Source organism: Pseudomonas sp. L13 (genome assembly GCF_009935965.1).
Lineage (GTDB): Bacteria > Pseudomonadota > Gammaproteobacteria > Pseudomonadales > Pseudomonadaceae > Aquipseudomonas > Aquipseudomonas lactis.
Window position 1 is genome coordinate 1 of the sequence record NZ_QODJ01000003.1, and the last position, 57,671, is coordinate 57,671.

General features: G+C 59.3%; 49 protein-coding genes and 2 tRNA genes (1 of these 51 running past the window's edge). 18 read left to right on the plus strand and 33 right to left on the minus strand.

The features are described 5' to 3' along the window. Positions 1–128: 128 nt before the first annotated feature. The 9 genes from msrQ to mrcB all read right to left on the minus strand — a co-directional run bounded on the left by msrQ (position 129) and on the right by mrcB (position 9,947). Positions 129–749, minus strand: coding sequence for a protein-methionine-sulfoxide reductase heme-binding subunit MsrQ (msrQ, locus tag DK871_RS02875; protein WP_161903917.1), 621 nt, complete (start codon positions 747–749; stop codon positions 129–131). Beyond that, entirely contained in the window at positions 749–1,762 is a 1,014-nt protein-coding gene (gene msrP / locus DK871_RS02880; protein ID WP_161903918.1) for a protein-methionine-sulfoxide reductase catalytic subunit MsrP, read from the minus strand. The genes msrQ and msrP overlap by 1 nt, the downstream gene beginning before the upstream one ends. Before the next feature lie 63 nt (positions 1,763–1,825). Next, positions 1,826–2,683 carry a CDP-diacylglycerol--serine O-phosphatidyltransferase gene (pssA, locus tag DK871_RS02885; RefSeq protein ID WP_032895300.1) on the minus strand — a complete coding sequence of 286 codons (858 nt, stop codon included), beginning with the start codon at positions 2,681–2,683 and terminating at the stop codon, positions 1,826–1,828. Positions 2,684–2,828: 145 nt separating this feature from the next. Then, positions 2,829–3,845 carry a ketol-acid reductoisomerase gene (gene ilvC / locus DK871_RS02890; RefSeq protein ID WP_003194132.1) on the minus strand — a complete coding sequence of 339 codons (1,017 nt, stop codon included), beginning with the start codon at positions 3,843–3,845 and terminating at the stop codon, positions 2,829–2,831. A gap of 46 nt (positions 3,846–3,891) precedes the next feature. Then, a complete protein-coding gene (gene ilvN / locus DK871_RS02895; RefSeq protein WP_003176102.1) occupies positions 3,892–4,383 on the minus strand; it encodes an acetolactate synthase small subunit in 492 nt (163 codons plus the stop codon). A 2-nt stretch (positions 4,384–4,385) separates the two neighbouring features. Continuing rightward, complete coding sequence (locus DK871_RS02900; RefSeq protein ID WP_161903919.1) at positions 4,386–6,110, minus strand: acetolactate synthase 3 large subunit; 1,725 nt, start codon at positions 6,108–6,110, stop codon at positions 4,386–4,388. Between the two features lie 432 nt (positions 6,111–6,542). After that, a complete protein-coding gene (locus tag DK871_RS02905) occupies positions 6,543–6,872 on the minus strand; it encodes a YqcC family protein (RefSeq protein ID WP_161903920.1) in 330 nt (109 codons plus the stop codon). Further along, a complete protein-coding gene (locus DK871_RS02910; protein ID WP_054917942.1) occupies positions 6,872–7,606 on the minus strand; it encodes a M48 family metallopeptidase in 735 nt (244 codons plus the stop codon). The genes DK871_RS02905 and DK871_RS02910 overlap by 1 nt, the downstream gene beginning before the upstream one ends. A 16-nt stretch (positions 7,607–7,622) precedes the next feature. Then, positions 7,623–9,947, minus strand: coding sequence for a penicillin-binding protein 1B (gene mrcB, locus DK871_RS02915; RefSeq protein WP_003194136.1), 2,325 nt, complete (start codon positions 9,945–9,947; stop codon positions 7,623–7,625). A 118-nt stretch (positions 9,948–10,065) separates the two neighbouring features. Between mrcB and DK871_RS02920 the strand changes: the two genes are divergently transcribed. The 3 genes from DK871_RS02920 to DK871_RS02930 all read left to right on the plus strand — a co-directional run bounded on the left by DK871_RS02920 (position 10,066) and on the right by DK871_RS02930 (position 12,536). Continuing rightward, positions 10,066–11,622 (plus strand): bifunctional aminoglycoside phosphotransferase/ATP-binding protein, encoded by a 1,557-nt coding sequence (locus DK871_RS02920; protein WP_161903921.1) that lies wholly within the window; start codon positions 10,066–10,068, stop codon positions 11,620–11,622. Between the two features lie 92 nt (positions 11,623–11,714). Further along, positions 11,715–12,059 carry a pentapeptide repeat-containing protein gene (locus tag DK871_RS02925; protein WP_161903922.1) on the plus strand — a complete coding sequence of 115 codons (345 nt, stop codon included), beginning with the start codon at positions 11,715–11,717 and terminating at the stop codon, positions 12,057–12,059. 204 nt (positions 12,060–12,263) lie between these two features. Further along, positions 12,264–12,536 carry a TfoX/Sxy family protein gene (locus DK871_RS02930; RefSeq protein ID WP_003194139.1) on the plus strand — a complete coding sequence of 91 codons (273 nt, stop codon included), beginning with the start codon at positions 12,264–12,266 and terminating at the stop codon, positions 12,534–12,536. 243 nt (positions 12,537–12,779) lie between these two features. Here DK871_RS02930 and DK871_RS02935 read toward each other — a convergent pair whose 3' ends face one another. From DK871_RS02935 to DK871_RS02945, 3 genes are read right to left on the minus strand one after another with little or no spacing between them, the layout of a single operon-like run. Then, on the minus strand, positions 12,780–13,547 hold the full coding sequence (locus DK871_RS02935) for a heme ABC transporter ATP-binding protein (protein WP_161903923.1): 768 nt from the start codon (positions 13,545–13,547) through the stop codon (positions 12,780–12,782). Beyond that, positions 13,547–14,584, minus strand: a complete 1,038-nt coding sequence (locus tag DK871_RS02940) for an iron ABC transporter permease (protein ID WP_161903924.1) — start codon at positions 14,582–14,584, stop codon at positions 13,547–13,549. Before DK871_RS02940 ends, DK871_RS02935 begins: the two co-directional genes overlap by 1 nt. Next, positions 14,581–15,459, minus strand: coding sequence for a hemin ABC transporter substrate-binding protein (locus DK871_RS02945; protein ID WP_161903925.1), 879 nt, complete (start codon positions 15,457–15,459; stop codon positions 14,581–14,583). Before DK871_RS02945 ends, DK871_RS02940 begins: the two co-directional genes overlap by 4 nt. 156 nt (positions 15,460–15,615) lie before the next feature. Here DK871_RS02945 and DK871_RS02950 point away from each other — a divergent pair, with 156 nt between their 5' ends. Then, positions 15,616–15,933: a Rieske (2Fe-2S) protein gene (locus tag DK871_RS02950; RefSeq protein ID WP_161903926.1), complete on the plus strand. Its 318-nt coding sequence runs from the start codon at positions 15,616–15,618 to the stop codon at positions 15,931–15,933. Here DK871_RS02950 and sfsA read toward each other — a convergent pair. Together sfsA and DK871_RS02960 are read right to left on the minus strand one after the other, a co-directional pair. Beyond that, positions 15,930–16,643: a DNA/RNA nuclease SfsA gene (sfsA, locus tag DK871_RS02955; RefSeq protein WP_161903927.1), complete on the minus strand. Its 714-nt coding sequence runs from the start codon at positions 16,641–16,643 to the stop codon at positions 15,930–15,932. The genes DK871_RS02950 and sfsA overlap by 4 nt on opposite strands. After that, entirely contained in the window at positions 16,643–17,815 is a 1,173-nt protein-coding gene (locus DK871_RS02960) for a pyridoxal phosphate-dependent aminotransferase (RefSeq protein ID WP_161903928.1), read from the minus strand. The genes sfsA and DK871_RS02960 overlap by 1 nt, the downstream gene beginning before the upstream one ends. Before the next feature lie 320 nt (positions 17,816–18,135). Between DK871_RS02960 and dksA the strand changes: the two genes are divergently transcribed. The 13 genes from dksA to DK871_RS03025 all read left to right on the plus strand — a co-directional run bounded on the left by dksA (position 18,136) and on the right by DK871_RS03025 (position 36,838). Beyond that, positions 18,136–18,579, plus strand: coding sequence for an RNA polymerase-binding protein DksA (dksA, locus tag DK871_RS02965; protein ID WP_003194150.1), 444 nt, complete (start codon positions 18,136–18,138; stop codon positions 18,577–18,579). 84 nt (positions 18,580–18,663) lie between these two features. Then, complete coding sequence (gene gluQRS / locus DK871_RS02970; RefSeq protein ID WP_161903929.1) at positions 18,664–19,551, plus strand: tRNA glutamyl-Q(34) synthetase GluQRS; 888 nt, start codon at positions 18,664–18,666, stop codon at positions 19,549–19,551. A 62-nt stretch (positions 19,552–19,613) separates the two neighbouring features. Continuing rightward, positions 19,614–19,790, plus strand: a complete 177-nt coding sequence (locus DK871_RS02975; protein WP_003176118.1) for a hypothetical protein — start codon at positions 19,614–19,616, stop codon at positions 19,788–19,790. Then, complete coding sequence (locus DK871_RS02980) at positions 19,774–22,728, plus strand: sensor histidine kinase (protein WP_003194154.1); 2,955 nt, start codon at positions 19,774–19,776, stop codon at positions 22,726–22,728. The genes DK871_RS02975 and DK871_RS02980 overlap by 17 nt, the downstream gene beginning before the upstream one ends. A gap of 22 nt (positions 22,729–22,750) precedes the next feature. Then, positions 22,751–24,187, plus strand: coding sequence for a sigma-54 dependent transcriptional regulator (locus tag DK871_RS02985; protein ID WP_161903930.1), 1,437 nt, complete (start codon positions 22,751–22,753; stop codon positions 24,185–24,187). Between the two features lie 696 nt (positions 24,188–24,883). After that, positions 24,884–26,287 carry a polynucleotide adenylyltransferase PcnB gene (locus tag DK871_RS02990; RefSeq protein ID WP_003194157.1) on the plus strand — a complete coding sequence of 468 codons (1,404 nt, stop codon included), beginning with the start codon at positions 24,884–24,886 and terminating at the stop codon, positions 26,285–26,287. Between the two features lie 2 nt (positions 26,288–26,289). Beyond that, positions 26,290–26,775: a 2-amino-4-hydroxy-6-hydroxymethyldihydropteridine diphosphokinase gene (folK, locus tag DK871_RS02995; RefSeq protein ID WP_161903931.1), complete on the plus strand. Its 486-nt coding sequence runs from the start codon at positions 26,290–26,292 to the stop codon at positions 26,773–26,775. A gap of 362 nt (positions 26,776–27,137) precedes the next feature. After that, positions 27,138–27,938 (plus strand): 3-methyl-2-oxobutanoate hydroxymethyltransferase, encoded by an 801-nt coding sequence (panB, locus tag DK871_RS03000; protein ID WP_161903932.1) that lies wholly within the window; start codon positions 27,138–27,140, stop codon positions 27,936–27,938. Next, complete coding sequence (panC, locus tag DK871_RS03005) at positions 27,935–28,786, plus strand: pantoate--beta-alanine ligase (protein WP_161903933.1); 852 nt, start codon at positions 27,935–27,937, stop codon at positions 28,784–28,786. Before panB ends, panC begins: the two co-directional genes overlap by 4 nt. A gap of 225 nt (positions 28,787–29,011) precedes the next feature. Beyond that, positions 29,012–30,676, plus strand: a complete 1,665-nt coding sequence (gene pgi / locus DK871_RS03010; RefSeq protein WP_003194166.1) for a glucose-6-phosphate isomerase — start codon at positions 29,012–29,014, stop codon at positions 30,674–30,676. 105 nt (positions 30,677–30,781) lie between these two features. After that, positions 30,782–32,719 carry an acetate--CoA ligase gene (gene acs, locus DK871_RS03015; RefSeq protein WP_161903934.1) on the plus strand — a complete coding sequence of 646 codons (1,938 nt, stop codon included), beginning with the start codon at positions 30,782–30,784 and terminating at the stop codon, positions 32,717–32,719. Positions 32,720–32,811: 92 nt separating this feature from the next. After that, positions 32,812–33,828, plus strand: a complete 1,017-nt coding sequence (locus DK871_RS03020; protein WP_161903935.1) for a class I SAM-dependent rRNA methyltransferase — start codon at positions 32,812–32,814, stop codon at positions 33,826–33,828. An 88-nt stretch (positions 33,829–33,916) separates the two neighbouring features. Next, positions 33,917–36,838: a DUF748 domain-containing protein gene (locus DK871_RS03025; RefSeq protein WP_161903936.1), complete on the plus strand. Its 2,922-nt coding sequence runs from the start codon at positions 33,917–33,919 to the stop codon at positions 36,836–36,838. Between the two features lie 295 nt (positions 36,839–37,133). Here the strand turns inward: DK871_RS03025 and DK871_RS03030 are convergent, their stop codons facing one another. From DK871_RS03030 to rlmE, 16 genes are all read right to left on the minus strand, one after another. Beyond that, positions 37,134–37,754 (minus strand): BON domain-containing protein, encoded by a 621-nt coding sequence (locus DK871_RS03030; RefSeq protein ID WP_034127006.1) that lies wholly within the window; start codon positions 37,752–37,754, stop codon positions 37,134–37,136. 295 nt (positions 37,755–38,049) lie between these two features. Beyond that, the gene (gene pnp / locus DK871_RS03035) at positions 38,050–40,155 is read right to left on the minus strand and encodes a polyribonucleotide nucleotidyltransferase (RefSeq protein WP_003194180.1); all 2,106 of its coding nucleotides are present in this window, start codon (positions 40,153–40,155) and stop codon (positions 38,050–38,052) included. 195 nt (positions 40,156–40,350) lie between these two features. Next, positions 40,351–40,620, minus strand: coding sequence for a 30S ribosomal protein S15 (gene rpsO / locus DK871_RS03040; RefSeq protein ID WP_003177875.1), 270 nt, complete (start codon positions 40,618–40,620; stop codon positions 40,351–40,353). 260 nt (positions 40,621–40,880) lie between these two features. Further along, positions 40,881–41,798, minus strand: coding sequence for a tRNA pseudouridine(55) synthase TruB (truB, locus tag DK871_RS03045; protein ID WP_161903937.1), 918 nt, complete (start codon positions 41,796–41,798; stop codon positions 40,881–40,883). Between the two features lie 3 nt (positions 41,799–41,801). Then, on the minus strand, positions 41,802–42,197 hold the full coding sequence (gene rbfA, locus DK871_RS03050) for a 30S ribosome-binding factor RbfA (protein ID WP_003176137.1): 396 nt from the start codon (positions 42,195–42,197) through the stop codon (positions 41,802–41,804). 159 nt (positions 42,198–42,356) lie between these two features. Continuing rightward, positions 42,357–44,873 carry a translation initiation factor IF-2 gene (gene infB, locus DK871_RS03055; protein ID WP_161903938.1) on the minus strand — a complete coding sequence of 839 codons (2,517 nt, stop codon included), beginning with the start codon at positions 44,871–44,873 and terminating at the stop codon, positions 42,357–42,359. 27 nt (positions 44,874–44,900) lie between these two features. Further along, positions 44,901–46,382, minus strand: coding sequence for a transcription termination factor NusA (gene nusA, locus DK871_RS03060; protein ID WP_003194187.1), 1,482 nt, complete (start codon positions 46,380–46,382; stop codon positions 44,901–44,903). Between the two features lie 47 nt (positions 46,383–46,429). Then, complete coding sequence (rimP, locus tag DK871_RS03065; RefSeq protein ID WP_161904034.1) at positions 46,430–46,888, minus strand: ribosome maturation factor RimP; 459 nt, start codon at positions 46,886–46,888, stop codon at positions 46,430–46,432. 140 nt (positions 46,889–47,028) lie between these two features. Continuing rightward, positions 47,029–47,105 (minus strand) — tRNA-Met (locus DK871_RS03070). Positions 47,106–47,201: 96 nt separating this feature from the next. Next, positions 47,202–47,287 (minus strand) — tRNA-Leu (locus DK871_RS03075). Between the two features lie 22 nt (positions 47,288–47,309). Beyond that, positions 47,310–47,693, minus strand: coding sequence for a preprotein translocase subunit SecG (secG, locus tag DK871_RS03080; RefSeq protein WP_003194191.1), 384 nt, complete (start codon positions 47,691–47,693; stop codon positions 47,310–47,312). Positions 47,694–47,697: 4 nt separating this feature from the next. After that, the gene (gene tpiA, locus DK871_RS03085; RefSeq protein WP_003194193.1) at positions 47,698–48,453 is read right to left on the minus strand and encodes a triose-phosphate isomerase; all 756 of its coding nucleotides are present in this window, start codon (positions 48,451–48,453) and stop codon (positions 47,698–47,700) included. A 66-nt stretch (positions 48,454–48,519) separates the two neighbouring features. After that, the gene (glmM, locus tag DK871_RS03090; protein ID WP_003194195.1) at positions 48,520–49,857 is read right to left on the minus strand and encodes a phosphoglucosamine mutase; all 1,338 of its coding nucleotides are present in this window, start codon (positions 49,855–49,857) and stop codon (positions 48,520–48,522) included. Positions 49,858–49,873: 16 nt separating this feature from the next. Next, positions 49,874–50,725, minus strand: a complete 852-nt coding sequence (gene folP / locus DK871_RS03095; protein WP_161903939.1) for a dihydropteroate synthase — start codon at positions 50,723–50,725, stop codon at positions 49,874–49,876. Between the two features lie 8 nt (positions 50,726–50,733). Further along, positions 50,734–52,644: an ATP-dependent zinc metalloprotease FtsH gene (gene ftsH / locus DK871_RS03100; RefSeq protein WP_032895273.1), complete on the minus strand. Its 1,911-nt coding sequence runs from the start codon at positions 52,642–52,644 to the stop codon at positions 50,734–50,736. Between the two features lie 200 nt (positions 52,645–52,844). Then, positions 52,845–53,495, minus strand: a complete 651-nt coding sequence (gene rlmE, locus DK871_RS03105; RefSeq protein ID WP_003194199.1) for a 23S rRNA (uridine(2552)-2'-O)-methyltransferase RlmE — start codon at positions 53,493–53,495, stop codon at positions 52,845–52,847. Between the two features lie 107 nt (positions 53,496–53,602). Between rlmE and DK871_RS03110 the strand changes: the two genes are divergently transcribed. Further along, positions 53,603–53,911: a YhbY family RNA-binding protein gene (locus DK871_RS03110; protein ID WP_003176146.1), complete on the plus strand. Its 309-nt coding sequence runs from the start codon at positions 53,603–53,605 to the stop codon at positions 53,909–53,911. Between the two features lie 9 nt (positions 53,912–53,920). Here DK871_RS03110 and DK871_RS03115 read toward each other — a convergent pair whose 3' ends face one another. The 3 genes in view from DK871_RS03115 to carB are tightly spaced (at most 28 nt apart) and all read right to left on the minus strand, a layout consistent with a single transcriptional unit that may run on beyond the window. Further along, entirely contained in the window at positions 53,921–54,325 is a 405-nt protein-coding gene (locus tag DK871_RS03115) for an MFS transporter (protein WP_161903940.1), read from the minus strand. A 28-nt stretch (positions 54,326–54,353) separates the two neighbouring features. Then, positions 54,354–54,830 carry a transcription elongation factor GreA gene (greA, locus tag DK871_RS03120; protein ID WP_032873232.1) on the minus strand — a complete coding sequence of 159 codons (477 nt, stop codon included), beginning with the start codon at positions 54,828–54,830 and terminating at the stop codon, positions 54,354–54,356. Between the two features lie 2 nt (positions 54,831–54,832). After that, positions 54,833–57,671: the 3' portion of a carbamoyl-phosphate synthase large subunit gene (carB, locus tag DK871_RS03125; RefSeq protein ID WP_003194205.1), read on the minus strand. Its footprint extends 383 nt past the window's final position; only the last 2,839 of its 3,222 coding nucleotides appear in the window; its start codon lies beyond the right edge, outside the window; it ends in the stop codon at positions 54,833–54,835.

Consider the following 57,671-nt stretch of genomic DNA (forward strand, 5'->3'; position numbering starts at 1 on the left):
CTTCGATGAACTGAAGCAACTTGCTGTCGATAACTGCGTAACTCATTGTTTACCAAGGAGTTTTCCGTTTCGACTGCGCCGGAAGTGGGGCGAATTATAGACTTCCAGAATCTGCCGTCAAGGCTTAATTACGCTTTTGTTGCAGAAGGCGCTTTTTTAGCAATAAGGCGAGGGATTCGGCGCATTACCGGCGGCACCCGCAGCAACAGAAGCAGCGCACCTATAGAAGCGTAGATAACCCACTCCTTCAGATCCGCCCGCACTATCCATAACATATGCAGCAAACCGAGCCCAAGAATCACATAGACCAGGCGGTGCAGCTTCTTCCAGCGGCTCCCCAGCCGACGCTGGCTGTAGCGGTTCGACGTGACGGCCAGCATCAGGAGAGCAACAAACCCCAGCGCACCCACGATGATGTAGGGCCGCTTGCTCAACTCTACGCCGAGCTGCGACCAATCCAGCCCCAGGACAAACACGCAATAGGCCGCCAGGTGCAGCACAACATAAGCAAAGCACCACAACCCCAGCTGTCGACGCACCGCTATCCACCCCGCCCAACCGCTCAACTTCTGCAGCGGCGTCATGGCAAGTGTGATCAGCAATAGAATCAACGTGCCCAAACCCAGGCGATCAACCAGCACCTTGCCAGGGTCAGGCCCCAGCGCAGAACTCCACGCTTCATACAACCAGAGCAATGGCCACACTGCGGCGGCTACAAACACGCCGATGCGCCAGATGGGATAGCGCATCAGTAGTTCTTCCGCAGATCGAGGCCGGTATATAAAGAAGCGACCTCATCCGAATAGCCATTGAACATCTGCGTTTCGCGCACATTAGGACTGAACAGGCCGCTCGGCAGACGGCGCTCACGCGCCTGGGTCCAGCGCGGGTGATCGACCGTAGGGTTCACATTCGCATAAAAACCATACTCATCAGCCGCAATACTTTGCCAGGTGGTTTTCGGCTGCTCACTGACCAGACTGATCCGCACGATGGACTTCACACTCTTGAAGCCATACTTCCACGGCACCACCAGGCGCAACGGCGCGCCGTTCTGGTTAGGCAACTCCCGCCCATACATACCCACAGCGAGGATCGCCAGCGGATTCATCGCCTCATCCAGGCGCAGCCCTTCTACATAAGGCCAGTCGATCAAGCCGAAACTTGAGCGCTGCCCAGGCATGCTCTTGGGATCCTGAAGGGTTTCAAAACGGATGTACTTGGCTTTGGAGGTTGGCTCGACCTGCTTGAGCAACGCGGAGATGGGAAAGCCTATCCACGGAATCACCATGGACCATGCCTCGACACAACGCAGGCGGTAGATGCGCTCTTCCAATTCATAGGGCTTCATGAAGTCCTCCAGGGCATAGCGCCCAGGCTTTGCGACTTCACCATCTATCACCACGCTCCAGGGCTGCGTCTTGAGCGAGCCCGCATTCGTTGCCGGGTCGCCCTTGCCTGTCCCGAACTCATAGAAGTTGTTGTAGTGGGTCGCGTCCTTGAATGGCGTGATGGCCTCATCCTTGACCGTTACGGCCTGCCACTTCGTATTCGGAAGTTTTCCCGTAAACCAGTCGGGCGCCCTCCCCGGCTCGACGTCGGCATACCGCGAGGCATCGCCCGCACTGGCCCAACGCGGCAAGCTGCTGGCGGCAATACCAGCGAGCGCACCACCGAGCAAGCTGCGGCGAGAGAGGTAGAAGGATTCAGGCGTGACATCCGATTCGTGACAATCGGACGCTTTGGGTAATTTGATTAACATGGTAACTCCGCAGCGTTGGAGAACTGATGCACCAATAGACTGCGGAGTATGGGGGAAATTACATTAAGGCAATGTTTTGTCCCGACGCAGACGCAACAAGTACTGAATCGGACCCGAAGCGGCGTAGGCCAGGAACGCCAGCAGCAGGATACGCGGTGGATCACTGAACACCACCGCGAACACCAGCACCACGACAAGGATGGCCACGAAAGGCACGCGCCCCTTGAGGTCGAACTCCTTGAAGCTGTTGTACTTGATATTGCTGACCATCAGCATGCCGGCCGCCGCCACCATCAGGGCAACCAGGAACGACATCTTCGACCCCTGAATCCCGTAGTCGCTGAACGCCCAGACAATCCCCGCGACAACACCCGCCGCTGCCGGGCTGGCAAGGCCGATGAAGTAGCGTTTGTCGGCAGTCCCCACCTGGGTGTTGAAGCGCGCCAGGCGCAAAGCGGCGCCCGCGACATAGATGAAGGCAACCATCCAACCCACCTTGCCCATGTCACCCAATGCCCAGGCAAACGCCAGCAGTGCGGGAGCGACACCAAAGGCAACCATGTCCGACAACGAGTCGTACTCGGCGCCGAAGGCACTTTGGGTATTGGTCATGCGCGCCACGCGCCCGTCCAGGCCGTCGAGCACCATGGCCACGAAGATCGCGATCGCGGCAAAACCGAAGTATTTGCTGGCACTCGCCGCATCACCCGCCGCCAGCGCACTCTGGGCACTCATGGAGTTGATGATGGAATAGAAGCCGGCGAACAGGTTCGCCGTGGTGAACAGGTTGGGCAGCAGATAGATGCCACGATGCCGGACCTTGCGGCCTTCGGCGTCATGCCCTTCTTCGACATGTTCATCGATCGGCAGCATGCTTTCGGCGTCGGAAGCCTGGTTTGGCTCTTCGGGACGTTCGCTCATGGACTTTACCTTGCAACGGTGTGAAAAAAATTCGACAGATACTTGCAGCGATTGTTCGCCTGCAAACGATGCAGCTTTATACCAGAACCGGCCCTCCAAACGAAAAAACGCGGCCTAAGCCGCGTTTTCCCTTGATGCGTCCGACTTAGTTTTTGGCTTTGTCGACGATCTTGTTGGCACCGATCCACGGCATCATGGAGCGCAGTTGCTCGCCGATGACTTCGATACCGTGAGCGGCGTTGTTACGACGCTTGGCGGTCATCGAAGGGTAGCCGGTAGCGCCTTCGCTGATGAACATTTTGGCGTATTCGCCGTCCTGAATACGTTTCAGGGCGTTGCGCATGGCCTGGCGGGACTCGGCGTTGATTACTTCAGGGCCGGTCACGTACTCGCCGTATTCGGCGTTGTTGGAGATCGAGTAGTTCATGTTGGCGATACCGCCTTCGTACATGAGGTCAACGATCAGCTTCAGTTCGTGCAGGCATTCGAAGTAGGCCATTTCCGGCGCGTAGCCAGCTTCAACCAGCGTTTCGAAACCGGCTTTTACCAGTTCAACGGTACCACCGCACAGAACGGCTTGTTCGCCGAACAGGTCGGTTTCGGTCTCGTCCTTGAACGTGGTTTCGATGATGCCGGTACGACCGCCACCCACGCCAGCAGCGTAGGACAGTGCAACGTTCTTGGCATTGCCCGACGCATCTTGGTAGATCGCGATCAGGTCAGGGATACCGCCGCCTTTGACGAACTCGGAACGCACGGTGTGGCCGGGTGCTTTCGGCGCGATCATGATCACGTCAAGGTCAGCACGCGGCACAACCTGGTTGTAGTGAATCGCGAAGCCGTGGGAGAAGGCCAGGGTAGCGCCCTTCTTGATGTTCGGCTCGATTTCATTCTTGTACAGCGAGGACTGGAACTCGTCCGGGGTCAGGATCATGACCAGGTCGGCAGCCGCAACAGCGGAAGCTACGTCAGTCACTTTCAGGCCATGGGCTTCAGCCTTTGCTACGGTGGCCGAACCTTTGCGCAGGCCAACGGTGACGTCAACGCCGGAATCTTTCAGGTTGCACGCTTGGGCGTGGCCCTGGGAACCGTAGCCGATGATGGCGACTTTCTTGCCCTGGATGATCGACAGGTCACAATCTTTATCGTAATAAACTTTCATGAGGTTCCTCTATATATCCAGGCCGTAAGGCCATTCGCTAATTGGGTTAGATGCTGAGTACTTTGTCGCCACGGGCAATCCCGGTGACACCACTGCGTACGGTTTCCAGAATCGAGGCCGTCCCGATCGACTGGATGAAGCTGTCCAGTTTGTCGCTGGTACCGGTCAGTTGAACGGTATAAACGCTGGCGCTCACATCGACGATCTGCCCGCGATAAATATCGGTAGTGCGCTTGATCTCGGCACGCTGGGCACCCGTGGCCTTGACCTTGACCAGCATCAGTTCGCGCTCGATGTGAGCGCTTTCCGACAAGTCGACCAGCTTGACCACTTCGATCAGCTTGTTGAGGTTCTTGGTGATCTGCTCGATCACCTCATCGTGGCCCACGGTGGTCAACGTCAGGCGCGACAGGGTCGGGTCTTCGGTTGGGGCCACGGTCAGGCTTTCGATGTTGTAGTTACGTTGCGAAAACAGGCCGACAACACGAGACAGAGCGCCGGGTTCGTTCTCCAGAAGCAGGGAGATAATATGCCGCATGATTAAGTACGCTCCGTCTTGTTCAGCCACATGTCGCGCATAGAGCCGTCTTTGATCTGCATCGGGTAGACGTGCTCGCTGGTATCCACCTGAATATCGATGAACACCAGGCGGTCCTTCATGGCGAACGCCTCTTCCATTTTCGGCTTCAGATCTTTCAGATCGTTGATGCGAATGCCGACGTGGCCATAGGCTTCAACCAATTTGACGAAGTCTGGCAACGATTCCATGTAGGAATGGGAGTGACGGCTACCGTAGCTCATGTCCTGCCACTGACGAACCATGCCCAGTACGCCGTTGTTCAAGCAGACGATCTTCACCGGAAGGCCGTACTGCAGGCACGTCGACAGTTCCTGGATGTTCATCTGGATGCTGCCTTCGCCCGTTACACAGGCAACGTCGGCATCCGGGAAGCTCAGCTTTACACCCATGGCCGCAGGGAAACCAAAGCCCATCGTGCCCAGGCCACCAGAGTTGATCCAGCGGTTAGGCTTGTCGAACTTGTAGTACTGCGCCGCGAACATCTGGTGCTGGCCTACGTCGGAGGTCACAAAGGCGTCGCCCTTGGTCACTTCGCACAGGGTTTCGATAACGGTTTGCGGCTTGATAATGCTGCCGTCGCCCTTGTCGTAAGGGAACAGGCCGCGATCACCGCGCCATTCGTCGATCTGCTTCCACCAGCTGGCAACGGATTCCTTGTTCGGCGTTTCGCCGATGTCCTTGAGCGCAGCGACCATTTCGGTCAACACGCTTTCTACAGGACCCACGATCGGCACATCGGCCTTGATAGTCTTGGAGATGGACGCCGGGTCGATGTCGATGTGGATGATCTTGGCATTCGGGCAGAATTTGCTCGCACCGTTGATCACCCGGTCATCGAACCGCGCGCCCACTGCCAGGATCACATCGGCGTGGTGCATGGTGAGGTTGGCGGTGTAGCTGCCGTGCATACCGAGCATGCCGACGAACTGACGGTCCGAACCCGGGAATGCGCCGAGGCCCATCAGGGTGTTGGTCACCGGCAGGTTGAGCAACTTGGCCAGTTCGGTCAACGGAGCGGACCCGCCGCCCAGAATCACGCCACCGCCGGAGTACAGCACGGGGCGCTTGGCCGCCAGGAGCATTTCTGCCGCCTTGCGGATTTGCCCCGAGTGCCCACGCACGGCCGGGCTGTAGGAACGCAGCTTGGCTTTCTTGGGAAAAACATATTCGAATTTTTCGGCCGGGTTGGTCATGTCTTTCGGGATATCAACCACCACAGGGCCCGGGCGACCGGACTGGGCGAGGTAGAACGCCTTTTTCATGACTTCCGGGATTTCCGACGCGTGCTTGATCATGAAGCTGTGTTTCACGATCGGGCGGGAAATACCGATCATGTCGGTTTCCTGGAATGCATCGGTGCCGACCATGGTGCTAGGCACCTGGCCAGAGATGATCACCATCGGGATGGAGTCCATATACGCAGTCGCGATGCCGGTAATGGCATTGGTTGCGCCTGGGCCGGACGTTACCAGTACCACGCCGGCTTTACCGGTGGCACGGGCGTAACCGTCAGCCATATGGGTCGCGGCCTGTTCGTGGCGAACCAGGATGTGGGTAACAGCCGGTTCCTTGAACAGTGCGTCGTAGACATGCAGCAGAGCACCACCTGGGTACCCGTAGATATAGTCGACGCCTTCGTCACGCAAAAAGCGGACGAGCATCTCACCGCCAGATAAAAGCTCCACGTTGTTCACCTCTAAAACGCCAGAATACCGTCCGTTAAAAAACCGACGGGTCTTAATAGGTTTACTTCTCAACAGAGCATGAGCGACGGTGGTCGCCGACTACGTCAGCACTGACTGAGCAAGTATTGGGATCGTCCCAAGTGTTGCGGGCTTTTCCCACCCAGCGCGAGGTAACGCGTTGCGGGTGTTACAGGTCGGCGCGGATGTGCGCCTCATGATCTGCTGAGCGGGCCTGCTTCTGGCAGTCCCGATACAGCGGACTTTGGATTCTTCTGTTTCACGCCCTTCAAGTCAAGCAATAATTGCGCTTTTTTCCAACTAAGCGCATGAGAACGTAGAAGAAAGGGCTTTGAGGAGGGATAAAACTCGCCTGAATGTCGTCAAGCGGTAGAAATGTGCGCAAGACTGCCGGAAAAACCGGCAGTCAGGCAATTAACGAGCGTCGACGATCAATTGATCGAACTTTTTCAGCGCGTTACGCAAGCCGAGGCTCTCCCGCGGTCGGTCGGCGTAGACCATCTCGGCCATTTCCAGGATCCCCGACGCATTCGGCAAGGGCAGGTCTTGCTCCAGGATCTGCTTCATGCGCGCGAGGAAGATCCATCGCAGCCACTGATGGAAGTCCAGGGTGTCGACGGAAAAGGGCTCGACACTGCTGAGGGCTCCAGCGCTAGGGGGGACTTCATCCCACCAACCCTGCACGCGCAGTTCGCGCTCGATCAGCAATAACTGTTCGGCAATCTCGGAAAAACGTGCATCCATCAGAGGCTGACCTTGGCTTTTTGCCGCGCCTGGGCTGCACCGGCGGCATCCCCTTGGGCGGCACGTGCATCACCGATCAAGGCCCACAGGCTGGCTTGCAGGTCCGGACGGCCATTGGCCAGGCTCAGGCCGCGACGAGCGAATTGCTCCGCTTGGGGCGCATCGCCCTGGGCCATGCGCACCTGGGCCAGGCGGTAGAGCACTTGTGGCTCACGCGGCGCCACGCGCTGGGCACGCTCAAGGCTCGACGAAGCGCCATTCAAATCGCCACCCGCCTGCTGCTGCTGAGCGGTGGTGAGCAACGCCAGTACCGGGCCATCGAGTTGTTCGTCAGCCGACAACCCGCCCGCACTGGACGATGACGGAATACCGCTCGGCGTCGAAGGCATGTTGTAGGTGCCTTGGTTGACCGGCGCGGTTTGAATCGGCGTGGAGTTCACCGGCCCGGAAGTGCTCGGGCCTGGGGTCCATGGCTCGGCACTGATAGGCGCCGAGGTTGCAGCCCCGCTGCCGGGCACCATCACCACGACGCCCGAATCCTGGGGAATTGCCTGGGTTGCAGCTTGGGCAGGTCGTTTGACCACAGTCTGACGGAAGCCGCCATTGGCCGAAATGCGGTCGTTATTGGAGACGGACGTGCTTGAGTCCACCACAGGGATAGAGCCGCGCTGCACGCTGGAGCAGCCGCCGAGCAAAGCCAGAGCCGTAATTGCTGGAATCCACAACTTGTTCACTTGAAACCCTCTTTGCTTAGTTCATCCAGCCCTTGACCCAATCCATCACCGATTCCGCGTCAGCAGGTGTACTGCCACTGCACGCGGCGCCGGGTGGTGGTTCGCTGCCGCGAATATACGGCATCTGCACCGCGCCCGGACAGTTGGCGTCGGAGCCTTGGCCGGTGTGCGGGTCAATCCAGGCCTGCACGATGTTGTCTGGCTGCGGCATGTTGAGCGGCAACGGGTCAGCCTTGCGCATGAAACTGGTCCATACCTGCAGCGCGCCGGTCGCACCGGTGAACGGCGTCTTGCCATTGTCGTCACGTCCCAGCCATACCACGGCCAGTACATCCTGGCCGAACCCTGCGAACCAGCTGTCGCGGGAGTCGTTACTGGTACCGGTCTTGCCGGCCAGGGTCAGGTTCGACGGCAGCACGCTGTAGACCGAACGCCCTGTACCCTCACGCATCACACGCTGCATGGCATTCTGGATCAGGTAAATGGAACCCGCGTCGAAGCGCTGCTGAATCTGGAACGGGTAGCGCTTGAGCGGTTCGCCATCGGCGGTCAGCACACTGCGAATACCGCGCATCGGCGTGTTGAAGCCACCATTGGCCAGGGTCTGGTACATGGTGGTCACTTCCATCGGCGTCATGGCCGCAGCGCCCAAAAGCATGGATGGGAATGCAGGGAACTCACGCTCCACCCCCAGTCGCGCTATGGTTTTCAGGACATTGGGCACACCTACCTCAAGCCCCAGGCGCGAGGTCGAAATATTGTAGGAATGCGCCAACCCTTGATACAGGAACACCGTGCCATGGGAGCGGCGGTCGAAGTTCTTGGGGGTCCACACCTGGCCATCCGCACCTTTGACCGACAGCGGGTCATCGGACAGCCAACTGGTCAGCGTGTACTTGCTGGGTTTTTCCAGTGCAGTGAGGTATACAGCGGGCTTGACCAGCGAGCCAATCGGCCGCACGGCATCCAGTGCGCGGTTGAAACCGGCGAAACTGGCCTGGCGGCTGCCGATCATGGCCTGGACCTCGCCGGTTTCCGGGTTGGTCACGACCATGGCGGCTTCGACTTCATCCGAGCCTTTACGGCCGGTCAGGCGCTTGAAGGTGTCGTTGACCGACGCTTCGGCCTTCATCTGCAGGATGGGGTCGAAGCTGGTGAAGATCCGCAGGCCCTCTTCGGTCAAGTCTTCGTCGCGGTAGTCTTCGCGCAGTTGGCGCTTGACCAGGTCGATAAAGCCGGGAAATGAGCTATCCGCCAGCTTGCCGCGGGTGGTCACACCCAGTGGCATTTTCTTCGCGGCGGCCACCTGTTCAGCGGTGGCGACGCCCTGCTGCTCCAGCACATCGAGCACCAGGTTACGGCGTTCAAGTGCACGCTCCGGGTTGCGGCGCGGGTTGTAATAGGACGGCCCCTTCACCATCCCCACCAGCAACGCGACCTGATGCAATTTCAACTCGGACAACGGTTGCCCGAAGAAGAACTGGCTGGCCAGGCCGAAACCGTGCACGGCGCGCTGGCCATCCTGACCGACGAATACCTCGTTGAGGTAGGCCTCGAGGATTTCCTGCTTGCTGTAATGCAGCTCCAGCAACATCGCCATCATGGCTTCGGTGAGTTTACGGGTGAGGCTGCGTTCGTTGGTCAGGTAGAAGTTCTTGACCAATTGTTGCGTCAACGTACTGCCGCCCTGGGTCATCTTGCCGCCGGAGGTGTTGACCCAGATAGCGCGGGCGATCGACTTCGGCGAGACACCCCAGTGGCTATAGAAATCGCGGTCTTCGACAGCGACCAGGGTTTCCAGCAGGTACGGCGGCACCTGATCGAGCTTGATCAGGATGCGATCTTCAAGGTTTTTCGGGTAAATACCGCCGATCAGCAACGGTTCAAGACGCACCACCGGCAGCTTGGAGCCATTGAGCGACGACAGCTCAGCCACATAGTCGCCCGAGAACCGCACGCGCACCGGCTGGGCTTTTTCCAGGCCTTCGTAGAACTGGAAGCCACGGGTGTTCAGGTCGACGGTATTACCGCTGACCGCCGCAGCGCCTGGGCCATTGCTCACAGGTTCGCGGCGGTAGCCCAGTGCATCGAGCTCGGTGAGGAAATCCTCCTTGCTGAGCTTCTGGCCAGAGAACAGCTCCAGCGGGCGTGCATACACCTTGGCCGGAATCGTCCAGCGCTTGCCGGAGAATTTTTCCTGCACCACGGCATCGAGGTACACCGCAAGGCCGGCGACCGCCACAAGGCCCACCAGGCCAAGCTTGATCACCCAGCCCAGCCAAGGGCGCGGGCCGCGGGAAGGAGGTTTTTTACGGGAACGGGGAGATCGGGTTCGAGTCATGGCGGCGGATTATACGCACTTTATTGATGATCAACATGAGCCGGACAGCGGTTTGCACGACTGGCATCAGCAGCCATAATGCCCCCCATGATTTCCCCCAGACTTTGAAGGATCGCCCGTGAGCCAGACCCTGATCGCTGCCCTGCAAAACCCGGCCTTGTACCCTCATCCGGTTGACGCGTTTCAAGTCATCGAGACCCATATTTCCTGGGTGATACTGACGGGCCCCTATGCATATAAGCTGAAGAAACCGATGAACTTCGGCTTCCTGGACTTCACCAATCTGGACGACCGCGGGCATTTCTGCCGCGAGGAACTGCGCCTGAACCAACGCCTGACCGAAGATTTGTATCTTGAAGTGTTGCCGATTACCGGCACTGCCGAGGCGCCGCAACTGGGTGGCGACGGCCCGGCCATCGAGTACGCGCTGAAAATGCGCCAGTTCCCGCAAAGCCAGATGCTCAGCACCCTGCAAGCCAACGGCGAACTGACCAGCGCGCACATCGATGAGATGGCCAAGCAGATTGCCCAGTTCCACCTCAGCGCCCCTCAAGTTCCGCAAGATCACCCGGCCGGCACGCCGCAGGAAGTGATGGCACCGGTACGCCAGAACTTTGACCAGATCCGCCCGTTCCTCAGCGACAAGGCCGACCTGACGCAACTGGAGGCTCTGCAAGCCTGGGCTGAAAGCAGCTTCGAACGCCTCAAGCCTCTGCTTTCCCAGCGCAAGCTAGAGGGCTATACCCGTGAATGCCACGGCGATATCCACCTGGGCAACGCCACCCTGATCGATGGCCGCGTGGTGATCTTCGACTGCATCGAGTTCAACGAGCCGTTCCGCTTTACCGACGTGTACGCCGACACCGCCTTTTTGGCCATGGACCTGGAAGATCGCGGCCTCAAATGCCTGGCACGGCGTTTTATCAGCCAGTACCTGGAACTGACCGGTGACTACCAGGGCCTGGAACTCCTGAACTTCTATAAAGCCTACCGTGCGCTGGTGCGCGCCAAGGTTGCACTATTCAGCATGCCGAGCGAAGCCAACCCGGTGCAACGCGCGACCACCCTGCGCCAGTACCGCAACTACGCCAACCTGGCGGAGAGCTACAGCACCATTCCTTCGCGTTTCCTTGCAATCACCCATGGTGTTTCAGCCGTGGGCAAGAGCCACGTGGCCATGCGCCTGGTCGAAGCCCTGGGCGCCATCCGCCTGCGCTCGGATGTCGAACGCAAGCGCCTGTTTGGCGAGCAGCAGGTAGAGAACACGCCACAGGCCGGCATCTACAATCAGGACGCCAGCGCTGCCACCTACGCACGCCTGAACGAGATTGCCGACACCGTGCTGCGCGCCGGCTACCCGGTAGTGCTGGATGCCACGTTCTTGAAACGCGCACAGCGTGACGCCGCCGCCCAGGTTGCCGAAGCCACTGGCGCGCCGTTCCTGATCCTGGACTGCAACGCCCCGCACGCCGTTATCACCAGTTGGCTGGCCCAACGCCAGGCGGATAAAAACGATCCGTCCGACGCCACACTGGCCGTTATCGAAGAACAACAAGCCAGTCGTGATCCGCTGACTGCCGAGGAGCTGCTGCTCAGCAAGCGTGTCGAGACCAATGAAAGCGGGACGCTCGACGCCTTGGTCGGGCATATCCGCCAGCGCCTGCCGGGCCTGTAAGAAATATTTCTTGGTCGTGTCGCCGTCTTCGGCGCGCGACCTCGCGATAGTGGCACTATACTGGCTCAATAACACCAGCCAGAGTCGCGATCATGAGTCAGCCCAAGCTTCTTGATACCCCGCTCTACACCCTCCTGCACAAGGACGACATTCGCGGTTTCAACCAGGAACGTCCTGAAGGCGGCACCATCGATATGCGCGGTGGCGACTTTCGAGGGCTGGACCTGCGCGACCTGAACGCCAGCGGCATCGACTTCACCGACGCCTATTTTCGCTCTGCCGACTTGCGCGGCCTGGACTTGCGTGGCTGCTCACTGGAAGGCGCCAGCCTGGCCCATGCGCAGATTTCGGGTGCTTACTTCCCGCCCGAACTTACGGCTGACGAGATTCTGATGTCGGTCAATTTCGGTACTCGCCTGCGCTATCGCACCAGATAACCCCTCGTACCGAACCACGGCGACGCCCCAAGCCTGCCGGGCGGTAGCCGCCTTCCTGTGAGCAAACGCCTTCGCACCCTTCTTATAAGCTTTTCAGCCCTTCCTGACCAAAGAACCACGCTTTTCCTACTGAGCGCTACACTCATTTTCAGGCTGCCTGGTCACGACACCCACCGCACCATTCGGCCAACGCAAGGAGGCTTGATGAACGATGAGCTGCAACACCTGAAAAACCTTGGCAAGACGTCAGCGCAGTGGCTGCATGCGGTGGGCATCCACAGCGCGTCCGATTTGCGTCGGCTGGGGGCGGTCGATGCCTACCGAGCCGTGCGCACGCGGGGGTTTCGAGCCTCGAAGGTTCTGCTGTATGCGATTGAAGGGGCATTGATGGATGTGCACTGGAACGACATACCCACGGAGCGCAAGGAGGCCTTGAACCGTCAGCTGGAAGCGATTTCAGTGCATCAGAAGAACTAGAGCGGCACTCAAATCCAGTGTTTACGGGCATTACAAACGAGCGTTTGAGAAAACTGGATGAGGCAGAAAAACAAATGTTGACTCTCAAATGAGAATCGTTATGATTATCACAACTGGTCGCGAGATCAGCCGATAACTGAAAGACCATTGGTTCGGACTCTCAGATTATCTCCTCATCAGGCTAATCACGGTTATTTGACCCGGCTCTTGCCGGGTCTTTTTTTGCCCGCGAATTAACCGGCCTCAGCGCGCAATGATCAGCGGATGCCCACGCTCCGGATGCGGCTGTACCAGCACATCCAGACCGAATACAGCCTTGAGCGGCTCAGGTTGCAAGACTTGGGAGGGCGTATCCAACGCGTGAGGGCGGCCGTTTTCCAGCAACAGGATCCGGTCGCAGTAACGCGCTGCCAGGTTCAAGTCATGCAGGATGACCAGCACCGCAGCGCCTCTGTCGGCGAAATGTCGGATAGCTTGCAAGGTGGTGTGTTGGTGCAGAGGGTCGAGCATCGACGTAGGCTCATCCAGCAACAACGTCTGCCCTGCCTCACCCGGCCATAACTGCGCCAATACCCGCGCCAGGTGCACACGTTGCCGCTCGCCGCCGGACAACGCCAGGTAACTGCGGCCACTCAGGTGGCCTACATCCGCCGCGTTCAGCGCCGCGCTGATGATTTCGTCGTCACGCACCCGCCCGGTCTGATGGGGCAAGCGGCCCATGCCCACCACCTCTTCGACACGGAAGGCAAAATCCAGGGTGGAAGATTGTGGCAGCACCGCCAGGCGCTGGGCACGCTGCGCGCCGGTCATGTGCTTGAGCGCCTGCTGATCCAGCCAGACCTTGCCCTGATCCGGCTGCAACTCCCCGCACAGCGCCCCAAGCAAGGTACTTTTGCCGGCGCCATTGGGGCCCAGAACGCCCAGCACTTCGCCCGGCAACAGGTCCAAGGTGATATCGGCCAGCACGGTTTTACCACCACGCCGGATCTGCAAAGCTTCTACCCGCAACATCAGGCGCGCCCTCGTAACAATAAATAGAGGAAAAACGGCGCACCGATAAACGCAGTGACAATACCAATCGGCAGTTCCGCCGGCGCCAACGCCAGGCGCGCCACCAGGTCCGCAAACAACAGCAGGCTCGCCCCCGCCAATACCGAGGCCGGTAACAACACCCGATGATCCGGCCCCGCCAGCAACCGCACCAGATGGGGTACCACCAACCCGACAAAACCAATCATGCCCGCCGCCGCCACTGCAGCGCCAACGCCTAAAGCCGTACAGAACACCAGCTCACGCTTGAGCCTTTCAACATCAATACCCAGATGATTGGCCTCAGACTCACCCAACAGCAGCGCGTTCAGCGCCTTGGCCCGGCGCGGCAACCACAGCGCCACGCCCACACTCACCAGCAGCAAGGGCCACAACCGCGAGTAACTTGCGCCATTGAGGCTGCCCAGGTTCCAGAACGTCAGGGTGCGCAAGGTGGCGTCGTCAGCCAAATAGGTAAAGAGCCCCACCGCAGAACCGGCCAGGGCCGTCAGCGCGATACCGGCAAGCAACATCGTCGCGACATTGGTCTGGCCATTGCGACGCCCCAACCGATAGACCAGCGCCGTGACGCCCAAGCCACCAAGGAATGCACACAGCGACAACAGGTATGGCCCGAAAGCATCCGGCAGCCCGCCAAAGAACGAGCCACCGACAATCGCCACCGCCGCCCCCAGCGCGGCACCGCTGGATACCCCTACCAACCCAGGATCGGCCAGCGGATTGCGGAACAGCCCCTGCATCGCCACACCCGACAACGCCAGCACACCGCCGACCGCCAGCCCCAACAGGGTCCGTGGCAGGCGAATCTGCCCCAGGATCAACTCGGCCTGCTCCAACCCCTGGGCCTCTATCGGTACGCCCATCAGTTTTAGCGCAGCCCTGAGCGTGTCCACTAACGGCAGGCTGACCGGCCCCAGTGCCAATGAAAGCCAGATCGCCAATACACACAGCAGCGAGAGCCCGATAAACAGCGTTTTTGGCTTAACCAGAGTGGTCATGGGGCAGGCTTAGGCTGGGACGGATAAAAATCGGCAGACAGCTTCTCCAGGCTTTGCGGCAATCTAGGCCCCAGGCCGCCTACCAACAACGTCGGATCCAGCTCAACGACGCGGCCGCTCTTGGCTGCCGGCGTAGAGGCAAGGATCGGATTTTCCTTGAACATGGCAGCACGCGCCGCGTCCCCGCTCAGCGCGCGATCAGCAAACACCAGCACCTCAGGGCTCAAACCCGCCAGCGACTCGACGGAAAACGGTTTATAGCCGGTGTGCGTGGCCAGATTACGCCCACCAGCCTGCTGCAACATCCAGTCAGCGGCCGTGTCCTTGCCGGCGATCAGCGGTTTGCCACCGGCATGGCCGAGCAGCAACAACACGCCTGGAGCCTTCTGCGTAGCCTGGGCCTTGGCCACCCAGTTTTTCTGCTGCGCCAGCGCCTGCTCATACCCGGCAAACAAGGCATCAGCCTTAGCCTCACTGCCGAGCAGTTTCCCCAGGTGTTCAAGGTTGCCTTTGAGCGTGGGCAAATCCGGATGGGCCGAGAACATATCCACCTGCACGCCGGCACTGCGAATCTGCGCCAGCACCGGCGGCGGCCCCATTTCCTCCGTACCCACAAGGATTTGCGGGCGCAGGCTGAGAATGCCTTCGGCCGACAGCTGCCGCTGATAACCGATGCTCGGCAAGGCCTTGAGCGACGCCGGATGCAGACTGGTCGTGTCTACCCCCACCAGCTTAGACTCACCGCCCAGGGCCGTCACCCATTCCGACAGCGCACCGCCGGCACTGACCCAGCGTTGCGGCAGTTCGGAGGCATGCACCCCAGGGTTGACCAGCAGTGAGGCAACAAGCGCAATAGCACTGGTACTCAGGCGCATAACAGGGTTTCCTTCCTAGGGCAGGGCCACTCAAGCACTCATTGATGTGACAGATTACCCCTGCCATGCATCGTATTGAGCACCCAGTCAGCTGACGGGCGAAGCGGGCATTTGATAATTGTTTGCATTTGCACGTCAAGGCACTTAAGGATTGAAATGAAGTTTCTCTGCGCCTCGGGCGACCTCATCCCCAACAGCAGCCGCGGTTTTGATATCGATGGCCACAAGCTGTTGGCAGTGCGCCGGGACGGCATTGCTTACGTTTATCTCAACCGCTGCCCCCATCGCGGCATCCCGCTGGAATGGCAACCTGATCGCTTCCTCGACGACAGCGCCAGCCTGATCCAATGCGCCACCCATGGCGCGCTGTTCCTGATTGAAAGCGGCGAGTGCATCGCCGGGCCTTGCGCAGGCCAAAGCCTCACCGCCCTGCCCGGCCGCGAAGACGAACAGGGATTGTGGGTCGATCTCTAGTCGCCCAGCAGCACCTTCAGCCGACGTTCGACGTATATCTCCTGCGGCGTGACCTGTACGCCATAGGCCAACACCTCCACACCTGCTGCCTTGGCCTCACGTAGCGCCGCCGCATAACCGGCGTCGATTTCCACCGCCGGGCGCACCGCGTCGATCCCCGACAGGTTCACGCAATACAACTGCACGGCCCGTATACCGTCGCGTGCCAGGTGCGCCAGCTCACGCAAGTGCTTGGCCCCGCGCTGCGTCACCGCATCGGGGAAAGCCGCCACCGAGCTGCCATCAAAGCCCAGGGTGACGCTTTTGACCTCGACAAACGCAGCGCCCTGGGGGTAATCCAGGCGAAAGTCGATGCGGCTTTTCTCCTGGCCATAAGGCACCTCACGCTTCAACGCGGTAAAGCCATTGAGCTCAGTGATCACACCAGCCAGCAAGGCTTCTTCCACCAACTGATTGGCACGCGCGGTGTTGACACACGCCAGCCGGCCCTGGGGCGTTTCGGCAATCTCCCAGGTGCCCGGCAACTTGCGCTTGGGGTCCGTGGAGCGGCTGAACCAGACCTGGCCACCTTCGACCATGCAATTGAGCATCGAACCGGTGTTAGGGCAGTGAATGGTGAGCAACTCGCCGGTAACGGTTTCGATATCGGTGAGAAAGCGCTTGTAGCGGCGGATCAGCCGGCCTTCTTCAAGAGGAGGATTAAAACGCATCAGCCTTGCCAGCTCCGTAAACCACGGGCAATTCGCTCTACCGCTTCTTGCAACCGATCGAGGTTTTGCGTGTAGGCAAAACGCACATGGTGCCCCGCCTGGTAGCGACCAAAATCCAACCCGGGCGTAAAGGCCACATGCTCGGTTTCGAGGAAATGACGGCAAAACGCGAAGGCATCGCCGCCGAACGCGCTGATATCGGCATACAGATAGAAGGCGCCTTCGGGTTCTACCGCGATACCGAACCCAAGCTCACGCAGAGCCGGCAGCAGGAAGTCACGACGGCGGCCAAACTCGTCACGGCGCTGCTCCAGGATCTCCATGGTTTGCGGGGTGAAACAGGCCAACGCGGCATGCTGGGCCATGCTTGGCGCACTGATGTAGAGGTTCTGCGCCAATTTCTCCAGTTCGCCCACCGCTTCAGGGGGCGCCACCAGCCAACCGAGGCGCCAGCCGGTCATGCCGAAATACTTCGAAAAACTATTCAGGACAAAGGCGTCGTCATCGACTTCCAGCACACTGGCGGCGTCCGTGCCGTAGGTGAGTCCGTGATAAATCTCGTCGACCACCAGGTGCCCGTTGCGCGCCTTGATGGCGCCCGACAGCCCAGCCAACTCGCCCCGAGTGAGAATCGTACCAGTGGGGTTGGCCGGCGACGCCACCAGTGCACCGACACTGTCCTGGTCCCAATGCCTGGCCACCAGATCGGCGGTCAACTGGTAACGTACGTCTGGGCCGACCGGCACCAATTGCGCCGCGCCTTCCACAAGGCGCAGGAAGTGTCGGTTGCAGGGGTAGCCTGGGTCCGCCAGCAGCCAATGCTTGCCCGGATCCACCAGCAAACTGCTGGCCAGCAGTAACGCACCGGAGCCACCGGGGGTGATCAGAATGCGCTGCGGGTCGATGCTCAAACCGTAGCGTTGCTGGTAGAAACCGCTGATGGCTTCGCGCAATTCGGGCAAGCCGCGGGCGGCGGTGTAGCGCGTTTTACCGTTTGCCAACGCGGCTTGGCCGGCCTGGATGATCGGCTCGGCGGTGGTGAAATCCGGCTCGCCGATTTCCAGGTGGATCACGTCGTGACCGGCGGCCTGCAGCTCATTGGCACGCGCCAGTAACGCCATGACATGAAAAGGTTCGATGGCGCGACTGCGCGCACTGTAGGGCTGAGCCATTAGCCTTCCTTAGACGGTGAGGACAAAATCTGGATTCTACCGAACCCTCACGGTAAAACATGCTCTATTGCCTGATTGGGGCTGCAAGTGCACCCTGCGCGCGCTCGTAAAACAGCTAAAATCAACATTCGAGGCGATACATACCCAGTCATGGCGGGCTGCTGCGGTTTGCATCCCCTTTGCCCTGGACCTCGACAACCGGGAGTAGCGCACCCTGAATCTATCTGGTAAGTTCGCCCGCTTGCAGCCGCAGGGCCGGCAGGTGTCGGTGACGTTGCAATCCTGCGCAATGGATTAGAAGAGTGAGAGGCGGTCTATTCATGTCCACCCAAGCAAAGCAACAGCAGACTCAAGGCCTCGGCGGCTTCGAACCCTATGTCGAAAAAAAGGGCGAGGAGTACATGGGCGAGCCCATGCGCGAGCACTTCACCAAGATCCTCAACAAGTGGAAACAGGACTTGATGCAGGAAGTCGACCGTACGGTTGACCATATGAAGGATGAAGCGGCCAACTTCCCCGACCCGGCCGATCGTGCCAGCCAGGAAGAAGAGTTCGCCCTCGAACTGCGCGCCCGCGACCGCGAGCGCAAGTTGATCAAGAAGATCGACAAGACCCTGCAACTGATCAAAGACGAAGAATACGGCTGGTGCGAATCCTGCGGCGTCGAAATCGGTATTCGCCGACTGGAAGCCCGCCCAACCGCGGACCTGTGCGTAGACTGCAAGACCTTGGCTGAAATCAAGGAAAAACAGGTCGGCAAGTAACGTTGTCGAGTTGAACGAAATGGAGCGTGCGAACGCTCCATTTTTGTTTCTGGCGTTTACCGGTTATGCAGTAGTATCCGGGCCATGACAGCCTCTACCTATATTGGGCGTTTCGCCCCCACACCCAGCGGCCATTTGCACTTCGGTTCCCTGGTTGCCGCCCTTGCTTCCTACCTCGATGCGCGCGCCCACCAGGGGCGATGGTTGATGCGCATGGAAGACCTCGACCCTCCCCGTGAAGAGCCCGGCGCCCAGGCGGCGATTCTGCATGCGCTGGAAAGCTACGGCTTTGAATGGGATGGCGAACTGGTTCGCCAGAGCGAGCGGCATGATGCCTACGCCAAAGTACTGAACGATATGTTCAACCACGGCCTGGCCTACGCCTGCACCTGCTCGCGCAAGCAGTTGGAGCCCTACAACGGGGTTTACCCAGGCTTGTGCCGCAATGCCGGCCACGCCCAGCAAGACGCCGCCATCCGCTTGCGCGTGCCCGAGTTGGAATATCACTTTACCGACCGCGTCCAAGGCGAGTTCCGGCAGCATCTGGGCCGCGATGCCGGCGACTTCATCATCCGTCGCCGCGACGGCCTCTACGCCTACCAACTGGCGGTGGTGCTCGACGACGCCTGGCAAGGGATAACCGATATCGTGCGCGGCGCCGACCTGCTCGACTCCACACCGCGCCAGCTGTACCTGCAAGAGCTGCTCGGCCTGCGCCAACCCCGTTACTTGCACGTGCCGCTGATCGTGCAGCCAGACGGCAACAAGCTGGGCAAGTCCTACCGATCTCCACCGTTGACAGCCGACCAGGCCACGCCTTTGCTGCTAAGAGCACTGCGCGCCCTTGGCCAACAGCCTGACGCGCAGCTGCTGCACGCCAGCCCACGAGAACTGCTGGATTGGGGCATTGCGCACTGGGACGCCACCCGCATCCCGCGCACACTGACCCTGGCCGAAGCGCAATTGAGTTGAAGGCGCTTGCAGGTTGCCAGCCATCCGTTAACATCGCGGCAGATTTTTAATCAGAGGCCAACATGTACATCTATCGTTTGGTCCTGCTGCTGGTCGTCGGGATCTACCTGTTCTCCCCCGCCATCATGGATTGGTGGATCGACGCCACGGGCGCCTGGTATCGCCCTTATCTGCTATGGCTGATCCTGATCGTCGTGACCTTCATCCTGCAGAGCCAAAAAGATGCCGATGAGCTTTAGTCTCACCCAGATGCTGCTGATCAGCGCCGCCTACCTGGCTGCGTTATTCGGCGTGGCCTGGATCAGTGAGCGCGGAATGATTCCGCGGGCGATCATTCGCCATCCATTGACCTACACCTTGTCCCTGGGCGTGTACGCCAGTGCCTGGGCGTTCTACGGCACGGTGGGGCTGGCCTATCAGTACGGCTACGGTTTTCTCTCCAGTTATCTTGGGGTGTCGGGCGCGTTCCTGCTGGCGCCAGTGCTGCTGTACCCGATCCTGAAAATCACCCGGACGTACCAGCTGTCTTCCCTGGCAGACCTGTTTGCCTTTCGCTTTCGCAGTACCTGGGCCGGTGCGCTGACCACCATCTTCATGCTGATCGGCGTGCTGCCCCTGCTGGCCCTGCAGATCCAGGCGGTGGCCGATTCCATCAGCATCCTGACCCGCGAGCCCGTGCAACATCGGGTTGCCCTGGCCTTCTGCGCACTGATCACCTTGTTCACCATCTTCTTTGGTTCTCGCCATATCGCCACCCGCGAGAAACACCAGGGCCTGGTGTTTGCGATTGCCTTTGAGTCGGTCATCAAGCTGATCGCCATTGGCGGCGTTGGCCTTTATGCGCTCTACGGCGTATTCGACGGGCCGCAACAGCTGGAGCTGTGGCTGCTGCAAAACCAGACCGCCCTCGCCGCCTTGCATACCCCCTTGCAGGAAGGCCCATGGCGTACGCTGCTGCTGGTGTTCTTCGCCTCGGCGATCGTGATGCCGCACATGTACCACATGACCTTCACCGAGAACCTCAACCCGCGCTCGCTGGTCAGCGCCAGCTGGGGCTTGCCGCTGTTCCTGCTGCTGATGAGCCTGGCGGTGCCGCTGATCCTGTGGGCAGGCCTGAAACTGGGGGCCACCACCAACCCCGAGTATTTCACCCTGGGCATCGGTATTGCTGCCAACAGCCCGGCTCTGGCGCTACTGGCCTATGTCGGTGGGTTGTCGGCAGCCAGCGGGTTGATCATCGTCACCACGCTGGCACTCTCGGGCATGGCGCTCAACCACTTGGTACTGCCGCTGTACCAGCCGCCGGCTGAGGGCAATATCTACCGCTGGTTGAAATGGACCCGACGCGCGCTGATCGTCGCGATCATCATGGCCGGCTATGCGTTTTATCTGCTGCTGGGCGCCGGGCAAGACCTGGCCAACCTCGGCATCGTCGCGTTTGTCGCCACCTTGCAGTTCCTGCCGGGCGTATTGTCGGTGCTGTACTGGCCGACCGCCAATCGCCGTGGTTTTATTGCCGGGCTGCTGGCGGGGATCCTGGTGTGGACCGTGACCATGCTGCTACCGCTGGTCGGCAACCTGCAGGGCTTCTATATCCCTTTGCTGAACATGATTTACGTGCTGGACGACACCAGTTGGCACATGGCAGCCATCGCCTCGCTGGCCGCCAACGTACTGATGTTTACCCTGATCTCGCTGTTCACCAACGCCAGTGCCGAAGAAACCAGCGCCGCCGAAGCCTGTGCGGTGGATAACGTGCGCCGCCCGCAACGCCGCGAACTGCACGCAGCCTCGCCCCAAGAGTTCGCCACGCAACTGGCCAAGCCCCTGGGCGCCAAGGCCGCACAAAAGGAAGTCGAACAGGCGCTGCGCGACCTCTATCTGCCGTTTGACGAACGCCGCCCCTACGCCCTGCGTCGCCTGCGTGACCGTATCGAAGCCAACCTGTCCGGGTTGATGGGGCCGAGCGTGTCCCAGGACATGGTGGAAACCTTCTTGCCCTACAAGGCCGGTGGCGAAAACTATGTCACCGAAGACATCCACTTCATCGAAAGCCGGCTGGAGGATTACCACTCGCGCCTCACCGGCCTGGCCGCCGAACTCGACGCCCTGCGCCGTTACCACCGCCAAACCCTGCAGGAACTGCCGATGGGCGTGTGTTCCCTGGCCAAGGACCAGGAAATCCTGATGTGGAACAAGGCCATGGAAGAACTCACCGGTATCGCCGCCCAACGGGTGGTGGGTTCGCGCCTCAACACCCTGGGCGATCCATGGAAAGAGCTGCTGCAAGGCTTCATCAACCTGCCGGACGAGCACTTGCACAAGCAACACTTGGCCCTCGACGGCCAGACCCGCTGGCTCAACTTGCACAAAGCCGCCATCGATGAACCCTTGGCACCCGGTAACAGCGGCCTGGTGCTGCTGGTGGAAGACCTGACCGATACACAAATGCTCGAAGACAAGCTGGTGCACTCCGAACGCCTGGCCAGTATCGGGCGCCTGGCGGCCGGCGTGGCCCATGAAATCGGCAACCCGATCACCGGTATCGCCTGCCTGGCGCAAAACCTGCGCGAAGAGCGCGAAGAAGATGGGGAAATCACCGAAATCAGCGGGCAGATCCTCGAACAGACCAAGCGGGTTTCGCGCATCGTCCAGTCGTTGATGAGCTTTGCCCACTCCGGCGCCCATCAGAATCAGGACGAAGCGGTGTGCCTGGCCGAAGTGGCGCAGGATGCCATTGGGCTGTTGGCCTTGAACCGGCGCAATTTCGAAGTACAGTTCTTTAACCTGTGCGATCCGGACCATTGGGTCGATGGCGACTCACAACGCCTGGCCCAAGTGCTGATCAACCTGCTGTCCAACGCCCGCGACGCGTCGCCGGCCGGCAGTGCTGTACGTGTCAAGAGCGAGGCTTTCGAGCACACGGTCGACCTGATCGTGGAAGACGAAGGCAGCGGCATTCCACAGAACATCATGGACCGATTGTTCGAACCCTTCTTCACCACCAAGGACCCCGGTGAAGGTACCGGTCTGGGCCTTGCACTGGTCTATTCCATCGTTGAAGAGCATTATGGACAAATCACCATCGACAGCCCGGCTGACACACAAAGCCAACGCGGCACCCGTATCCGGGTGACCTTGCCGCGTCATGTCGAAGCGACGTCCGCTGTGAACTGAGACCGTCGAGAGAATTGAATCAATGCCGCACATTTTGATCGTCGAAGACGAAACCATTATCCGCTCTGCCTTGCGACGCCTGCTTGAACGTAATCAGTACCAGGTCAGCGAAGCCGGCTCGGTGCAGGAAGCCCAAGAGCGATTCAGCATTCCCACGTTCGACCTGATTGTCAGCGACCTGCGCCTACCCGGCGCCCCGGGCACCGAGCTGATCAAGCTGGGCCAGGGCACCCCGGTGCTGATCATGACCAGCTACGCCAGCCTGCGCTCGGCGGTGGACTCGATGAAGATGGGCGCGGTGGACTACATCGCCAAGCCTTTCGATCACGATGAGATGCTCCAGGCCGTGGCGCGCATCCTGCGTGACCGTGTGTCGGCCAGCAGCGCGCCGGCCGAGCAGCGCCCCACCGGCAAGGCCAGCGCCGGCGAAAAACCGGGTGTCGACAACAGCAACGGCGAGATCGGCATCATCGGCTCCTGCCCACCGATGCAAGACTTGTACAGCAAGATCCGCAAAGTGGCGCCGACCGACTCCAATGTATTGATCCAGGGCGAATCGGGCACTGGTAAAGAACTGGTGGCCCGCGCCCTGCACAACCTGTCCAAGCGCGCCAAGGCGCCGATGATTTCGGTGAACTGCGCGGCTATTCCCGAATCCCTGATCGAGTCCGAGCTGTTCGGCCACGAGAAAGGTGCGTTCACCGGCGCCAGCGCCGGCCGTGCGGGCCTGGTAGAAGCGGCGGACGGCGGCACCTTGTTCCTCGATGAAATTGGCGAGCTGCCCCTGGAAGCCCAGGCGCGATTGCTGCGCGTGCTGCAGGAAGGCGAAATTCGTCGCGTGGGTTCGGTGCAATCGCAGAAGGTCGATGTTCGATTGATCGCAGCGACACACCGAGACCTCAAGAGCCTGGCCAAGATCGGCCAGTTCCGCGAGGACTTGTATTACCGCCTGCATGTCATCGCGCTCAAATTGCCGGCCCTGCGCGAGCGTGGCGCCGACGTCAACGAGATCGCCAACGCGTTCCTGTTGCGCCAAGGCGCACGCATTGACCGCACCGACCTGAAGTTTGCCGCAGACGCCGAGCAGGCGATCCGTCACTACTCGTGGCCAGGGAACGTGCGTGAGCTGGAGAACGCCGTCGAGCGCGCGGTGATCCTGTCGGAGAGCCCGGAGATTTCCGCCGAGTTGCTGGGCATCGACATTGAACTCAGCGACCTGGATGACGACGATTTCATCGGCTTGGCCCCGCAGCAGGGCAGCGGTAGCAATACCAGTCATGAACCGACGGAAGATTTGTCACTGGAAGACTACTTCCAGCACTTCGTGCTCGAGCATCAGGACCATATGACCGAGACCGAGCTGGCGCGCAAGCTGGGCGTGAGTCGCAAATGCCTGTGGGAACGGCGCCAGCGCCTGGGCATTCCACGGCGCAAGACCGGGGTGGCCAGCGAAAGCTGAGGGCGCAGCCCCACAGGTAACACCTGTTGATGTGAAAAAACTGTTACCGCTGACTTTTCACGTAACAAAAGCCGGGGCTTACGGTAACGAAGCCCCGGCTTTTTTTGGCCCTCAATCTTGCGAAACCAGCCCAACCCCCCGGTTTTGCTGGCCGGCGCAAAAGTTGGCACGCACCCTGCTATATGCTTAGTACAAAAACAATAACAAGCTTTGTACAAGACAATAAAAATAAGACGAATCGACTCACGCATAACAAAAACAACACGGCGGAGGCGCAGCTAACTGATTCTTTTGGAGAGGCGTTGCATTTGGGGCTTGCCCCGCAACCAGGCCGAGAACAACAAAAACTGCCCTAAGGCAGAGCCTGAACTGGTTGGATCGTAGATCAGCAACACAGCGACCAAAGCAATCCGTTTGCTCTTGACTCCCGATTGGGAGTGTCATGAAGGTGAAGCTTCGTGGCGAGGGCGATCAACAAAAACAAGAAGCCCGACACCAATAATAAAAATAGAGCACGCAACTACTTCTGGGGGAGCTTCGGCTCCCCTTGTAGTTTCCGGGTTTTGACCTTCAAACGCTTATGGCGCAATGCCTTTAGCTTGTTCCTACACCATCCCCCGACTAAATGCTAGAATCCCCGCCCATCATGCGGTCATTCTTCGTTATGGCCGAACATTCCTTCAAACAGTGCATCCCATGCTGAAGAAGTTGTTCCAGTCATTCCGTTCTCCCTTGCGTCGAACGCAACACAAACGCAGCACGCCTGAAGTGCTCAATAGCAGCCAGCATTCGCTGCAGCGCGCTCAATTCAGCCGTTATGCCGTGAACATCGTCGAACGTTTACAGAACGCCGGCTACCAGGCCTACCTGGTGGGTGGTTGCGTACGCGACATGTTGCTCAACATCACGCCCAAGGATTTCGACGTCGCCACCAGCGCCACGCCTGAACAAGTGCGTGCCGAGTTTCGTAATGCACGAATCATCGGCCGGCGCTTCAAGCTGGTGCATATCCACTTTGGTCGCGAAATCATCGAGGTCGCGACCTTCCGCGCCGGTCACCCGCAAAACGATGAAGAAGAAGACACCAACCAGTCTTCCCGCAACGAGAGCGGGCGCATCCTGCGCGATAACGTGTATGGCACCCTGGAAGAGGACGCGCAACGTCGCGACTTCACCATCAACGCCTTGTATTACGACCCGGTCAGCGAGCGCATCCTCGATTACGCTAACGGCGTACACGACATCCGCAACAACCTGATCCGCCTGATCGGCGACCCGACGCAGCGCTACCAGGAAGACCCGGTGCGCATGCTGCGCGCCGTGCGATTCGCCGCCAAGCTCAACTTCGGCATCGAAAAGCACACCGCCGCGCCGATTCGCGAACTGGCGCCGATGCTGCGGGAAATCCCCTCGGCGCGCCTGTTTGAGGAAGTGCTCAAGCTGTTCCTTTCGGGCTATGCCGCCGACACCTTTGAAATGCTGGTGGACTTGCAGTTGTTCGACCCATTGTTCCCGGCCAGTGCCGAGGCCTTGGAGTACAACCCGACGTACACCCACACTTTGATCAGCGAAGCCCTGATCAACACCGACCTGCGCATCAAGCAGAACAAGCCGGTGACCCCGGCGTTCCTGTTTGCCGCCTTGTTGTGGCCGGCCCTGCCCAAACGCGTACTGCGCTTGCAGGACCGTGGCATGCCGCCGATCCCGGCCATGCAGGAAGCAGCTCACGAGCTGATCGCCGAACAGTGCCAACGCATCGCCATCCCCAAACGCTTCACCATGCCGATCCGCGAGATCTGGGACATGCAGGAGCGCCTGCCACGCCGCAGCGGCAAGCGCGCCGATCTGTTGCTGGACAACCCGCGTTTCCGTGCCGGCTACGACTTCCTGCTGCTGCGTGAAAGCGCCGGCGAACAGACCGATGGCCTGGGCGAATGGTGGACCGACTATCAGGACGCCAATGACAGCCAGCGCCGCGAGATGATTCGTGAACTGGGCAGCAAAGGCGATAGCGCCGGTGAAGGCCCGAAAAAGCGTCGCCGCAGCGGCACCAAGCGTAAACGCAGCAGTGCCGATGCCTCGGGCGCCGCGGGCGAATAAACGTGGAACGTATCTACATCGGCATGGGCAGCAACCTGGCTGCCCCGCACCAACAATTGCGCAGCGCGATCCAGGCGCTGGCGCAATTGCCTGGCACCCAGCTCGCCGGTGTGTCCGCTTTCTACCAAAGCGATTCACTGCTGCCAGGCCAGCCGCGCTACACCAACGCCGTTGCGGCGCTGGACAGCCACCTGGCACCGTTGGACTTGCTCGATGCACTGCAAGGCATCGAAAACGATCAGGGCCGCGAACGCCTGGAACGCTGGGGCCCACGCACCTTGGACCTGGATATCCTGCTGTTCGGTGATCGCCTGATCGACGAGCCGCGCCTGAAAGTGCCGCACTACCAGATGCATCTGCGCGCGTTTGTGCTGTATCCGTTGGCTGAGCTGGCGCCGGCCGGTATGCATCTGCCTGACGGCCAGCGTTTGAGCGACTTGCTCACCGCCTGCCCGTTCGTCGGCCTGGAACGCCTCCCTCAAGAATGACTCGGTCAATGTGGGAGCTGGCTTGCCTGCGATGGCATCCACTCGGTGTATCAGCCACACCGAGTGGATGCCATCGCAGGCAAGCCAGCTCCCACCTTTGATCTTCTTTGCCGTAATACCGCGCACACGTTGCGCAATCGCGTCAGTAACAGCGGTAACACCGCCATCGTAACAATGCGGTAACACATCCAATTGACTTCCCGTGTCCTCCTCACGACTATAGGCGTCCCGCTGCCGCCAACCCGGCGCGACAGGGCGCAATCCAGGCCTTATAAGCACTGCTTTCAAGACAGTGCGCCTGTATAAACGAAGACTCACGCGCGTTACTCGCTGTTTCCAAGCGCCTGAACGAGGACCCTTTCATGCCAGACATTACCCTGACCACCTTGCAGAGCCTCAAGCTCAAAGGTGAAAAAATCACCATGCTGACCTGCTATGACGCCACCTTCGCCCACGCCAGCTGCCAGGCTGGCGTCGAAGTGCTGCTGGTGGGCGACTCCCTGGGCATGGTTCTTCAAGGGAATGACAGCACGCTGCCCGTGACCACCGATGAACTCGCCTACCACACCGCCAGCGTCAAGCGTGGCAACAAGGGCGCCTTTATCATCGCGGACCTGCCGTTCATGGGTTACGCCACCCTTGAGCAAACCTTCCTGAACGCCGGCAAGCTGATGCAGGCCGGCGCGCACATGATCAAAGTCGAAGGTGCCGTATGGCTGGCCGAGTCGATCCGGCTGCTGGCCGAGCGCGGTGTGCCGGTGTGTGCGCACATGGGGCTGACGCCGCAGTCGGTCAATATCCTCGGTGGCTACAAGGTCCAGGGCCGCAATGAAGCCCAGGCCCGCCAGATGCGCGCCGATGCCATCGCCCTGGAGCAAGCCGGTGCTGCGATGATTCTGCTGGAATGCGTGCCGAGCGAACTGGCCGCCGAAATCACCCAGGCCGTCAAAGTGCCCGTGATCGGGATTGGCGCCGGTTCCGCCACTGACGGCCAGGTGCTGGTATTGCACGACATGCTCGGCCTGTCGATCACCGGCCACGTGCCGAAGTTCGTGAAGAACTTCATGGCCGGCCAGGACAGCATCCACGCCGCCCTGAGCGCCTACGTCAGCGAAGTGAAAAACGTGACGTTCCCAAGCGTTGAACACGGATTCTCGGCATGAACACCGTTAAAACCGTCCGCGAACTGCGGGCCGCCGTAACCCACGCCCGCAACGCAGGCAAACGCATCGGCTTTGTGCCCACCATGGGCAACCTGCACAGCGGCCACGCCACCCTGGTGACCAAGGCCGCGCAGCAAGCGGATTTTGTGGTCGCGAGCATTTTCGTCAACCCGCTGCAATTCGGCGCTGGCGAAGATCTGGACAAATACCCACGCACATTGGCCGCCGACCAGGAAAAGCTCCTGCAGGCCGGTTGCAACCTGCTGTTTGCGCCCACGGTCGAAGAAATGTACCCCGATGGCATGAACGGCCAGACCCGCGTCAGCGTGCCACAACTGTCTGAAGGCTTGTGCGGTGCCAGCCGCCCAGGGCACTTCGAAGGCGTGGCCACGGTGGTCAGCAAGCTGTTCAACATGGTGCAGCCGGACATGGCCGTATTTGGCCAGAAGGACTACCAGCAGTTGGCGGTGATTCGCGCCATGGTCCGCGACCTGAACATGCCGATCCAGATCATCGGCGAGCCCACCGTGCGCGCAGAAGACGGCCTCGCGCTGTCATCACGCAACGGTTACCTCACCGAGGAGCAACGGGCGGTCGCACCAGTGCTGTACCGTGCCCTCACCCAGATCGCCACGGCCATCGAAGGCGGTGATCATGATTTCGCCAGACTGCGCGCCGAGCACATCCAGCAGATTGAAGCCGCTGGGCTGCGCATGGACTACCTGGAAGTGCGCCAAGGCGTGCATCTGCGCCCGGCCACGGCTGAAGATCGTGATGTGGTGATCCTGGTCGCCGCTTATCTGGGGGCCACACGCCTGATCGATAACCTGCACCTGAACCTCGCCTGACCCCCGCATTACCCTCAACCTGTTGCCCCGACGGCTGTGCCGGTATAAAAAAGTACCGGCCACAGCGCAGACAAAGCCAAGACATATCCACACGCTAGGTTTAATGTAACTGCCCTGCGCTATGGTTAGCGCTGTCTGGAACCCAATCCTTGCAATAAGACTGGATGTTCCGGGCTTTGAAGTGTCCTAAAGGCAGTCCCCGTAATAAAAAGGAAACCCGCAGCGATGGCGTACTACCGCACCCCTCATGACGTTACCGCGCTGCCCGCCTGGCAAGCGCTTGTTCAACATCGCCAAGCCATGCAGGATTTCAGCATGCGCGAGGCGTTCAATGCCGATCCTCAGCGTTTTTCCCAGTTCACCTTGAGCAGCTGCGGACTTTTCCTCGATTACTCGAAAAACCTGATCACCAGCGAAACCCGCGACCTGCTGGTGGGCCTGGCCAAGGAAGTCAATCTCAAGGCGGCGATCGACGCGCAGTACGCTGGCGAACCGGTCAACTCCTCCGAAGGCCGCCCTGCCCTGCACACCGCCCTGCGCCGCCCGGTGGGCGACAAGCTGTCGGTCAACGGCGTGAACATCATGCCGGACGTGCACAAGGTGCTGAACCAGATCACTGACTTGGTCGGCCGTATTCACGACGGCCTGTGGCGTGGCTACACCGAGAAGCCGATCACCGACGTGGTGAACATTGGCATCGGTGGCTCGTTCCTCGGCCCGGAGCTGGTCTCCGAAGCGCTGCTGTCCTATGCCCACAAAGGCGTGCGTTGCCACTACCTGGCGAACATCGACGGCAGCGAGTTCCACGAACTGACCATGAAGCTGCGCGCCGAGACCACGCTGTTTATCGTCTCGTCCAAATCCTTCAACACCCTGGAAACCCTGAAAAACGCCCAGGCCGCCCGCGCCTGGTACCTGGCCCAGGGGGGCTCGGAAGCCGAGCTGTATCGCCACTTCATCGCCGTCTCGAGCAACAACGCCGCGGCCGTGGCGTTCGGTATCCGCGAAGAGAACATTTTCCCGATGTGGGACTGGGTCGGTGGGCGCTACTCGCTGTGGTCGGCCATCGGCTTGCCAATTGCTTTGGCCATCGGCATGTCCAACTTCAAGGAACTGCTGTCGGGTGCCTACACCATGGACCAGCACTTCCTGAACGCACCGTTCGAAGCCAACATGCCCGTGCTGCTGGGCTTGCTGGGCGTGTGGTACGGCAACTTCTGGGGTGCGCAGAGCCATGCGATCCTGCCGTACGACCATTACCTGCGTAACATCACCAAGCATTTGCAGCAGTTGGACATGGAATCCAACGGCAAGAGCGTGCGCCAGGACGGCACGCCTGTGTCCACCGATACCGGCCCGGTGATCTGGGGCGGCGTAGGCTGCAACGGCCAGCACGCTTACCACCAGTTGCTGCACCAAGGGACTCAACTGATCCCGGCCGACTTCATTGTGCCGATCGTCAGTTTCAACCCGGTGTCCGACCACCATCAGTGGCTGTACGCCAACTGCCTGTCCCAGAGCCAGGCGCTGATGCTCGGCAAGACCCGCAGCGAGGCCGAAGCCGAGCTGCGTGAGAAGGGCCTGCCGGAAGCCGAAGTACAGAAGCTGGCACCGCACAAGGTGATCCCGGGCAACCGTCCGAGCAACACCCTGGTGGTCGAGCGCATCAGCCCGCGTCGCCTGGGCGCATTGGTGGCGATGTATGAACACAAGGTGTTCGTGCAGAGCGTGGTGTGGGGCATCAATGCCTTCGACCAATGGGGCGTGGAACTGGGCAAGGAGCTGGGCAAAGGCGTGTACAACCGCCTGACCGGCGCCGAAGAAACCTTGGCCGAAGACGCTTCGACCCAGGGCCTGATCAACTACTTCCGCGGTCGTCACCGCGGCTGAGGCCGTGCGTTCAAGGCCAACGTGTGTTTGGACGTTGGCCTTGAACCCTCCCGCCCCAGGGTGCATCTTTATGACTTGTCGCAAAAACAAGTATAAGGAGCGCTCATGTTCGATATCAGCACCTTTCCCACCGCCGATGCCGTCCGCCGGGCTGCGCAACTCAGTCAAGAGGACTACCAGCGCCTCTATCGCCAATCCATCGACCAGCCAGACACCTTCTGGGCCGAACAGGCCAAGGGCTTTCTCGACTGGATAAAACCCTGGCACAGCGTCCAGCAGTCAGACATCCACACCGGTGCCGCCCAATGGTTTGCCGGTGGTCAGTTGAATGTCAGCTACAACTGCATCGACCGCCACCTGGCGCAACGCGCCGATCAGCCGGCCTTCATCTGGGAAGGCGATGATCCGTCAAAATCCTGCACGATTACTTACCGTCAACTGCACCAAAACGTCAGCCGCCTGGCCAATGTGTTGAAAAGCCGTGGCGTGAACAAAGGTGATCGCGTGTGTATCTACATGCCGATGATCCCCGAAGCGGCCTACGCCATGCTGGCCTGCACGCGAATCGGCGCGGTGCACTCGGTGGTGTTTGGTGGTTTCTCCCCGGACGCGTTGCGCGACCGCATTCTCGACGCCGATTGCCGCACCGTGATCACCGCCGACGAGGGCGTACGCGGTGGCAAGCCCGTGGCGCTGAAGCAGAACGTCGACAAAGCCCTGGCCAGTTGCCCGAACGTCAACACGGTATTGGTGGTCGAGCGCACCGGAGCGAGCGTGACTTGGCACGAAGGCCGCGACCTCAAGTACCAAGCCGCCCTAGACGCCGCCAGCGACAACTGCCCGCCCGAGCCGATGGACGCCGAAGACCCGCTGTTCATCCTCTATACCTCCGGCAGCACCGGCAAACCCAAAGGCGTGCTGCACACCACCGCTGGCTACCTGCTGCAAGCGGCGATGACCTTCAAGTACGTGCTCGACTATCAAGAGGGCGAAGTGTTCTGGTGCACCGCCGACGTGGGCTGGGTCACCGGCCACAGCTATATCGTCTATGGCCCGCTGGCCAATGGCGCCACCTCGCTGATGTTCGAAGGCGTGCCGAGTTATCCGGACAGTTCGCGTTTCTGGCAGGTCATCGATAAACACCAGGTGAATATCTTCTACACCGCACCCACCGCCCTGCGCGCCCTGATGCGTGAAGGCCACGGCCCGTTGCAGAGCACATCCCGCACCAGCCTGCGCCTACTGGGCAGCGTCGGTGAGCCGATCAACCCGGAAGCCTGGGACTGGTATTTCAACGCCGTGGGCGAACAGCGCTGCCCCATTGTCGATACCTGGTGGCAGACCGAAACCGGCGGCATCATGCTCAGCCCGCTGGTCTGCGCCCAGCGCATCAAACCGGGCTGCGCGACACAGCCCATGTTCGGCATACAACCGGTGTTGCTCGATGAACAGGGCAAGGAAATCAGTGGCGCCGGCAGTGGCGTCCTGGCGATCAAGGCCAGCTGGCCGGGGCAGATTCGCAGCGTCTATGGCGACCCGCAGCGCATGATCGACACCTACTTCAAACCCTACCCCGGCTACTACTTCACCGGGGACGGCGCACGGCGCGATGAAGACGGTGACTATTGGATCACCGGGCGCATCGACGATGTGATCAACGTCTCGGGCCATCGCATCGGCACCGCCGAGGTGGAAAGTGCCCTGGTGCTGCATGATCAGGTCGCCGAAGCCGCTGTGGTGGGCTATCCCCACGACGTCAAAGGCCAGGGCATCTACGCCTTTGTCACCCCCATGAATGGCGTCGAACCCAGCGACGAATTGAAAAAGCACTTGCTGGAGTTGGTCAGCAAGGAGATTGGCAGCTTCGCCAAACCGGAACTGATCCAATGGGCGCCTGCCCTGCCGAAAACCCGCTCCGGCAAGATCATGCGGCGCATCTTGCGCAAGATCGCCTGCAACGAACTGGACAGCCTGGGCGACACCTCGACCCTGGCCGACCCCAGCGTGGTGGACGGTTTGATCGACAAACGCCTCAACCGGTAGCGCCAGGATAATCCCCGGCCTGTGCAGGCCGGGGTTAGCTGTTAAACTTCGCGCCCCCTTTTTCTTATTCATCTGCAAGCAAGGCGCGCTCCATGACTCCCTTGAATCAGGCGCTGCGCGCCGCCCTCGATCACCGCCAAGACCTGATCAACACGCTGCACGCCCAGGGTACGGACTGCTATCGGCTGTTCCACGGCAGCCAGGAAGGCGCCGGTGGCTTGACCATCGACCGCTACGGCCCGCAATTGCTGGTACAAAGCTTCCACCAGTCCTTGGAAACGGCAGACTTGCTGGACCTGCACCAACTGATCAACCAATACATGGGCCTGGAATTGTTGCTGGTGTACAACGACCGTGCCCGCGGCAACTCGCGCATCGACCGCGAAGACACGGTGTACCGCGCGGAGCCGGGGGCTTTGGAAGACCTGGTCGGCCACGAGTGGGGCCTCAATTACCGTGTGCGTGGGCGCCACGGCGGGCAAGACCCATTGCTGTTCCTCGACCTGCGTAACACCCGGGGCTGGGTCAAGGACCACAGCGACGGCAAAAGCGTGCTGAACCTGTTCGCCTATACCTGCGGCGTAGGTTTGAGCGCAGCAGCGGGCGGCGCGCGCGAGGTGTGCAACCTGGATTTTGCCGAGGGCAACCTGGCGGTGGGGCGTGAAAACGGCCAGCTCAACCCACAGTTGCCGAGCATGGAGTTTGTGCTGTCCGACTACTTCCCGGCGATTCGCCAACTGGCGGGCCTGCCGATCACCCAGCGTCGCGGGCAGAAGCTGCCGAGCTATCCGCGCCTGGAACAGCGCCAGTACGACCTGGTACTGCTCGATCCTCCCGCCTGGGCCAAGAGCGCTTTCGGCACCGTCGATTTGTTGCGCGACTATCAAAGCCTGCTCAAACCCGCACTGCTGGCCACCGCCGACAATGGCGTGCTGATTTGCTGCAACAACTTGGCAAAGGTCAGCATGGAGGACTGGCGTGAGCAGGTGCTGCGCTGTGCAGAAAAAGCCGGGCGCCCGGTACGCGAGTGGCAAGTGATGACACCTGGGGCCGACTTTCCCTCCAAAGACCAACAGCCTCCGCTGAAGACCCTGATCCTGCAACTGTAGGAAGTTTCCCAGCACCCACGGTTCTTCGGAACCGAATTCCCGTGCCATACTCCAAGGCACTCTCGTTCGACATAGATGGCGTTCACCCATGCCCAAAGGATTGATCCGCGCCGTAGGCGCCTTGTTGACCGCCCTTGCTTTGTACAGCTTGCTGGGCTTTCTGATATTACCCGGCATCGCCCTTCGCATTGCCAACCAACAGTTGGCCAATTACGCCACGGTACCGGCGCGGATCGAGCGCATCGAACTCAACCCCTTCAGCCTGGAACTGACGCTGTGGGGCCTGAAGATCGGTGAGCCAGGCAAAGAGCAAGTAGGTTTCGAGCGTCTCTACGCCAACCTGCAGGTCGACAGCCTCTGGACCCGCGCCCTGCACCTGGCCGATGTGCAACTGGACAAGCCCAAGACCGAACTGCTGTTCGACAAGTCCGGCCAACTGAACCTGGCGCAGCTGTTCAAACTGCCACCGAGCGAGCCAACCCCGGCCGATCCTGATGCCAAGCCGTTCCCACTGCGTATCGACAGCATCAAGCTGGCGGGCGGTAACCTGCACTTCCAGGACTTGCGCCCCAGCGAACCCATCGAATTCCTCTACGACGAACTCGACTTCGAGCTGAAAAACCTCAGCACCTTGCCCGACGACAATGCCGACATGACCCTGGTCGCCGCCGGCCCCGAAGGGGGTCAGATCGACTGGAAAGGCAACTTCAGCCTGGTACCGATCACCTCCGAAGGCACCTTGAAGGTTACCGACGGCAAGATGAAAGCCTGGTGGCCGTATGTACGTGACGCACTGCCACTGGTGTTGGAAGACGGGGTGCTCAACTTCAGTACCGACTACAAATTCAGCCTGGCCAAAGAGACCGAGCTGAACCTGACCAACACCGCCGCCAGCATCGCCCCCTTTGCGATCAAGGCCCCCGATGGCCGGCCACTGGCACGCCTGGAACGCCTGGACGTCAGCGAAACCACGGTAGACCTGGCCAAGCAGCAGGTGGTTATCGGCAAGATCCGCAGCAACAAGCTGGAAACCTGGGCCGCCCGTGAGGCCGATGGCCAATTGGACTGGCAAAAACTATTCGCCAGCCAACCGAGCAAGCCGGCCAAGGCACCGGAGCCAACCACTGCTGACGCGCCTTCGGCGCAACCGGCTGCCCCGAGCAAGCCGTGGCAAGTGCTGCTCAAGGATGTGCAACTGCGTAACTATCAGGTGCACCTGGCCGACCGCCAGGCTAAACCGGCTGTGGCGCTGGAGCTGGGCCCGTTGAATGTCGATGTACAGAACTTCGACAGCCTCAACCAGAGCCCCTTTGCCTTGAAGATCGACACCGGCCTGGGCAAACAAGGCAAGATCCAGGCAACCGGCGAGGTTAACCTCAACCCCGTCAGCGCCAAGCTGAAAGTGAACACCCAGGACATCGACCTGCGTGTCGCCCAGGCCTATATCAGCCCGTTTATTCGCCTGGAATTGCGCAGCGGCATGCTGGGCAGCAACCTGGACGTGAACCTCAAAAGCACCGAGCCACTGGCCCTCCAGGTCACCGGCCGCGCCCAGGTTGACCAGTTGCATACCCTGGACACCCTCAAGACCCGCGACTTCCTCAAATGGCAGCGCCTGGTGTTGGAAGGCCTGAACTACCAGCACGGCCAAAGCCTGTCGATCGACAAGGTCAACCTGTTGCAGCCGTATGCGCGCTTCATGATCAACGAAGATCGCACCACCAACATCGACGACCTGCTGATCCCGCAGCCCGCCGACAGCGGCAGCAAGTCGGCCGCCAAACCTGCCGCCAGTAACGAGAAGCCCTTGGGCATTCATATCGGCCAGATCGCGATCAACGACGGTTCGGCCAACTTTGCTGACTTTAGCCTCACACCCAACTTTGCCACCGCGATTCAACAGCTCAACGGCCAGATTGGCACCATCGACAGTCGCCAGGCCAAACCGGCCAGCGTCGACATCAAGGGCAAGGTGGACCGTTACGCGCCAGTGACGATCAAAGGCAGCGTGAACCCGTTTGACCCGATGGCCGCGTTGGACATCGCCACCAGCTTCAAGCGTGTCGAGCTGACCAACCTGACACCTTACTCAGGCAAGTTCGCGGGCTTCCGCATCCGCAAGGGCCGCCTGAATCTCGATCTGCACTACGTGATCACCAAAGGCCAGTTGAAGGCTGAAAACAAAGTGGTGGTCGAGCAGTTGCAATTGGGTGAGAAAGTCGACAGCTCCGATGCCGTCGACTTACCGATTCGCCTGGCTGTCGCCCTGCTCAAGGACTCCGACGGCAAGATCTCCATCGAACTGCCGGTGAGCGGCGACCTGAACAACCCACAATTCAGCGTGATGCCGATTGTGTGGCAGACCCTGCGTAACCTCGTGGTGCGCGCGGCAACTGCGCCCTTCAAGTTCATTGGCGGGCTGGTCACCGGGGGTGGCTCCGAAGACTTGGGCAATGTGTCGTTCGCCGCAGGCTCCAGTGAGCTGAACAAAGACGCCGAAGGCGCTCTGAACACCCTGGCCAAGGCGCTGAAAGAACGCCCTGCCCTGCGCCTGGAAATTGAAGGCACAGCCGCTGCCAGCAGCGACGGGCCGTTCCTGGCCGCACAGCGACTGGAACGTGAATACCAATACAACTATTACAAGATCCTCCAGCGTCGTGGCGACAAAGTCCCGGCCCAGGCCTCGTTGCTTGAAGTGCCGGAGAAGGAAAAAGCCCCCTTGCTGGAAGGCATCTACCGTACCCGTCTCAAACAGCAACCACCCGCCGAATGGAAAGACCTGAGCAGCGATGAGCGCTCGGCGAAGCTCAAGGACGGTGTGATCAAGTTCTGGAGTGGCAGTGACGTGCTACTGCGCCAGCTGGGGCAGGACCGAGCCAGCACTATCAAGGACTACTTGGTAGACAAGGGCCAGTTGGAAGACGACCGCGTGTACTTCATAGATGCGCAACTGGGGCAGGCGGAGAAAGATGGTCGGGTAGTCACTCCCATGCACCTGGATGCTGAGTAACCGATAGCTAACGCACTACAACCCTCTGTAGGAGCGAGCTTGCTCGCGAAAAACGCCAACGATAACGCGGGCATCCTGAATGAGCGCAGCGCCTGCGGGTTCTTCGCGAGCAAGCTCGCTCCTACACCGGCCTTGGGGCTTGAGCCCTCCTGAAATAGAACAGGCCCCGACACAAGTGCCGGGGCCTGTAATGACCACATCCGTGTGGTCGGTCGCATGAACTCCAGAGGTGCGTCAGGTGGATATCTAGCTCACCCTAAGCCGCCGCTATTCAGTTCAAACGAAACGTTCAGCGTTACTCTGCTTTCAGACCATCGGCCGAGACAGCTTTAACGCCTTTGATTTTCTTGGTGATCGCTACAGCCGTTTCTTTCTGCGAAGCGGTCACAGCGGTAGGCGACGACAGGGATACAACACCTTTGTTGGTTTCAACCTTGATGTCGGTGCCAGGAATGCCTTTTTCAGTTACCAGGTCAGCCTTCACTTTGGTAGTGATCCAGGTATCGCTGGTGGTCTCTTTAGCGTCGTGGGCAGCGCCTTTGGTTTTGTCGATGCCGTCAGCTTTGGTAGCACCGCCAGCCAGCAGGCCGTCAGCAGAAACCGCAGTCACGCCTTTGATTTTCTTGGTGATGGCTACAGCAGTGGCTTTCTGCGAATCGGAGATAGCGACGTCGGAGGACAGGGAAACCACACCTTTGTTGGTTTCAACCTTGATGTCCGAACCTGGAATGCCTTTTTCGGTCAGCAGGTCAGCTTTGACTTTAGTGGTGATCCAAGTATCCGAAACGCTTTCCTTAGCCTTGGTCGCTTCACCGGCCGCCAAAGTCATAGGGGCTTGGGAAGTCTGAGCAAAGGCTACGTTAGCACCCATGGCCAGGGTCAGAGCGGTAGCAGTAGCGAGAGCGAACTTCTTCATACGAGTAACTCCTGTTTTATTAAAAGTCTGCAGACGTAAACCTTCATGCTGCAGCGCTACCAGGGATATTGCAGGCAGTGTGCCAAGTCGCCGAACAGATTAAATCTCTTTATAAACAATGAGTTATAGAAACAGCGTATTTTCGAAATCGTGCAACTTGCATGAAGCGCATCGTGCCTGCATGCAAGTTGCGGCTTTTGGGCAGCGCTAAACAGCTGATTCTGCTTCATTTTCTTGCGCCCATAAAAAAAGGACTCCGAAGAGTCCTTTTTTTCAGCATAAAGCTTGCGGGTGATTAAACGCCCGAAGCCTTGGCTGCTGCTACGTCCTTGATGGACAGCTTGATACGGCCGCGGTTGTCCACGTCCAGTACCAGCACTTCCACTTCCTGGCCTTCTTTCAGAATGTCGGTCACTTTCTCAACGCGAGCATCGCTCAGCATGGAGATGTGAACCAGACCGTCTTTGCCCGGGAGGATGTTGACGAACGCGCCGAAGTCGACGATGCGCTCAACCTTACCAACGTAGATCTTGCCGATCTCGGCCTCAGCGGTGATACCCAGGACGCGCTGGCGTGCTGCTTCAGCCGCTTCCTTGGTTTCGCCGAAGATCTTGATCGAACCGTCGTCTTCGATATCGATCGAAGCCTTGGTTTCTTCACAGATCGCACGGATGGTCGCGCCGCCCTTACCGATGACATCACGGATTTTGTCGGTGTCGATTTTCATCGCAATCATGGTCGGAGCATTTTCCGACAGCTCGGTGCGGGACTGACCAATGATCTGGTTCATCTGGCCGAGGATGTTCAGGCGCGCTTCCAGGGCTTGGCCCAGGGCGATTTCCATGATCTCTTCGGTGATGCCTTTGATCTTGATGTCCATCTGCAGCGCGGTCACACCTTTAGCGGTACCGGCTACTTTGAAGTCCATGTCGCCCAGGTGGTCTTCGTCACCCAGGATGTCGGTCAGGATGGCGAACTTCTCGCCTTCTTTAACCAGGCCCATGGCGATACCGGCAACCGGTGCCTTCATTGGTACACCGGCGTCCATCAGCGCCAGGGAAGCACCGCAGACCGAAGCCATGGAGCTGGAACCGTTGGACTCGGTGATTTCCGATACAACACGGATGGTGTACGGGAACACGTCAGCGGCAGGCAGCATGGCCTGAACCGAACGGCGAGCCAGGCGGCCGTGACCGATTTCGCGACGACCTGCACCGCCCATACGACCACACTCGCCCACCGAGAACGGAGGGAAGTTGTAGTGCAGCATGAAGGGGTCTTTTTTCTCGCCTTCCAGGGTGTCCAGCAACTGTGCGTCACGGGCAGTACCCAGGGTCGCAACGACCAGGGCCTGGGTTTCGCCACGGGTGAACAGTGCCGAACCGTGGGTCTTGGGCAGTACGCCAACTTCGATGTTCAGCGGACGTACGGTACGGGTGTCGCGACCATCGATACGTGGCTTGCCGTTAACGATGTTTTCGCGAACGGTGCGGTATTCGATTTCACCGAAAGCAGCTTTGACTTCGCTGGAAGAAGGCTGGCCTTCTTCGCCGGACAGCTTGGCAACAACCTGGTCCTTCAGCTCACCCAGGCGAGCGTAACGGTCGGCCTTGACGGTGATGGTGTAGGCGTCGGAGATGGCAGCGCCGAACTCGGAGCGGATTGCGCCCAGCAGTTCGGTGGCTTCCGGGGCAGCAGCCCAGGTCCAGGTTGGCTTGGCAGCTTCGGCAGCCAGTTCCTTAACCGCGTTGATCACAACCTGGAACTCGTCGTGAGCAAACAGGACGGCACCCAGCATCTGGTCTTCGGTCAGCTCTTTGGCTTCCGATTCAACCATCAATACGGCTTCGGACGTACCGGCAACGACCATGTCCAGGCTCGAGGCTTTCTGTTGCTCGTAAGTCGGGTTCAGCAGGTAGCCGGTGCTTTCGTGGAACGCAACGCGGGCAGCGCCGATCGGGCCATCGAAAGGAATACCGGAGATGGCCAGGGCAGCCGAGGTACCGATCATCGCAGCGATGTCCGGATCGGTCTTTTTGCTGGTGGAAACGACGGTGCAGACAACCTGCACTTCGTTCATGAAGCCTTCTGGGAACAGCGGACGGATCGGACGGTCGATCAGTCGGGAAGTCAGGGTTTCTTTCTCGGAAGGACGGCCTTCGCGCTTGAAGAAACCGCCAGGGATCTTACCGGCAGCGTAAGTCTTTTCCTGGTAGTGAACGGACAGAGGGAAGAAGCCCTTGCTCGGGTCAGCGGTCTTGGCGCCAACAACGGTCACCAGTACGGTCACGTCGTCGTCAACGGTAACCAGCACTGCGCCGGAGGCTTGACGGGCGATACGGCCTGTCTCGAGGGTAACGGTCGACTGACCGAACTGGAATTTTTTGATAACCGGGTTCACGGTGTCCTACCTTCTTTGTGGCTCTTGGGGGAACTTGTCTTCTTGCGAAATTCTTGGGCAATGCCGGGAATCGGCCCGACGCTCGTCCAGGGTAAAACGTGTATCCAGATAAAACTTGAGGCTGGAAGCCTACCACGGGCCAACGGGAATCCCGATGACACGCGGCAGACAACCAACCTCTAGCGCAATCGCTGATTAGCGACGCAGACCCAGGCGACCGATCAGAGTCTGATAACGACCCAGATCCTTGCCTTTCAGGTAGTCCAGCAGCTTACGGCGCTGGTTTACCATGCGGATCAGACCACGACGGGAGTGGTGGTCTTTACCGTTGGCCTTGAAGTGACCTTGCAGTTTGTTGATGTTGTGGGTCAGCAGTGCAACTTGCACTTCTGGCGAACCAGTGTCACCAACAGCTTGCTGATAGTCAGCTACGATTTGTGCTTTTTCTTGAACGTCGAGAGCCATGAGGCAATCCTTTTTTCAGGAAACCACCCAAAGGGCAGTTTCAACAGGCCAGGGACAAATCCCTGTATCTAAAAATGAGTAGTGACCGTGCCTGTTAACAGCCACACTCGTTCCAGTTTGCGTAAAAGCTACTGCGCTCGGTAATCCTGCGTCAAAAACAGGCTCGGAATGCTCATTAACAGCAGTTAACTCCGCTTCCTCGCCTGTTTTTTCCTTGTTTTACCTTCGCTCGCTACGCTTTTACCACAAACTGGTTCCGGTCATTCTGACCGAATCAGCCGACGCGGCGCGATGCGCCCGTCTTCGCTCACTTCACCGATACCGATAAAGCGACCGTTATGATCCTGTACTCGCACCATGCCGAACTTCGGGGCATCCGGGGCGCGTACCGGCTGGCCGTTGAGCCAGTAGAACGCGCTGTGCTCCGAGAAGTGCAGCAGCGGCCAATCGAGCAAACCGCTGTCCGATGGCATCAGGAAGCGATCAACCGCTTCATTGCCGCCTTCGGCATGTACCGCTTCCAACTCTTCCAGCGTGACCGTCTGGGCCAGGTTGAAAGGCCCGGCCTGGGTGCGTCGCAGTTCTGCAACGTACGCGCCGCAACCGAGCTTTTCACCAATATCTTCCACCAGGGTACGGATATAGGTGCCTTTGCTGCAGTCCACGGCCAAACGGGCAGTGTCGCCTTCGCAAGCGAGCAATTCCAAGCGCGCAATAGTAACAGAACGCGGTTCGCGCTCCACTACTTCGCCCGCACGTGCCAGCTTATAAAGTGGCTGGCCATCACGCTTGAGTGCCGAGTACATCGGCGGTATCTGACTGATTTGCCCACGAAAAGCGGGTAAGGCAGCTTCGATATCCGCACGACCAACGGTCACCTCGCGAACCTGCAAAACATCACCTTCGGCATCTGCCGTGGTGGTGGTCTTGCCCAGTTGCATCAGGGTTTCGTAACCCTTGTCGGAATCAAGCAGGTATTGCGAAAACTTGGTGGCCTCGCCAAAGCACAACGGCAATACACCGGTGGCCAATGGATCAAGGCTGCCGGTATGCCCGGCCTTCTCGGCATTGAGCAGCCAGCGAACCTTCTGCAACGCGGCATTGGAGGTAAAGCCAATGGGTTTGTCGAGCAGAATGATGCCACTGACGTTGCGACGGATACGTTTGACCTGAGCCACCGCTTACTCCTTGGCGTCTTCAGGTGTGGACGGATGCTGGCTGTCTTCAGCCACGGCGCGTTCGATCAGGGCCGACAGGTGCGCACCACGCACGACGCTTTCGTCGTAGTGGAAGTGCAACTGTGGAACGCTGCGCAGCTTCATTTCACGGGCCAACTGCATACGCAGGAAACCTGCAGCAGAGTTGAGCACCTTGATGCTTTGTGCGATTTCTTCGCTGTTGTCCTGCCCCATCACGGTGATGAAGATCTTGGCGTGACCCACGTCACGGCTCACTTCAACAGCGGTAATGGTGACCAGGCCAACGCGTGGGTCTTTGACTTCGCGGCGGATCAGTTGGGCCAGCTCACGCTGCATCTGATCGCCGATACGCTGGGTACGGCTGTATTCTTTTGCCATGTCTTGTTACCTGTTACTGCCACACGGTGAAACCCGTGGGGTCTGAAAGCGGCAAACGCCCGGCCTGACAAAAGCCAGACCGGGCGTTGCGTTTAGAGTCCTGACGCTGCGCGGGGCATCTGCATGCCCACACGCTGCGCGGCTCCTGAAGTGCGCGAGTTAGAGGCTGCGAGCAACCTGAACCTTCTCGAAGACTTCGATCTTGTCGCCAACCTTGACGTCGTTGTAGCTCTTGACGCCGATACCGCATTCCATGCCGGCACGTACTTCGGCAGCGTCATCCTTGAAGCGGCGCAGGGATTCCAGCTCGCCTTCGAAGATAACGATGTCTTCACGCAGTACACGGATTGGACGGTTACGGTACACAGTGCCTTCAACCACCATACAGCCGGCGATCGCACCGAATTTCGGCGAGCGGAACACGTCACGCACCTCGGCGATACCCAGGATGTTCTCCCGAACGTCGCTGCCAAGCATGCCGGTAAGGGCTTTCTTGACGTCTTCGATGATGTCGTAGATGACGTTGTAGTAACGCATGTCCAGGCCTTCCTGCTCGACGATCTTGCGAGCGCCAGCATCGGCACGCACGTTGAAGCCGAACAGTACAGCGTTGGAGGCCAGTGCCAGGTTGGCGTCGGATTCGGTGATACCACCGACACCGCCACCGACAACACGCACTTGCACTTCGTCGTTACCCAGGCCGTTCAAGGCGCCGTTCAACGCTTCGAGGGAACCACGAACGTCAGACTTGAGGACGATGTTAAGCGTCTTCTTCTCTTCCTGGCCCATGTTCTCGAAGATGTTTTCCAGCTTGCCGGCGTGAGCACGGGCCAGCTTGACCTCGCGGAACTTGCCTTGACGGAACAGAGCCACTTCACGGGCTTTCTTCTCGTCAGCCACTACGCTCATCTCGTCGCCAGCGTCCGGCGTACCGTCCAGGCCGAGAATCTCGACTGGGATGGCAGGACCGGCTTCCTTGATTGGCTTGCCGTTCTCGTCGAGCATGGCACGTACACGGCCGTAGTTCGAACCGACCAGTACCATGTCGCCTTGGCGCAGGGTACCGTCTTGAACCAGCACGGTAGCAACCGGGCCACGGCCCTTGTCGAGACGGGACTCAACCACGACGCCACGGCCAGGAGCCGATGGAGTAGCAGTCAGTTCCAGGACTTCGGCTTGCAACAGGACTGCTTCGAGCAGTTCGTCAACGCCGGTACCCATTTTCGCCGAGACCGATACGAATGGCGTCTCGCCACCCCATTCCTCGGACGTCACGCCGTGAACCGACAGTTCGCTACGGATGCGATCGAGATCAGCGCCCGGCTTGTCGATTTTGTTCACGGCAACGACCAGAGGAACACCGGCAGCCTTGGCGTGCTGGACAGCTTCAATGGTCTGCGGCATTACGCCGTCGTCCGCTGCAACCACCAGGATCACAATGTCGGTCGCCTTGGCACCACGGGCACGCATTGCGGTAAACGCGGCGTGACCTGGGGTGTCGAGGAAGGTAACCATGCCGCGCTCGGTTTCAACGTGGTATGCACCGATGTGCTGGGTAATACCACCGGCTTCGCCTGCGGCAACCTTGGCACGACGGATGTAGTCGAGCAGGGAAGTCTTACCGTGGTCAACGTGGCCCATTACGGTCACAACCGGCGCACGGGAAACCGCTTCACCTTCAAACTTCAGGGACTCGGCCAGGGAATCTTCCAGGGCGGTGTCGCTGACCAGGGTCACTTTGTGGCCAAGCTCTTCAGCAACCAACTGGGCAGTTTCCTGGTCCAGCACCTGGTTGATGGTGGCTGGAGTGCCCAGCTTGAACATGAACTTGATGATTTCAGCAGCCTTGACCGACATCTGCTGGGCCAGATCGCCCACAGTGATGGTCTCGCCGATCTTCACTTCACGCACGACAGGGCCAGTTGGGCTCTGGAAACCGTGGGCGTTGCGCTTCTTCAGCTTGGCCTTGCCGCGACCACCACGACGGAAGCCATCGCTTTCTTCGTCGGTGGTACGTGGAGCAACGCGTGGCGCAGGCGCTTTCTCTTTGACCGAGGCGCGGTGCGGAGCGTTTTTACGCTCGCCATCGCCACCACCACCGCGACGATTGTTGTCGTCAGCACGTGGTTTGTCCGGACGACGAGGCTCGTCGCGCTTGCGGGCATCTGCTGCAGGAGCAGGTGCAGCGGCAACCGGGGCAGCCTCACGCACAGCTTCAACAGGGGCGGCGACCGCGTCAGTGGCAGCAGGTTGCGCAGCAGCAGGCTGGCGACGCGCTTCTTCTTCGGCGCGACGCTTGGCTTCTTCTTCAGCCTTCTGACGTGCAGCGTTTTCTACTGCGCGATGTTCTTCCAGCTCGCGTTTGCGCTCGGCTTCGATTTCTTCCGGGCTGCGCTGTACGAAGACTTTCTTCTTGCGTACTTCAACGCTGATGCTCTTGCTACCTGCAACCCGCAGGGTGCTGGTGGTTTTGCGCTGCAATGTAATCTTGCGCGGTTCTTCCACTTTCGCCTTGTGGCTGCTCTTCAAGTGAGTCAGCAAAGACTGCTTCTCACTATCGCTCACACCTTCATCGGCGGCGGTGTGCGGCAGACCTGCCTCACGCATCTGCTGCAACAGGCGCTCTACCGGTGTTTTGACCTCATCGGCCAGTTGTTTCACCGTGACTTGCGTCATGCACTTCTCTCCTCAGGCCGCGCCTAATTACTCGAACCAATGGGCTCGGGCGGCCATGATCAACTTGCCGGCACGATCTTCGTCAATGCCGTCGATGTCGAGCAGATCGTCAATAGACTGCTCGGCCAGGTCTTCGCGGGTAATTACGCCGCGCACCGCCAGTTCCATCGCCAAATCCTTGTCCATACCCTCAAGCGAGAGCAGGTCTTCGGCCGGATGGGCGTCTGCCAGCTTTTCCTCAGTAGCGATGGCTTTAGTCAACAAACGATCCTTGGCCCGAGCGCGGAGCTCGTTGACGATATCCTCGTCAAAGCCGTCGATGTTGAGCATTTCTTCCAACGGTACGTAGGCAATCTCTTCCAGGCTGGTGAAGCCTTCATCTACCAGCACCTGTGCCAGTTCTTCATCGACTTCCAACTCTTCGATGAAGTTGCGCAGGATGTCACCGGTTTCAGCTTGCTGCTTAGCCTGGATGTCCGATTCGGTCATCACGTTCAGGGTCCAACCGGTCAGTTGGCTGGCCAGACGCACGTTCTGACCACCACGACCAATGGCCTGAGCCAGATTGTCTGCGCCAACGGCGATGTCCATTGCATGGGCATCTTCGTCAACGATAATTGCCGCCACTTCAGCTGGCGACATGGCGTTGATCACGAACTGCGCCGGGTTATCGTCCCACAGGACGATGTCCACACGCTCACCGCCCAATTCGCCCGACACTGCCTGGACGCGCGAACCGCGCATACCGATGCAAGCGCCTTGCGGGTCGATGCGTTTGTCCTTGGAGCGGACCGCGATCTTGGCACGCGAACCCGGGTCACGGGACGCAGCCATCACTTCGATCAGGCCTTCGGCGATTTCCGGCACTTCGATACGGAACAGCTCGATCAGCATTTCCGGCGCGGTACGCGACAGGATCAACTGTGGGCCGCGGTTCTCGGTGCGGATTTCCTTGAGCAGCGCACGCAAGCGCACGCCGACACGGAAGGTTTCGCGAGAGATGATGTCTTCGCGGGCCAGCAACGCTTCGGCGTTGTTGCCCAGGTCGACGATCACGTTGTCGCGGGTAACTTTTTTCACGGTGCCAGAGATGATTTCACCCAGGCGTTCGCGATAGGCGTCAACGACTTGAGCGCGCTCGGCTTCGCGAACCTTCTGCACGATGACCTGCTTGGCGGTCTGTGCAGCAATACGGCCGAATTCGATCGATTCGATCTTTTCTTCGACAACATCGCCAACCTGAGCGCCGGGATGCGTTTGCGCAACCTTGCTTGGCCAGGTTTCGATTGCCGGATCATCAAGATCGTCCTCTTCGACCACCGTCCAACGACGGAAAGTCTCATAGGCACCGGTGTGGCGGTTGATTTCCACACGCAGATCTACTTCGTCTTCAAAACGTTTTTTGGTAGCAGTGGCCAGGGCCAGCTCCAACGCTTCAAAAATCACGCTTGCCGGTACACCCTTTTCATTGGATACCGACTCAACAACCAGCAGTACTTCTTTGCTCATCGTACGCCTCGCCTTTCGCAAGCCATTGGATCCGCGGGATCCGCGTCTCAGTCAAAACTGGGAATAATGTTGGCCTTGTCGATCATATCGATCGGCAACAGGAACTCATGGTCTTCTACCTGCACCACGACATCCTGATCTTCTACACTGCGCAGAAGGCCCTGAAAGTTGCGTCGCCCTTCAAAGGGGGAGCGCAGCTTGATCTTCACTTGTTCACCGGCATATTTAGCAAACTGCTCGAGAGTGAACAGTGGGCGTTCCATGCCTGGCGAGGAAACCTCAAGGGTGTATTCAACGGCGATTGGATCTTCAACATCCAGCACACCGCTGATCTGACGGCTGACAATGGCACAATCGTCCACCAGCACGCCGCCCTCTTTATCGATATAAACGCGCAACATTGAGTGGCGACCTTGAGCCGAAAACTCAATACCCCAGCATTCATAGCCTAGGGCCACGACCACCGGGGCCAACAAGGCCTGCAACTCTTCTAGCTTGCTCGACACCTGAACCCCCTCGTGCATGTATGTGCATGCTGTGCAAAATAAAAAAATGGGCGAAACGCCCATCCTTGAAACGCCGTCGAACAGCGGCGTTGAAAGTGTCCAGCTAACAAAAAGCCCCTTAAAAGGGGCTCCGCTAAAACTGGTTGCGGGGGCCGGATTTGAACCGACGACCTTCGGGTTATGAGCCCGACGAGCTACCAGACTGCTCCACCCCGCGACAAAGCTGGGGCGGAAGTATACGACCGATCCCTTGCAGGGTCAATGTAACCTTCCACCTACAAGAAAGCCCGCAACAGCGGGCTCTCCTGATAATTGGTACCGAGAAGGGGACTCGAACCCCTACACCCTATGGGCACAACCACCTCAAGGTTGCGTGTCTACCAATTCCACCACCTCGGCAATACAGCGCTTACAACCCTTCTTACTTCTGCTCTTGAGCTGGAGGTACGTCAGTCGCTGGAGTAGCCGACTTTTGCTCTTGAAGCACCGGGACATCATCAGAAGCCGGTTTTGCTTTTGGAACTTCCAACACTGCTGGGTTTGGCAAACCTACTTGAGTCAGCACATGAGCTTTCTCTTTAGCAAAGTAACCTAACCCTAAGCTGGTTATGAAGAAACCTGCGGCAAGTATAGCAGTAAACTTACTAAGAAAGGTAGAGGAACCTTGGCTTCCGAACACAGTATTTGAAGCACCTGCACCGAAAGACGCACCAGCATCCGCACCTTTACCCTGTTGCAACAAAACCAGAGCAACTACGCTCAGGGCAGCCAACAGATGAAAAACGACTACGACTGTTTCCAGCATTTTTTCAGTTTCCCGCGGCGCGACAAATCGCACCGAACTCATCTGCATTCAGGGAAGCTCCACCAATGAGCCCCCCATCGATATCCGGCATGCCGAACAGTTCGACCGCATTGGCCGCCTTCACGCTGCCGCCGTATAGAAGCCGCACACCTTGTGCGACTTCAGAATTCTCTGCCGCCAACTGTGCGCGGATGGCTGCGTGCACATCCTGCGCCTGTTGCGGTGTAGCAGTCAGCCCGGTGCCAATGGCCCAGACCGGCTCGTAAGCAATGACTGCCTTTGCAAATGCACCTACACCCAGCTCCTCGATGATGCTGCCCAGCTGACGCGAGACAACTTCAAGAGTCTTGCCCGATTCGCGCTGCTCAAGGGTCTCCCCTATGCACAACACCGGAATCAAGCCACAAGCCTGTGCTGCGGCGAACTTGCGGTTGAGCGTCCCATCCCGCTCGCCCATCATCTGGCGACGCTCGGAGTGCCCGACAAGCACATAGGAACAACCCGCATCAACCAGCTGACTCGGCGAAATTTCGCCGGTCAACGCACCTTGCATCGGCTCTACCGCAGAGTTCTGCGCGCCGACCTGAATCGACTTGCCCTTCAAGCCATCAACCACTTGGTTGATATGCAAGCAAGGCGGGAACACCGCGACGTCAACACCGCTAGGCAAGGCCAAGTGACGAAGGCCGTTGATCAGCTCAGCGACACTGGCGCGGGTACCGTGCATCTTCCAGTTACCAGCTACCATAGTGCGACGCATGCTGTACCCCGTCGGTCAAAGTGGGCGCAGATGTTACCCAACCACATCATCACTGGCAAGCCGAATTCAGGCGCAAACTTCAGTTACCAGTTTTGCCAGGTCTTCGGCATGGCCGCGAACCTGTGTTTCGTCCTCGCCTTCGACCATCACACGCACCAGCGGCTCTGTGCCGGACTTGCGCAGCAACACACGCCCGCGCCCCGCCATTGCCTGGGTCACGCGCTCGCAAGCCTCTTTGACAGCTGGGTGCTCGATGGGGTTTTCGCCACCGGCAAAACGCACATTGAGCAGCACTTGCGGACACTTGCGCAGGGCTTGACGCGCCTGCGCCAGGCTCTCTTCACGGCGACGCAGGGCCAGCAGCACCTGTAGCGCAGCGATGATCGCGTCACCCGTGGTGGTGTGCTGGAAGCAAACCACGTGCCCGGAGTTCTCGCCGCCGACCAACCAGTTACGTTCCAGCAGCTCGGCGATCACGTAGCGGTCACCGACATTGGCGCGAATAAAGGGAATCCCCAGTTCTGCCAACGCCAATTCCAGCCCGAGATTACTCATCAGGGTGCCGACCACGCCACCTTGCAGCTTGTTACGCTCATGCAGGTCACGGGCAATGATGAACAACAGGTCATCACCGTCCACGATCGTGCCGGTGTGATCCACCATCAGCACGCGGTCGCCATCGCCATCAAAAGCGATGCCCAGGTCCGCATGCTCAGCCAGCACAGCAGCCTGCAGCTGCTCCATGTGGGTAGAGCCGCAATTGTCGTTGATGTTCAAGCCGTTGGGCTGAGCCGACAGCACGGTAACCTGTGCACCCAGCTCCTTGAAGACGCTCGGCGCCACCTTGTAGGTCGCCCCATGGGCGCAATCGACAACAATCTTCAAGCCTGCAAAATTGGTGCTGCTCGGGACACTGCTTTTACAGAATTCGATATAGCGACCTGACGCGTCGTTAATGCGCGACACCTTGCCCAGCTTGCTGGACTCAACCACCGTCATCGGCGCATCCAGCAGCTCTTCGATCATCAACTCGATCTCGTCAGGCAGCTTGGTGCCCTGCCCCGAGAAAAACTTGATGCCATTGTCATCATGAGGATTGTGGGAGGCGCTGATCACAATACCGGCTTCAGCGTGGAAGGTACGCGTCAGGTAAGCGATTGCCGGCGTGGGCATAGGGCCCAACAGCATCACATCGGCCCCGGCAGCGGACAATCCGGCCTCCAGCGCAGACTCAAACATGTAGCCCGAAATACGGGTGTCCTTGCCCACCAGGATGCGACACGCGCCCATGCTGCGGAACGCCATGCCTGCCGCCCAACCCAGCTTGAGCATGAAATCAGGGGTGATCGGGAATTCGCCGACCCGACCACGAATGCCGTCGGTGCCAAAATATTTTTTAGTCATAAGTGCTCCATCATTCTTATTCGGCTGATTCTACAGCAGCGAGCATGCGCACCACATCGACCGTTTCGGCGACATCATGCACACGCAAAATTCGTGCGCCCTTGGTCACGGCCAGCGCCGCAAGCGCCAGGCCGCCATACAGGCGTTCGCCGACCGGGCGATTCAAGGCGAGCCCTATCATGCTCTTGCGCGAAACGCCGACCAACAGCGGGCGACCAAGGGCGTGCAAGGCTTCCATATGCTTGAACAGGCTTAGATTGTGCTGCAGGGTCTTGGCAAAGCCAAACCCCGGATCGAGGATGATCTGCTCAGGCGCGATACCCACAGCGACACATTGGGCGACCCTATCAGCAAGAAACCCACTGACCTCACCGACCAGATCGTCGTAATGCGGATTGTCTTGCATGTTGCCGGGCTCACCCAGCATATGCATGAGGCAGACAGGCAAGCCGGTTGCAGCGGCCGCATCAAGGGCGCCGTCGCGCTGAAGCGAACGCACATCATTGATCAACCCCGCTCCGAGACGCGCGGTTTCGCGCATCACTGCCGGGGTGGAGGTGTCTACCGAGATGATGACATCCAGCTCACGGGCGATACGCTCAACCACCGGCGCCACCCGCTCCAGCTCCTCCAATGGAGAAACAACGCGGGCGCCAGGACGGGTCGATTCCCCACCCACATCAATCAGCGTCGCACCGGCAGCCACCATCGCCTCGGCGTGGCGTAACGCGGCGTCCATCTGACTGAAACGGCCACCATCGGAAAAGGAGTCAGGGGTTACATTGAGGATGCCCATGACATGCGTCCGGGCCAAATCAAGAACCCGGTTGCCGCAAGGCAACCGGGTAGAGGACAAAGCAGAAGTCATTTCAAACCTTAGTGATCAGCTGCCGGGCCGCCGATTGGCGTTTCAGGGCGCTCATTCTGCACCACAGGCGGAGTGCCCGAAGTACCCGAACCACCTTCCCAGTCGCGCGGTTCACGCGGCGCACGGCCCGCCATGATGTCGTCGATCTGGTCGGCATCGATGGTCTCGTATTTCATCAACGCATCAGCCATGGCGTCCAGCTTGTCACGGTTGTCAGTCAGGATCTGCTTGGCCGTGCCGTAGCACTGGTCAATGATGCTGCGAACTTCGGAGTCGATCAGCTTGGCTGTCTCACCCGAGAAACTGGCGCTTTGCCCACCGCCGCCACGACCCAGGAACACTTCGCCTTCTTCTTCGGCGTACATCAATGGGCCGAGTTTTTCCGACAAGCCCCACTTGGTCACCATGTTTCGTGCGATCTGGCTGGCACGCATGATGTCATTGGAGGCACCAGTGGTCACACCGTCGAAGCCAAGGGTCATTTCTTCAGCAATACGGCCACCGTACAACGAGCAGATCTGGCTGATCAGCGCACGCTTGGAGAGGCTGTAGCGATCTTCTTCCGGCAGGAACATGGTCACACCGAGTGCCCGACCACGGGGAATGATCGACACTTTATAGACCGGGTCATGCTCAGGCACAACACGACCTACAATGGCGTGGCCGGCCTCGTGATAAGCGGTGTTCTGCTTCTCTTTCTCGGACATGACCATGGATTTGCGCTCGGCGCCCATCATGATCTTGTCTTTTGCCAATTCGAACTCTTTCATCTCAACGATGCGCTTGCCAGTACGGGCAGCAAACAGCGAAGCCTCGTTCACCAGGTTCGCCAGATCAGCACCGGAGAAACCGGGAGTACCACGGGCGATCACAGCCGGAGCCACGTCGTCACCCATTGGCACCTTGCGCATGTGTACTTTCAGGATCTGCTCACGACCCCGAATGTCCGGCAGGCCGACCACAACCTGACGGTCGAAACGGCCCGGACGCAGCAACGCCGGGTCCAGCACGTCCGGACGGTTGGTTGCGGCGATGACGATAATGCCGTCATTCATCTCGAAACCATCCATCTCTACCAACAATTGGTTGAGGGTCTGTTCACGCTCATCGTGACCGCCGCCCATGCCGGCGCCACGATGGCGACCAACGGCATCGATTTCGTCGATGAAGATGATGCAGGGCGCGTGCTTCTTGGCCTGTTCGAACATATCGCGAACGCGGCTGGCGCCGACGCCGACAAACATCTCGACGAAGTCAGAACCGGAAATCGTGAAGAAAGGCACCTTGGCTTCGCCGGCAATCGCCTTGGCCAGCAAGGTTTTACCGGTACCCGGTGGGCCCACCATCAGCACACCGCGAGGAATACGGCCACCCAGGCGCTGGAACTTGCCCGGATCACGCAGGAACTCGACCAACTCGCCGACTTCTTCCTTAGCTTCGTCGCAACCTGCAACGTCAGCCAGTGTGGTCTTCACCTGGTCTTCGGAGAGCAGGCGCGCCTTGCTCTTGCCGAAGCTCATCGGCCCGCCCTTGCCTCCCGCGCCACCTTGCATCTGGCGCATGAAAAACATGAACACGGCGATAATCACCAGGATCGGGAAGCTGGCCACCAGGAGCTGGGTCCAGATGCTTTGCTGTTCAGGCTGCTTGCCTTCCACAACGACCTTGTTATCCACCAGGTCACCGATGAGACCGTTGTCCTGAATGGCAGGACGAATGGTCTTGAAGCTGTCGCCATCGTTGCGCTTACCGGTAATCACGTAGCCATCAACCGCTACGCGCTCGACCTTGCCATCCTTAACTTGCTGGATGAAGTCGGAATAGTTGAGGGTCTGCGGCTCGTTAGGGCTGGAGAAGTTGTTCATCACCGTCACCAGGACAGCCGCGATGATCAACCACAGGATCAGATTCTTTGCCATATCGTTCAATTAACTACCCTCTGAAGCAAGCTCCGCTACTGGCGCGCGCTTCGCATGATATTCACCGGCCTAACTTACTACATTACCTACAACTCTGGCAGGCGCCGTCTGTAACCCTTTGTGAAACTTTGACTACGCAATATTCGTAAAGCTTCATGACGAAAGCGATATAAAAAAACCTATCGCCCCCCTCGAATTTCTCAAAAACGCTCTTCACTCGCCGCGCCTTCGACGCCGCGGTACCCACGGCACAGCAGATACTGCTCCCTGGACCTGTCACGGGAAGAGTCCGGTTTGCGGGTCTGCACCTTGTCGAACAACTTGCGAATGTTCTTGTGGTACTCGTCGAAACCTTCGCCCTGGAACACCTTCACCAGGAAATCGCCACCCGGACGCAATACCCGACCCGCCAAATCCAGCGCCAGTTCACACAGGAACATGGCACGTGGCATATCAACAGCCGGTAATCCACTCATATTGGGGGCCATGTCGGAAATCACAAGGTCTACCTGCGAATTTCCCACAGCCTCCAGGATCTCGGCCAATACCTTGTCCTCGGTGAAATCGCCGTGAACAAAGGTCACGTCCGGGATGCTGTCCATCTCGAGGATGTCCGAAGCGATCAATCGACCTTGCCCACCAATCAGACGACTGGTCACCTGGGACCAGCCACCGGGGGCCGCGCCGAGATCGATGACGCTCATGCCTGGACGGATCAGTTTGTCCTTGTCCTGGATCTCCAGCAGCTTGTAGCTGGCCCGGGAACGATAGCCGTCCTTTTGCGCCTTTTTGACGTAAGGGTCGTTGAAATGTTCTTGTAGCCACTTAAGGCTGGTTTTGGAACGGGCCACGGGCCACCTCGAAAAAATAAAACGGGTCGTGATTAACTGGGCGGTCCCGGACTCGCTCGGGTAAACTGGCCGCCGCTTTTTACAAGATCAGACGCAGGGGTCAGATTATGCCGCTCACTCAAGAGCAGAAGAAACAGTACAAATCCATTGGCCACCATCTGAAACCAGTTCTGATTGTGGCAGACAACGGTTTGACTGAGGGTGTGTTAGCCGAATTCGAGCGCGCACTGAACGATCACGAACTGATCAAGATCAAGGTCAACATCCTTGATCGCGAAGCGCGCCTGGCCGCCGTTGCAGAACTGTGCAAGGTCGGCAAAGCGGACCTGGTTCAGGTCATCGGCAAGATGGCGCTGTTGTATCGCAAGAACTTCAGCGTCAACAAGCAACTGTCGAACGTTCATCGCTTCAAATGATGAAAAGGGTCAAGGGCGTGCTTCGCGCGCCCCGCCACTCCATCCCGGCGCAGGTTGCATAACCAGCACCAGGCCAGAGAACCCTAGCACAAGATAGCTGAATAATTGCCAGCGCAACGCTTGCGGCAGCCACACATGCACCACGCAAAACATTGCGCATGCATACAGCGCCATCAACAGCAGTTGCCCACGAATATCCCGCCACAAACTCTTCAGGCCTTCAGCCTTGACCAGCACCAACACCTGAAGCATCACACACGCCGCCGCAAAACCCACCAGCAGCGCACTCAATAATCCGTCGATCTCATCGATCAGCAGCGGCGCCAGGCCAATCAGGCCCAACGCCGGCAATACACCAATATGTAACAGCCATAGGCCGCCCACCCAAAGCATCTGAGCGAGCTGCCAAAGCATGGCGCCCGCACGCAGCGGGCGCCGTCTTTCAGATGTGACGAACTTCGACAATCTCGTACTCGATGACGCCGCTTGGCGTTTTCACGGCAACGACGTCGCCTTCTTCCTTGGCAATCAAGGCGCGAGCAATCGGCGAGCCGACAGAGATCTTGCCTTGCTTGAAGTCAGCCTCATCCTCACCCACGATCTGGTAGGTCACGCTTTCGTCAGTCTCGACGTTGGCGATTTCCACGGTCGTGCCGAAAATCACCTTGCCGGTATGAGGAATGGTGGTGACATCGATGATCACCGCATTCTGCATACGGCCTTCGATGTCACGAATCCGCGCCTCGACCATACCCTGCTGCTCGCGAGCAGCGTGGTACTCAGCGTTTTCCTTCAAGTCACCCAGCTCGCGGGCCGTACCGATGTCCTGGCTCAGCTTTGGACGTACGACCTTGGTCAGATGGGCGTGTTCCTCTTCCAGGGCGCGAGCGCCCTGAACGGTCATCGGGTATTTGGTTATGCTCATGCCTTCAATCCTGCGTGTAGATCCTGCAAGCGACGCACGGTCTTTTCCGGACCGAACTTGAGCGCTTCACAGATAGCTTCGCCAGCAGCAATGGTAGTGGTGCAGTAAATCTTGTGCTGCAAGGCATTACGACGAATGGAATAGGAGTCCGCGATCGACTGCCGACCTTCGGTGGTGTTGATGATCAGGGTGACTTCGTCATTCTTGATCATGTCGACCACGTGCGGACGGCCTTCCGTCACCTTGTTTACGCGACGCACCTTCAGGCCGGCAGCTTCGATCAGCTTGGCGGTCCCGGCGGTAGCCACGACTTCAAAGCCCAAGTTGATCAGATCGCGGGCGACCCCTGCAACCAGTGGCTTGTCGTCATCACGTACGCTGATAAACGCAGTACCACCGGTCGGCAGCACTTCGCTGGCGCCCATCTGGGCCTTGGCGAATGCTTCACCGAAGGTATCGCCCACGCCCATCACTTCACCGGTGGACTTCATCTCTGGGCCGAGGATCGGGTCCACGCCAGGGAATTTGGCGAATGGGAACACCGCCTCTTTCACACTGTAGAAGTTCGGAATGATTTCCTTGGTAAAGCCGATTTCCTTCAGGGTCTTACCAGCCATCACACGCGCAGCGATCATGGCCAGGGACACACCGATGCACTTGGAAACAAACGGCACGGTACGCGAAGCACGCGGGTTGACTTCAATGACGTAGATGTCTTCGCCTTGCAGCGCCAACTGTACGTTCATCAGGCCAACAACGCCCAGCTCCAGGGCCATCTTCTTGACCTGTTCGCGCATCTCGTCCTGGATGTGCGCCGGCAGCGAGTACGGCGGCAGCGAGCAGGCCGAGTCACCGGAGTGAACACCGGCTTGTTCGATGTGCTGCATGATCGCGCCGATCACGACGTCAGTGCCGTCGCAGACCGCGTCTACGTCCATTTCGATGGCGCAGTTGAGGAAGTGGTCCAGCAGCACCGGGCTGTCGTTGGAGACTTTCACCGCATCACGCAGGTAGCGCTTGAGCTCTTCTTCTTCGTAGACGATTTCCATCGCCCGGCCGCCCAGTACGTAGGACGGACGCACCACCAGCGGGTAACCGATCTTGCTGGCCGCGCGGATGGCTTCATCTTCGCTGCGCACGGTGGCGTTTGGCGGCTGACGCAGGTTCAGGCGCTCAACCATCTGCTGGAAACGCTCACGGTCTTCGGCACGGTCGATTGCATCCGGGCTGGTACCGATGATCGGCACGCCAGCGGCTTCGAGGGCACGCGCCAGTTTCAGCGGGGTCTGGCCGCCGTACTGGACGATCACGCCTTTAGGCTTCTCGACGCGGCAGATTTCCAATACGTCTTCCAGGGTTACCGGCTCGAAGTACAGACGGTCGGAAGTGTCGTAGTCAGTGGAAACCGTTTCCGGGTTGCAGTTGACCATGATGGTCTCGTACCCGTCTTCGCGCAGAGCGAGGGCGGCGTGTACGCAGCAATAGTCGAACTCGATACCCTGGCCGATACGGTTCGGACCGCCACCCAGGATGATGATCTTGTCACGGCCCGTCGGCGCGGCTTCGCACTCTTCCTCGTAGGTGGAGTACATGTAGGCCGTGTCGGTGGCGAATTCCGCGGCGCAGGTATCAACGCGCTTGTAGACCGGGAAGATGTCCAGCTTGTGGCGATGAGTGCGCAGGTTCTTCTCGGTCACACCCAGCAGCTTGGCCAGACGCTGGTCGGAGAAGCCTTTGCGCTTGAGGCGGAACATCAAGTCGCGGTCGATAGACGACAGACCGAGGGTCTTGACCTTCTCTTCTTCCTTGATCAGATCTTCGATCTGCACCAGGAACCAAGGGTCGATCATGTTCATGCCGAAGATATCTTCGACGCTCAGGCCGGCACGGAAGGCGTCCGCCACGTACCAGATACGCTCGGCGCCCGGCACGGTCAGCTCGCGCTTGAGGATGCTCATGCTTTCCGGGTTGCTCAGGTCTAGCTTCTCGTCCAGGCCGCAAACACCCACTTCCAGGCCGCGCAGAGCTTTCTGCAGGGATTCCTGGAAAGTACGGCCGATTGCCATGACTTCACCGACAGACTTCATCTGGGTGGTCAGGCGCGCATCCGCCTTGGCGAATTTCTCGAAGGCAAAGCGCGGCAGCTTGGTCACAACGTAGTCGATAGACGGCTCGAAAGACGCCGGCATCGCGCCGCCGGTGATTTCGTTTTGCAGCTCGTCCAGGGTGTAGCCGATAGCCAGCTTGGCAGCGATACGCGCAATCGGGAAGCCGGTCGCTTTCGAGGCCAGCGCCGAAGAACGCGATACACGTGGGTTCATCTCGATCACGACCATGCGGCCGGTGTCCGGGCAGATGCCGAACTGAACGTTGGAACCGCCGGTTTCCACGCCGATCTCGCGCAATACCGCCAAGGAGGCGTTACGCAGGATCTGGTATTCCTTGTCGGTCAGGGTCTGTGCTGGCGCCACGGTGATCGAGTCACCGGTGTGCACGCCCATCGGGTCGAAGTTTTCGATGGAGCAGACGATGATGCAGTTGTCCTTCTTATCGCGGACAACCTCCATCTCATATTCTTTCCAGCCGATCAGGGATTCGTCGATCAGCAGCTCTTTGGTCGGCGACAGGTCCAGGCCACGAGCGCAGATTTCTTCGAACTCTTCGCGGTTGTAAGCGATACCACCGCCGGTGCCGCCCATGGTGAAGGACGGACGGATGATGCACGGGAAGCCCAGGGTCTCGAGGACCGCGTTGGCTTCTTCCATGCTATGGGCGATACCGGAACGTGGGCACGCCAGGCCGATGGACTTCATGGCCTTGTCGAAACGCGAACGG

Excerpts from the sequence above, each read along its gene's own strand:
- msrQ (WP_161903917.1), bottom strand. The coding sequence starts at position 749 with ATGCGCTATCCCATCTGGCGCATCGGCGTGTTTGTAGCCGCCGCAGTG.
- msrP (WP_161903918.1), bottom strand. The coding sequence starts at position 1,762 with ATGTTAATCAAATTACCCAAAGCGTCCGATTGTCACGAATCGGATGTC.
- pssA (WP_032895300.1), bottom strand. The coding sequence starts at position 2,683 with ATGAGCGAACGTCCCGAAGAGCCAAACCAGGCTTCCGACGCCGAAAGC.
- ilvC (WP_003194132.1), bottom strand. The coding sequence starts at position 3,845 with ATGAAAGTTTATTACGATAAAGATTGTGACCTGTCGATCATCCAGGGC.
- ilvN (WP_003176102.1), bottom strand. The coding sequence starts at position 4,383 with ATGCGGCATATTATCTCCCTGCTTCTGGAGAACGAACCCGGCGCTCTG.
- DK871_RS02905 (WP_161903920.1), bottom strand. The coding sequence starts at position 6,872 with ATGGATGCACGTTTTTCCGAGATTGCCGAACAGTTATTGCTGATCGAG.
- mrcB (WP_003194136.1), bottom strand. The coding sequence starts at position 9,947 with ATGACTCGAACCCGATCTCCCCGTTCCCGTAAAAAACCTCCTTCCCGC.
- DK871_RS02925 (WP_161903922.1), top strand. The coding sequence starts at position 11,715 with ATGAGTCAGCCCAAGCTTCTTGATACCCCGCTCTACACCCTCCTGCAC.
- DK871_RS02930 (WP_003194139.1), top strand. The coding sequence starts at position 12,264 with ATGAACGATGAGCTGCAACACCTGAAAAACCTTGGCAAGACGTCAGCG.
- DK871_RS02935 (WP_161903923.1), bottom strand. The coding sequence starts at position 13,547 with ATGTTGCGGGTAGAAGCTTTGCAGATCCGGCGTGGTGGTAAAACCGTG.
- DK871_RS02940 (WP_161903924.1), bottom strand. The coding sequence starts at position 14,584 with ATGACCACTCTGGTTAAGCCAAAAACGCTGTTTATCGGGCTCTCGCTG.
- DK871_RS02945 (WP_161903925.1), bottom strand. The coding sequence starts at position 15,459 with ATGCGCCTGAGTACCAGTGCTATTGCGCTTGTTGCCTCACTGCTGGTC.
- DK871_RS02950 (WP_161903926.1), top strand. The coding sequence starts at position 15,616 with ATGAAGTTTCTCTGCGCCTCGGGCGACCTCATCCCCAACAGCAGCCGC.
- sfsA (WP_161903927.1), bottom strand. The coding sequence starts at position 16,643 with ATGCGTTTTAATCCTCCTCTTGAAGAAGGCCGGCTGATCCGCCGCTAC.
- DK871_RS02960 (WP_161903928.1), bottom strand. The coding sequence starts at position 17,815 with ATGGCTCAGCCCTACAGTGCGCGCAGTCGCGCCATCGAACCTTTTCAT.
- dksA (WP_003194150.1), top strand. The coding sequence starts at position 18,136 with ATGTCCACCCAAGCAAAGCAACAGCAGACTCAAGGCCTCGGCGGCTTC.
- gluQRS (WP_161903929.1), top strand. The coding sequence starts at position 18,664 with ATGACAGCCTCTACCTATATTGGGCGTTTCGCCCCCACACCCAGCGGC.
- DK871_RS02975 (WP_003176118.1), top strand. The coding sequence starts at position 19,614 with ATGTACATCTATCGTTTGGTCCTGCTGCTGGTCGTCGGGATCTACCTG.
- DK871_RS02980 (WP_003194154.1), top strand. The coding sequence starts at position 19,774 with ATGCCGATGAGCTTTAGTCTCACCCAGATGCTGCTGATCAGCGCCGCC.
- DK871_RS02985 (WP_161903930.1), top strand. The coding sequence starts at position 22,751 with ATGCCGCACATTTTGATCGTCGAAGACGAAACCATTATCCGCTCTGCC.
- DK871_RS02990 (WP_003194157.1), top strand. The coding sequence starts at position 24,884 with ATGCTGAAGAAGTTGTTCCAGTCATTCCGTTCTCCCTTGCGTCGAACG.
- panB (WP_161903932.1), top strand. The coding sequence starts at position 27,138 with ATGCCAGACATTACCCTGACCACCTTGCAGAGCCTCAAGCTCAAAGGT.
- panC (WP_161903933.1), top strand. The coding sequence starts at position 27,935 with ATGAACACCGTTAAAACCGTCCGCGAACTGCGGGCCGCCGTAACCCAC.
- pgi (WP_003194166.1), top strand. The coding sequence starts at position 29,012 with ATGGCGTACTACCGCACCCCTCATGACGTTACCGCGCTGCCCGCCTGG.
- acs (WP_161903934.1), top strand. The coding sequence starts at position 30,782 with ATGTTCGATATCAGCACCTTTCCCACCGCCGATGCCGTCCGCCGGGCT.
- DK871_RS03020 (WP_161903935.1), top strand. The coding sequence starts at position 32,812 with ATGACTCCCTTGAATCAGGCGCTGCGCGCCGCCCTCGATCACCGCCAA.
- DK871_RS03025 (WP_161903936.1), top strand. The coding sequence starts at position 33,917 with ATGCCCAAAGGATTGATCCGCGCCGTAGGCGCCTTGTTGACCGCCCTT.
- DK871_RS03030 (WP_034127006.1), bottom strand. The coding sequence starts at position 37,754 with ATGAAGAAGTTCGCTCTCGCTACTGCTACCGCTCTGACCCTGGCCATG.
- rpsO (WP_003177875.1), bottom strand. The coding sequence starts at position 40,620 with ATGGCTCTCGACGTTCAAGAAAAAGCACAAATCGTAGCTGACTATCAG.
- rbfA (WP_003176137.1), bottom strand. The coding sequence starts at position 42,197 with ATGGCAAAAGAATACAGCCGTACCCAGCGTATCGGCGATCAGATGCAG.
- infB (WP_161903938.1), bottom strand. The coding sequence starts at position 44,873 with ATGACGCAAGTCACGGTGAAACAACTGGCCGATGAGGTCAAAACACCG.
- nusA (WP_003194187.1), bottom strand. The coding sequence starts at position 46,382 with ATGAGCAAAGAAGTACTGCTGGTTGTTGAGTCGGTATCCAATGAAAAG.
- secG (WP_003194191.1), bottom strand. The coding sequence starts at position 47,693 with ATGCTGGAAACAGTCGTAGTCGTTTTTCATCTGTTGGCTGCCCTGAGC.
- tpiA (WP_003194193.1), bottom strand. The coding sequence starts at position 48,453 with ATGCGTCGCACTATGGTAGCTGGTAACTGGAAGATGCACGGTACCCGC.
- glmM (WP_003194195.1), bottom strand. The coding sequence starts at position 49,857 with ATGACTAAAAAATATTTTGGCACCGACGGCATTCGTGGTCGGGTCGGC.
- folP (WP_161903939.1), bottom strand. The coding sequence starts at position 50,725 with ATGACTTCTGCTTTGTCCTCTACCCGGTTGCCTTGCGGCAACCGGGTT.
- ftsH (WP_032895273.1), bottom strand. The coding sequence starts at position 52,644 with ATGGCAAAGAATCTGATCCTGTGGTTGATCATCGCGGCTGTCCTGGTG.
- DK871_RS03110 (WP_003176146.1), top strand. The coding sequence starts at position 53,603 with ATGCCGCTCACTCAAGAGCAGAAGAAACAGTACAAATCCATTGGCCAC.
- DK871_RS03115 (WP_161903940.1), bottom strand. The coding sequence starts at position 54,325 with ATGCTTTGGCAGCTCGCTCAGATGCTTTGGGTGGGCGGCCTATGGCTG.